Genomic DNA, 54,457 nt, shown 5'->3' on the forward strand with positions numbered 1-54,457 from the left:
GCCGCGATCTGGCACAACCGGGCCACCGGAACACCGATCACACGATCACTGATCGCCTACGACCACTGACCAGGACTTCGGACTTACTCGTCTAGTCCTGCTCCGGGTGGTCGAGGTTCTGGAAGGCGAAGCCGAAGAGGCCTGCGGCCAGGACCCCGAAGCCGATCAGGAACAGCCACAGCCCCTGGACCACGCCCAGCCCCATGAGCGCGGCGCCGAGGGCGGTCAGGACGGGGTGGAAGCTGCGGTCGGGGAAGAAGATCCGGCGGCCGGACGCCTCCAGCACCTCGGCGTCCCCGCGGTCCTCCGGCCGCTCCCCGCCCCGCAGGTGCTGGCGCCACAGGAAGGCGGCCACCAGCCCGGACATCACGAAGGACACGCACAGCGCGGAGCTGCCCGCCGGGTCGGTGGAGAACCAGCGGTAGACGACGGTGGTGACCCCGAAGAACAGGGCCGTTCCGGTGAACAGCCAGGCCTCAGCCTTCACGGGGCACCTCCGGGTGGTGCAGGTCGAAGGCCGGGGACTCCGAGCGGATCCGCGGCACGGCGTGGAAGTTGTGGTGCGGCGGCGGGCAGCTCGTCGCCCACTCCAGGGAGCGGCCCCAGCCCCAGGGGTCGTCGACGCCCACCCGCTCGCCCCCGCCCTGCGTCTTCCACACGTTGTAGAGGAAGGGCAGCGTCGAGATCCCCAGGAGGAAGGCGCCGGTCGAGGAGAGGGTGTTGAGGAGGGTGAACCCGTCGGACGCCAGGTAGTCGGCGTACCGGCGCGGCATGCCGATCTCGCCCAGCCAGTGCTGGACCAGGAAGGTCAGCTGGAAGCCGGGGAAGAGGGTCCAGAAGTGCAGCTTGCCCAGCCGCTCGTCCAGCATCCGGCCGGTCAGCTTGGGCCACCAGAAGTAGAGCCCGCCGAAGGTGGCGAAGACGATCGTGCCGAAGAGGACGTAGTGGAGGTGGGCGACGACGAAGTAGCTGTCGGTCAGGTGGAAGTCCAGCGGCGGCGAGGCGACCAGCACCCCGGTCAGTCCCCCCAGCAGGAAGGTGACGAGGAAGCCGATCGACCACAGCATCGGCGTCTCGAAGGAGAGCGAGCCGTGCCACATCGTGCCGATCCAGTTGAAGAACTTCACCCCCGTCGGCACGGCGATCAGGAAGGACAGCAGGGAGAAGAACGGCAGCAGGACCGCGCCGGTCGCGAACATGTGGTGGGCCCACACCGTCGCGGACAGGCCGGTGATGGCGATGGTCGCCCCGATCAGGGACACGTAACCGAACATGGGCTTGCGGCTGAAGACGGGCACGATCTCGCTGACCACGCCGAAGAACGGCAGGGCGACGATGTAGACCTCCGGATGCCCGAAGAACCAGAACAGGTGCTGCCACAGCAGCGCGCCCCCGTTCGCCGCGTCGAAGACGTGCGCGCCGAACTTGCGGTCCGCCTCCAGGGCCAGCAGCGCGGCCGTGAGCACGGGGAACGCCAGCAGCGCCAGGATGGACGTGAACAGCACGTTCCAGGTGAAGATCGGCATCCGGAACAGGGTCATGCCCGGAGCGCGCAGGCAGACGATCGTGGTGATGAAGTTGACCGCGCCGAGGATGGTGCTCAGACCCGCCACCGCCAGCCCCATCGCCCACAGGTCGGGGCCCGTCCCGGGGGAGTGGACGGCCCCGTTGAGCGGGGCGTACGCGAACCAGCCGAAGGCCGCCGCCCCGTCGGCGGTCAGGAACCCGGAGACCACCATCAGGCCGCCGAAGAGGTAGACCCAGTAGGTGAAGGCGTTCATCCGGGGGAAGGCCACGTCCGGCGCGCCGATCTGGAGCGGCATCACGGCGTTGGCGAAGCCGGTGAAGGTCGGCGTCGCGAACAGCAGCATCATGATCGTGGCGTGGATGGTGAACAGCTCGTTGTACTGCTGGTTCGAGACGATCTGGAGCCCCGGCCGGGCCAGCTCGGCCCGCATCACCAGTGCGAGCACCCCGGCGAAGAGGAAGAAGCAGAAGGCCGTCACCAGGTAGAGGTTGCCGATCACCTTGTGGTCGGTGGTCGACAGCCAGCGCAGTACCGCCGAGCCCTGCCGGACCCGCCGCACGGTCCGCGCCGCGACCTCCGGTGGGGGTGAGGGGTCCAGTGCCGTCATCGGGTCCTCCGGGGAGCCTCGCAGCCTCACGGCCCCGCGGCCTGGGAGCCCCGCCGCCGGGCGTGTACCCCCTTCGACTACCGGCCCGCGGGCCCGCCGCCCTCCCGACGCGCCGGTACCCGCCCGGCCCCGGCCCCCGTATCGCCCACCCGGGGGAGTCGGGGGCCGCCCGGCGGGCGCGGGCGGCTAGGCGCCGCCGTGGGCGCGGGTGATGAGGTCGGTCGCGACCTCCAGGGCCGCCAGCCGGGTCGCCTCCGGGTCGGCCTCGTCCACGTGCTGGAGGAACATCATCCCCGCGTGCAGGGTGAACAGGGCGCTCACGCAGCGCACCTGGTCCGCCAGCGGCCCGTCCTCCGTGCGCAGCAGCTCGACCAGGGTGAAGATGCGCTGCTTGACGGTCTCCCCGATGCTCAGCTCGCGCATCGTCGCCTGGTTCTCGTGCATGAACCGGTACAGCTGCGTACCCGCGACCATCGCCTCGCTGTAGCGGCGCAGCATCTCGCGCTTGGTCTCCAGCGTCCGGGGCTGTTCCTTCGCCCATTCGATCAGCTCGTCGATGGGCCGGGTGCGGTCCTCGAAGACGCTGATGATGATGTCTTCCTTGGTCTTGAAGTGGTAGTACAGCGCCGCCTTCGTGACGTCGAGCCGCTCCGCGATCTCGCGCAGCGAGGTCTTCTCGTACCCCTGCTCGGCGAAGAGCTCCAGCGCGACCTCCTGGATGCGCTGGCGCGTGTTCCCGCGCTTGACCTGCGGTCCCGTGCCGCTGGAGCTGCTGGACATGTGTCTCCCCACGAACTTACTTGACGCCCGGCTAGTGACGGGTCTACCTTCCCCAGTGTAGTGAACTAGCCGGGCGGCAAGTAAGTGTCCGCGCAGGGAAGAAGAGATCGGTGTCACGGGGAGTGGACATGAGCGACGCAGTGAAGCAGGCCGGCAGCGCGGAGGAGGTGAAGCCGCGCAGCGTCCGCGTCGTCCTGATGGCGCTGATGATCGCCATGTTGCTCGCCATGCTCGACAACATGATCATCGGGACCGCGATGCCGACCATCGTCGGCGAGCTCGGCGGCCTCGAACACCTCTCCTGGGTGGTCACCGCCTACACCCTGGCCACCGCCGCCTCGACGCCCATCTGGGGCAAGGTCGGCGACATGTACGGGCGCAAGGGCTCCTTCCTCACCTCGATCGTCATCTTCCTCATCGGCTCCGCGCTCAGCGGCATGGCCCAGGACATGGGCCAGCTGATCGGCTTCCGGGCGATCCAGGGCCTGGGCGCCGGCGGTCTGATGGTCGGCGTCATGGCGATCATCGGTGACCTCATCCCGCCCCGCGAGCGAGGCAAGTACCAGGGCATGATGGCCGGCGTGATGGCCCTCGCCATGATCGGCGGCCCGCTCGTCGGCGGCACCATCACCGACCACATGGGCTGGCGCTGGTCCTTCTACATCAACCTCCCGCTCGGCGCCGTCGCCCTCGCGATGGTCAGCGCCGTGCTGCACCTGCCCAAGAAGAAGGCGCAGGGGAAGATCGACTACCTGGGTGCCGCCCTGCTGACCGTGGCCATCACCTCGACCGTCCTCGTGACGACCTGGGGCGGCACCGAGTACGCCTGGGGCTCCGGGCAGATCATCGGCCTGATCGTGGCGGGCGTCCTGTCCGTCGCCGCCTTCCTCTACGCCGAGACCAAGGCCGCCGAGCCGGTCATGCCGCTGCACATCTTCCGCAGCCGCAACTTCACCCTGATGTCCGTCATCGGCTTCCTCGTCGGCTTCGCCATGTTCGGCGGCGTGCTCTACCTCCCGCTCTTCCAGCAGGCGGTCCAGGGCGCCTCCGCCACCAACTCCGGCCTGCTGCTCCTGCCGATGCTGCTGTCGATGATGGTCGTCTCGCTCATCGCGGGCCGCATCACCACCAGCACCGGCAAGTACAAGGTCTTCCCGATCGTCGGCGGCGCCCTCATGGTCGCCGGACTGTTCCTCCTCGCGACCATGGACACCGGCACCACGCGCCTGGTCTCCGGCCTCTACATGGCCGTCCTCGGCGCCGGCCTCGGCTTCCTGATGCAGATCACCATGCTGGTCGCCCAGAACAGCGTGGAGATGAAGGACATGGGTGTCGCCTCCTCGTCGGCCACCCTCTTCCGCACCCTCGGCGGCTCCTTCGGCGTCGCCCTGATGGGTTCGCTGTTCACCTCCCGCGTCACGGACACCATGTCCGAGCGCCTCGGCCCGCAGGCCGCCAAGGCCTCCGGCTCCGCCCAGCTCGACGCGGCCAGCCTGGCCAAGCTGCCGGAGGCCGTCCGCGACGCCTACCAGCACGCGGTCGCCGCCGGCACGCACTCGGCGTTCCTGCTCGGCGCGGCCATCGCCGTCATCGGCTTCGCGCTCGCCTGGTTCGTCAAGGAGGTCCCGCTGCGGGGCGCCGGCCCGGCCCCGGCCGGCGGCGGGAACGCCCAGGCCGCGTCCTCCCCGGCGGACTCGTTCGCCCACTGACGCGCACCGCCCAAGAGGCGGGTGGGGCCCGGGACTTCCCGGGCCCCACCCGCCTCTTCGCGTTCCTCCGGGGGCCGGCGAGACCCCCGTGACTACTGTGGCCATAAAGGACCAAAGTCCTCATTACCTGGAATTTATGGGGCAATTGAGGGGAACTTTCTCAGGTTCGAAGGCGTCCTGATCCACATGACGCGCACGCAGAAGCACAGCCTCCGAGCCCGGATAGCCGTCGCGGCCTCGGCCGCAGCCGTCGCCGCCACCGTGTGGGGGGCCGCCGCCCTGCTCCCCGCCGGGGAAGACCACCACGTTCCCCGCCACGAGAACGCGTCACGCCAGGGCGGCGCGGCGGAGGACGGCAAGCCGGGCGCTCCCGCCGGGACGCCCTCCTCCGCCGTGCCCGACACCATCGCCCACGCCTCGGAGGCCGGCGGGAACGCCGTCGACATCACCATCGACGACGGCCCCGACCCCCGCTGGACCCCCCAGGTCCTCGACGTCCTGGCCAAGTACGACGTGAAGGCCGTCTTCTGCATGATCGGACCGCAGGCCAGGGCTCACCCCGACCTGGTCAAGGAGGTTGTCGCGGCCGGACACCGGCTCTGCGACCACACCATGGACCACGACACGACGATGGCCGCCAAGCCCGTCGCCTACCAGCAGGCGCAGATCCTCGACGCGAAGAAGCTGATCGAGGAGGCCGCGGGCGGCGGCGCGAAGGTCGAGTACTACCGCGCCCCGGGCGGGGCCTTCACCCCCGACAGCCGCCGCATCGCCGCGGCCGCCGGGATGCGCCCGCTCGGCTGGAACGTCGACACCAAGGACTTCGGCAGGCCCGGGACCGCCGCCATCGTCGCCAACGTCAAGCGCGAGATCGGCAACGGCCCCACGATCCTCTTCCACGACGGGGGCGGCGACCGCCGCCAGACCGTCGCCGCCCTCGACCAGGTCCTGGCCTGGTTGAAGGACGAGGGGCGGCCGACCGGATTCCCGGTCCGCACCGCCCCCTGACACGCCGTCGCGCGGCGAACGGGTGACGGTCTGCCACCCGGAGCCGCCCGCGGTGTTCCCTGGTCGCGCACGCCGCCCCGTACGCGCGCAGCCCGTACGCACGCACCCGCCAGGAGACCACCGTGATCCCCGAACACCAGCTCGGCGACCCCGCCGTCCGCGCCTTCGTCACCGCCGTCAACGCGGGCGACCGGCAGGCCTTCGGTGCGGCCCTGACCCCCGGCGCGACCATGTCCGACGACGGCAGCGACCGCGACCTGAACGACTGGGCCGAGCGGGAGATCTTCTCCTCCAACGCCCACATGGACGTCGAGTCCGAGGCCGACGGGGGCCGCTCCCTGGTCGCCGACTACCGCAACGACACCTGGGGCGCGATGCGCACCGCCTGGCGGTTCACCGTCGAGGACGGACGCGTCAGCCGCTTCGAGACCGGCCAGGCCTGACCGCCGCCCCCCGGGGCCCTACAGCCCCCGCGCCACCCGGAGCACCGCCGCCGTCAGCGGCCCGTTCTCCGGGGCCAGCCCGCCCGGGAAGCCGAAGCGGCGGCGCGTGTACCCGTACGCGATGCCCGTCACCGGGTCGGCGAAGCCGTTGGCCCCCGCCGCGCCGCAGTGCCCGAACGCCTCCGGGCCCACAGCGTGCTGCTTCTCGAAGCCCAGCCCGAAGTGGTCCGCCTCCAGGACGACCGCGTCCTGGCCCGGCGTGTGCAGCCGCGCCACCTCGGCCGCCGTCCCCGGGGCGAGCAGCGCCGGGAGCCCCTCCAGCCCGCTGATCGCGGCCGCGTACATCGCCGCCACCCCGCGCGCGGTGCCCACACCGCCGGCCGAGGCCGGGCCCAGGGCCTTCACCTTCGGGTGGTTGGCGTACGCGACCATGTCCATCGGCGGCTCGTGGTGCATGTTGAAGGCCACCCGCATCAGCTCCGGCATCGGCCCGCCCGAGGCCAGCAGTTCCAGCTGCGCCGGCGTCGGCAGCATCTCCAGCACCGGCTTCCAGCGGCCCTCCAGCGCGGCCGGCAGCCCCATGTACAGGTCCAGCCCGTACGGCGCCCGCACCCGCCCCTCGTAGACCTCCTGGATCGAACGGCCCGTCACCCGGCGCACCACCTCGCCGGTCAGCGCGCCGATCACGAACGCGTGGTAGCCGTACGCCGTCCCCGGCTCCCAGCGCGGCTTCTGCCCGGCCAGCGCGGCCGCCACGAGGGCGTCGTCCGCCATCAGCTCGTACGAGAACGCGTCCACCGCGATCAGCCCGGAGCCGTGCGCGACCAGCTGTCGCAGCGTCAGCCGCTCCTTGCCGTCGCCCGAGAACTCGGGCCAGTACTCCACCACCGGGGCGTCCAGGTCCAGTACGCCCTCCTGCACCAGCAGGGCCAGCACCAGGTGGGCGGCGCCCTTGGTGATCGAGAAGACCCCGCTCAGGGTGTCCCCGTCGGTCTCCTCGCCGCCCCACAGGTCCACCACGGGCCGGCCGTGGTGACGTACCGCCAGCTGGGCCTCCGGGGAGTGCGGCTCCGCCGCGACGAAGGCCTCGAACGCCTCCCGCACCGGCTCCCAGCCCGCCTCCACCGTACCGTTCACCGTCACGCTCATGACATCCCCCGTAACCATCTGTCGATCATCGCGTCGTTCGCGCACAGACAACCAGAGCCGGTCGGCTCATATGCCCGGCGTGGCCGGAATCTGTCACCTGCGCCCGCACGCCCCGCTCACGTACGGGTGAACGCGCGCGCGGCCACGTTCCGGCCCCGCCGCAGGTGCCGTTGGACCGGGCATGAAGCGCACCCGCACCGCCGCTCTCACCACCGCCGCCGCCCTCGCGGCCCTCACCCCCGCCCTCGGCCAGGCGGCCGCCACCGCCGCCGACGGCAAGGGGAACCTCCCCCAGGACCCGGTCGGGAGTGGGAAGGCGTGGAGCAAGGACCAGAAGCACAAGGTGGAAGGACAGGTCCGCTTCCACCCCGGCGTGCAGTACAAGACCGTCACCCGGCCGGGATCGGCGGCCGCCCCCGAATGGGAACGCAAGACCGGGGACCCCGACACGCTGGCCTGGATGCCCTCGTACGAGTTCGCCTGGACGGTCTCCGACGTCCTGGTGAACAAGGGCCTCACCACGAAGAACGGCAAGCACGCCCTCACGCTGCACGCCGTCCTGCGCGACGCGCGGGGCAGCGCGGTCGGGGAGGTGCACAAGGAGCTGAAGGGCCAGGCGGCGACCGGGAGCCAGAAGGTCGCGGGGAACAAGCGGATCGCGTGCGACACCGGGGACTACACGGTGGAATGGACGCTGGAACGCCCCGGCTACGCCACGGTCGGCGGCACCCTGCGCTGGAACTCCGGCTGCGAGCAGTACCGGACGGCGTTCGCGGCGGAACACACCGGCAACTAGCCGCCGCGGGCGGGGGGAACGGGAGGAAGGCCTGCCGCCCTGCGCACCTTGTGGGCGCTCGTCGGGCGACGGGGCCACGGCTCTTGGATCAAGTGCCGCCGGCCATTCTGCCGTACGGGAAGGGGCGCCACGGGAGGCGAAGGTCCCTTCTCAGCCGTGTTTCAGCCGTTCTTCCGGCCCGCCTCGGCCGCCTTCGCGGCGATGCCCTCCAGCACGGCCTTGGCGTCGCCGTTGGCGTCGACGGCGTGCCCGATGTTGCGCTTGATGGTGTCGCTGACGGTCACCCAGGACGGGTCGTTGACGGGGTAGAGCTGCGCCCCGCGCAGGGCGGTCAGGAACTGCTCGTCGTTGCGGTCGAGGCCGCCGCCCGAGGGGGTGCGGGAGGCCGAGACCGTCGAGGGCAGCAGGTGGTAGCGGCCGGCGAAGTCCGACAGGTTCTTGTCCTGGTAGACGTAGTCCAGGAACTTGCCGATCTCCGTGCCCTTTCCGTTCTGCTTGAACGCCATCATCCAGTCGGCCACGCCCACGGTCGGCGGGGTCTCGCCCGCGCCGAGGCTGTCCGAGATGGGCATGGGCACGGCATTGACGGTCATGCCCTTGGCGCGGGCCTCGTGCAGCAGCGAGGGGTAGCCGTTGACCATGCCGACCTCCCCGCGCAGGAACGCGGCGAAGGCGTCGGCGCGGTTGAGCTGGGACGGCGGGGTCGGGCCGGTGAGGCCGGGGGTGACCAGCTTGTCCTTCAGCCAGCGGAAGGTCGCGATGTTCTGGTCGGAGGCGAGGCTGTAGTTGCCGCTGCTGTCGGCGTACCCGCCGCCGTTGCTCAGCTCCCAGATCATCGCCTCCGCGTGGGCCTCCTCGGGGCCCAGCGGCAGGGCGATGGGGTACTTCACGCCCTTGTCCTTGAGCGCCTTGGCGTCGGCCGTGAGGTCGGACCAGGTCTTCGGCGCGGTGATCCCGGCCTGGCGGAACAGGGCGTCGTTGTAGAAGAGCAGTCGGCTCGACGCCACGAAGGGCAGGCCGTAGAGGGTGTTGCCGACCGAGCCGGCCTCGGAGAGCGGCTGGAGGAAGTTCGCCTCGGCGCTGATCGACAGGAGCTCTTCCGCGGAATACAGCTTTCCCTGTGCCGCGAAGTCCGAGTAGGAACCCATGAGGGCCATGTCCGGCGCATTGCCGGCCTTGACCATACGGGAGACCTCGCGGTCGATGTCGGCCCAGGGCAGGAGCTGCACCTGCACCTTGATGCCGGGATTGGCGGCGGTGAAATCCTTCGTGACCTTGTCCCAGAAAGTCTTCGAGCTGGTGGCCGCGGTGTCGCCGTATTCGGCGGCCACCAGACGCAGCGTGGTGCCGCCGCCCGCGCCGCTGCCGGAAGACCCGCAGCCGGACAGCGGTAGGAGCAGGCCGAACACGGTCGCCGCGGCGGCGGGGCCGAACATTCTTCGTTGCACGGATGGATACCCCTGATTTTCTTTCGAGTCCCGTTATTACTTATGAGTTGCTCCGGGCTGGGGTGTCCCGCCGTGGCCCGTCCTGGCCGGAATTCTCTCCCGAGGGCGGCGGAGTTGTTTCCATGGGGTCGGGCTTTGTGTTCAATGCTCCAAATTCGCATTTCCTCGTTTGTGTTTTCGGATATGCCGGGCCGAAAGGGAACGCGCGTAGACACACCGAAAAGCCCGTTTCCTTCCGGAAAACGGGCTGGGGGGTGGGGGGGCGGGCGCCGGCCTAGTCGGCGAACTCGCCGGCGTACGGGTCGGGCTCGCCCGTCTCGGGGTTGCGGCCCTCCTGCCAGCGGCGCTGGGCCTTGCGCCAGTGCACGAAGCTGAGGTGGCCGCCGTCCCAGAAGGTGATGCTGACGGGGGTGACGTCGAACTCGTCGGAGCACATCCGCAGCAGGAACTCGGCCATGCCGTACGGGTACACCGCGAAGGCGTCGGCGGTGTGCCGGCCGGCGACGAGCACCGGCCAGCGGTCGGGATCGGGGTCGGTGGTCAGCCAGCAGAGGATGTCGGCGCCGGCGGTGGCCCCCCAGGCGATGATCGACTCCGGGTCCACGTCGAACGCGGCCCGGCCGCCCCCGGCCTCCCAGACGGCCCGGGCGTTGGCGGTCTCCTCCGCCATCCCGGCCGGGTCCCACTGGAGTCCGGGCTTCGGGAGGGGCAGCAGGATCTCGGCCTCGCCGTTGATGGACCCCGCGCCGAAACGGCCCATGAACGCGACGAAGTCGGAGGGGAAACGGGTCCCCCAGACGGCCTCGGCCGCCTGCCAGTCGACGTCCTCGTCGGCGCCGTGCGTCGCCGGCATGATCTGCTCCAGCGCCTTGACCCGCGCGTTCTCCGTCATGCCCGCCGCTCCCCTGACACCCCACGTCAACCGCCCCAACCTACCGCCCGGCGGCGCCGACGGCCTAGGGGTGGTCGGGACGCTCCAGTGCGACGGTGGTGCCCACTCGCAGGCCCCAGGCCGCCATCGCCCCCGCCTCGGCCTCCAGGACGTGCCGGGCGCGGGGGCGGGGGAGGCCGAGGCGGCCCGGGGGCATGGTGGTGAGGGCGATGACGCGCAGGCGGCGGTCGAGGTAGGCCACGTCGATGGGGAACCGCATGCGGAAGGTGTGCACGGAGGCGGCGGGGGTGAGGAGGATCGCCCCCTCGATCCCGTCCCGGCCGAGGAGGCCGCGGGTGCGGGCGCGGTAGGAGGCGGCGATCTCCAGGGGGAGGGCGGCGCGGGGGGTGAGGAGGGTCGCGGTGCCGTCCTGATAGGCCATGCGGCCACCCTAGGCTCCGCCGGCGCGGCTGACAGGATCCGCCCCGAACGCCCGCGGGGCCGGGAGTGGCCCCGCTACCGTCGGCGGATGGGCGTAGTCGTGATCGTTCTCGCCGCCGCGTACGGCGTGGCCGTCGGGGCCGGGCTGCCGCGGGCCGCGTACCGGCTTTCCGTCGAGCCCGGCGAGCCCTGGCGCGCGCACCACCCCGACGGGCGGCCCCTCGCGGGCTGGTTCGGGGCCGGGGGCGGGGGCGGCCCGCGGTGGGTCCCGGCCGCCGTCTCCGCGGCCGTCTGCGGGGCGCTGGCGGCCGCCGGCGGGGCCCGGCCCGAGGCGGCGGTGTTCGTCGCCGTGGCGCCCCTCGTGGTGCTGCTCGGCATCGTCGACCTCGCCGTGCACCGGCTGCCCGACGTGCTGACCCTGCCCCTGGCCGCGGCCACCGCCGCCCTGCTCGGCGTGGCCGCCCTCCTGCCCCGCGCCGCCGGCACCTGGCGGGGGGCCCTGCTCGGCGGGGCGGCGCTCGGCGCGGCGTACCTCCTGCTGTTCCTGATCAACCCCGCCGGCATGGGTCTCGGCGACGTCAAGCTCGCGCTCCCCCTCGGGGTCGCTCTTGGGTGGTACGGGTGGGGGGTATGGGCCGCCGGGGCCTTCCTCGGGCTGCTCTACGGGGCCGTGTACGGCCTCGGCCTGCTGCTGACCAGCCGCGCGACCCGGAAGGCCGGCTTCGCGTTCGGGCCCTTCATGGCCGCCGGAGCCTTCACCGGAGTGCTCCTGGGCGGATTCGGAGCGTAATCATTTCGCGCCGATGCACGCAGGACGCTTTACGAAGGGTTATGGTGGAACCCCCCCCTCGGGCCGGTCCGTATCCCCCCCACGGACCGGCCCGTTTTTCTTTTTCTCCACCGCACGGGCAAAGGCGCAGGTCAGCCGCGCTGGGCCCAGATGTTGGTGCCGGGGGTGGAGACGGCGAAGGAGTCGATCTCCTTCAGCTCCTGCTCCGACAGCGGAGCCCCGGCCAGCGCGGCCACGTTCTCCTCCAGCTGCTTCACGCTCGACGCGCCGATCAGGGCCGAGGTCATGCGCTCGTCCCGCAGCACCCAGTTCAGCGCGAGCTGGGCCAGCGACTGCCCGCGGCGGGCCGCGATGTCGTTGAGGCCGCTCAGCCGCCGCACCACGTCTTCCGACAGCAGCGACGGGTTCAGCGACTTGCCGGCGGCGGCCCGGGAGTCCTCCGGGATGCCCTGGAGGTACTTGCCGGTCAGCAGGCCCTGGGCGAGCGGCGCGAAGGCGATGCAGCCCATGCCGGCCGCCTCCAGGGTGTCCAGCAGCCCGTCCTCCTCCGTCCAGCGGTTGATCATGGAGTACGAGGGCTGGTGGATGAGCGGGCGCACGCCCATGTCCCGCAGGATCCGCACGGCCTCCGCGGTCTGCTCCGCCGTGTACGAGGAGACGCCGACGTAGAGCGCCTTGCCCTGCTGGACCGCGGACGCGAGGGCGCCCATGGTCTCCTCCAGCGGGGTGTGCGGGTCGAACCGGTGCGAGTAGAAGATGTCGACGTAGTCGACGCCCATCCGCTTCAGGGAGGCGTCCAGCGACCCGAGCAGGTACTTGCGGCTGCCCCACTCGCCGTACGGGCCGGGGTGCATCAGGTAGCCGGCCTTCGTGGAGAGGACCAGCTCCTCGCGGTGGCGCGCGAAGTCCTGGGCGAAGATCTTGCCGAAGTTCAGCTCGGCGGAGCCGGGCGGCGGGCCGTAGTTGTTGGCCAGGTCGAAGTGGGTCACGCCCAGGTCGAACGCGCGGCGCAGGATCGACCGCTGGGACTCCAGGGACTTGTCGTCGCCGAAGTTGTGCCAGAGGCCGAGGGAGATGGCGGGGAGCTTGAGTCCGCTGTGGCCCGTGCGCCGGTAGGGCATGGAGTCGTAACGGGAGGGCTCTGCCCGATAGGGATTGGTATCAGTCACGTTGTCCTTGCTATCACGGACTTGTGACCTACCGAGTTGGGTACCCGATCCCGCCGCGCAGTAATGTGGCGGGGACTCGGGGGAGACCGCAATTCGCACGGGGGCATGGCACGGAGGGGCTGGAAGATCGTGAAGCTGCGCGACCTGGTGTACAAGCTGTACGCGCGCCGGGTGGAAGGTCGCCTCGACCATGACGCGTCGCCCAAGCACATCGGCGTCATCCTGGACGGGAACAGGCGCTGGGCCAAGGCGTCCGGAGGAACCACGGAGCAGGGCCACCAGGCCGGCGCCGACAAGATCTCCGAGCTGCTGGGCTGGTGCACCGAGACGGACGTCGAGGTCGTCACGCTGTGGATGCTCTCCACGGACAACCTGGACCGGCCCGAGTCCGAGCTCCGCCCGCTGCTCAACATCATCGAGAACACCGTCAGGGGCCTCGCCGAGGACGGCCGCTGGCGCGTCCACCACGTCGGCAACCTGGACATCCTGCCGTCCCGCACGCAGACCGTGCTGAAGGAGGCCGAGGAGGCCACGCACGACATCACCGGGATAACGGTCAACGTCGCCGTGGGCTACGGCGGCCGCCAGGAGATCGCGGACGCGGTCCGCTCGCTGCTCCTGGAGCACGCCGAGAAGGGCACCTCCTTCGAGGAGCTCGCCGAGGTGCTGGACATCGACCACATCGCGGAGCACCTCTACACGCGCGGCCAGCCCGACCCCGACCTGGTGATCCGCACCAGCGGCGAGCAGCGGCTGTCCGGGTTCATGCTGTGGCAGAGCGCGCACTCCGAGTACTACTTCTGCGAAGTGTTCTGGCCGGCCTTCCGCAAGGTCGACTTCCTGCGCGCGCTGCGCGACTACGCGGCCCGGCACCGCCGCTACGGGACCTGACGCCCGGCGGCCGAAACCCCCTCGGAGCCACTCCGGTCCCACCCCTCCCCTTCGGGAAGCCTTCACCTGGGCTTCACCGAGCGTCCGTCATATGCCATGGCATGGGCGCCCTCGTTCAAGGGCATAAGCCTTGCAGGTCGATGCCCGATCCACGGGTGTCGCATCTCAGCGGACGGCACAGGGCCGTCCGCCCGGGAGGCCCTTTGCACCAGGACGCGCGTGCGGTTCGCACGGACGGAATGGAGGGCCGGAAAGCGGCCCTGGCACAGGCGCCGTTGACCGGTCCGGTCTTCATGGCCCGACCTCTTCCGAGGGGGTACGTCCTTCCGTGGTGACCAGCACAAAGCGCCGCCTGTCCGACAGGCGGACCTACGTCCTCGACACCAGCGTCCTGCTGGCAGACCCCAACGCGATCACCCGCTTCGACGAGCACGAGGTCGTGCTCCCGATCGTGGTGATCACCGAGCTGGAGGCGAAGAGGCACCATCCCGAGCTCGGCTACTTCGCCCGTCAGGCCCTGCGCCTGCTCGACGACTTCCGGGTCCGCCACGGCCGCCTCGACGCCCCCATCCCGCTGGGCGATCTGGGCGGGACCCTGCGCGTCGAGCTCAACCACTCCGATCCCGGCGTCCTGCCGGCGGGATTCCGGCAGGGGGACAACGACTCGCGCATCCTGGCGGTCGCCCGCAACCTCCAGGCCGAGGGCTACGACGTCACGGTGGTCTCCAAGGACCTGCCGCTGCGCATCAAGGCCTCGTCCGTGGGCCTGCTGGCCGAGGAGTACCGGGCGGAACTCGCCATCACCGACGCCGGCTGGACCGGCATGAGCGAGCTCGCCCTCTCCGGGGAGCAGGTGGACCTCCTCTACTCCGAGGAGCGGCTCTACGTGCCCGAGGCGGCCGAACTGCCCGTGCACACGGGTCTGATCCTCCAGTCCGAGCGCGGCAAGGCCCTGGGCCGGGTCACCGCCGACGGCAACGTCAAGCTCGTACGGGGCGACCGCGACGCCTTCGGGCTGCACGGCCGCAGCGCCGAACAGCGCATCGCCCTGGACCTGCTGCTCGACCCGGAGGTCGGGATCATCTCGATGGGCGGCAGGGCCGGCACCGGAAAGTCGGCGCTGGCGCTGTGCGCGGGCCTGGAGGCGGTCCTGGAGCGCCGGCAGCACCAGAAGGTGATGGTCTTCCGGCCGCTGTACGCGGTGGGCGGCCAGGACCTCGGCTACCTGCCGGGCGACGCCAACGAGAAGATGAGCCCGTGGGCGCAGGCGGTCTTCGACACCCTCTCGGCGGTCGCCGGCCGCGAGGTCATCGAGGAGGTGCTGAACCGCGGGATGCTGGAGGTCCTGCCCCTCACGCACATCCGCGGCCGTTCCCTCCACGACGCGTTCGTCATCGTGGACGAGGCGCAGTCCCTGGAGCGCAACGTCCTGTTGACCGTTCTGTCCCGTATCGGGGCCAATTCGCGGGTGGTTCTGACCCACGACGTCGCCCAGCGGGACAATCTCCGCGTCGGCCGGTACGACGGAGTGGTCGCCGTCGTTGAGAAGCTGAAGGGGCATCCGCTCTTCGCCCACGTCACGCTGACCCGCTCCGAGCGCTCCCCGATCGCCGCGCTCGTCACGGAGATGCTCGAATCGCTCTGATCGCCCACGGGGTGCGAGGAAGGACCGTACGGGTCAAATCCCCCATAGTGGGACGGTGAGTTGACGCCGTCCGGCGAAGGCGCAGGAGCCTAGCCGGACGGCGTCCTTCCGCACAGGCCTTTGGCGAAATCGGCTGCGCCGTGCCTGGTGTGACGTTTAACACGCAACGCAGAATTGCCTTGCGGCGTCGAGGTCCGGCAGAGTCTGTTTTCCGTCAGGCCCCGCATACGGCACTCCTGTATCTCCAGTTGGGGATACGCGCAGTACTCCAGTGACCGAACACCACGGAGTCCAGTGTCGAAGGGGCACTCTTGCGGTCGCGCGGTCACTGCGGACGCTGCTGGAAGGACACCGTGTGAGTCGGATCTCGGTCCGGGGGTTCGCCGTGGCTTCGGCCACCGCCGTCACCACCGTCGGCGCAGTCGTCGGCGTCGCCACTGGGGATGCCGCCGCCTCGAACGACCTTGAGACGACCGCGTCCGGAGCGACTCTCCTCACCGACATCCCGGTCGGCGATCAGGCGCAGGTCCAGAGCGGGTCCCTGACCCAGCAGGCCGACGCCATCGCCCACGCCGCCGACGCCGACGCCAAGCGCTCGGCGGAGGAAGCCGCCCGCATCCAGGCCGCCGAGGACGCCAAGTCCAAGAAGGCCGACGCCGAGAAGGCGGAGCAGGAAAAGAAGGACGCGGACGCCAAGAAGCTCAAGGACGAGCGCGACGCCGCCGAGGGCATCGCCAGCCGCTCGGCCACGCGCGACGCCGGCGACTTCCCGGTCCAGGGCTCCTACACGATCGCCCAGGTCAAGGACATCGCCCGGCAGCTGGTCCCCTCGGGCCAGTTCCAGTGCTTCTCCAACATCATCAACGAGGAATCGACCTGGAACTACCAGGCCGTGAACTCCTCTTCGGGCGCCTACGGCCTGGTCCAGGCGCTCCCCGGTTCGAAGATGGCCTCGGCCGGCTCGGACTGGCGCACCAACCCGGCCACCCAGATCAAGTGGGGCCTGGGCTACATGAACGAGCGCTACGGCAGCCCCTGCAGCGCCTGGAGCTTCCACCAGGCCAACGGCTGGTACTAGAGGCCCGGCGGACCGCGCCCGCGCACAACCCCGGGGAACCCCACACCGTCCTACGGTGTGGGGTTCCTCGCGTGTACGGTCGTGCGAGGTGTGGCCGCAGGGCGGGGGAAGGGAACGACATGGCGAAGAGGACGGGCTGGCTCGGCCGGCTCGGCAGAGGGCTCAGCCGGATGGAGGCGCGCCTGGACGAGCGGCGGGCGGAGGTCGAGGCGGAGGCCGAGGCCGACGCGGAGCCGCTGCCGCTGCCTGCCGCGGCCCGTCCCCGGGCGCAGGCCCCCGCCGCGTACGAGGAGCCCCCGCCGCCCGTGCGGCCCGACCCGGCGGCCGTCATCCCCTGGGGGGTGCGCGTCGCCGCCGAGGCCAGCTGGCGGCTGCTGCTGCTCGCCGGGATGGTCTGGGTGCTGATGAAGGTGATCAGCGAGGTCCGCCTGGTCGTCCTCGCCTTCGCCGCCGCCCTGCTCGTCACCGCGCTCCTCCAGCCGTTCGTGGTCCGGCTGCGCCGGATCGGGCTGCCGCGGGGCCTCGCCACCGCCGTCACCGCGGTCCTCGGCTTCGTCGTCATCGGACTGGTCGGCTGGTTCGTGGTCTGGCAGGTCATGGAGAACCTCGACGACCTCTCCAGCCGGCTGCGCGAGGGCATCAACGAGCTCAAGAGCTGGGCACTGGACAGTCCGTTCCACGTGACCGAGAAGCAGATCAACGACATCGCGAAGAACCTCAGCGAGACCATCGGCACCAACACCGAGGAGATCACCTCCGCCGGCCTCCAGGGCGTGACGGTGCTCGTCGAGGTGCTGACGGGCATGCTGCTCGCGATGTTCTCGACGCTGTTCCTGCTCTACGACGGACAGAAGATCTGGAACTGGGTGCTCGGGCTGGTCCCGTCCGCCGCCCGCCCCGGCGTCGCCGGAGCCGGCCCGCGCGCCTGGCGCACCCTCACCGCGTACGTGCGCGGCACGGTCCTCGTCGCCCTCATCGACGCCGTCTTCATCGGCCTGGGGATCTACTTCCTCAAGGTGCCGATGGCGGTGCCGCTCGCCGTGTTCATCTTCCTCTTCGCCTTCATCCCGCTCGTCGGCGCGGTGGTCTCCGGCGCCCTCGCGGTGGTCGTCGCCCTGGTGACCCAGGGGCCGTTCACCGCCCTGATGGTGCTGCTCGTGGTCCTGGCCGTCCAGCAGATCGAGGGGCACGTCCTCCAGCCCTTCATCCTGGGCCGGGCCGTACGGGTCCACCCGCTCGCGGTCGTGCTGTCGGTCGCGGCGGGCGGGATGATCGCCGGCATCGGGGGCGCGGTCGTCGCCGTCCCGCTGGTCGCCGTCACCAACACCGTGGTCGTCTACCTGCGCGCGTACTCCCGCGAGCGCCGCCTCGCTCCCGCCTCCCCGACCGGCCCCGGCCCGCACGGGGCCACCTCCGTCCAGTCGGCGGAGCGGGAGGCCCGTGGATGATCGGTGAGCCCGAGCTCGAAGGGGAGTGGGCCACGGACGTGCCCGCCGCGCCCTCCGACACCGCCGGACCGGCCGGGCGGAGCGGCTCCTTGCGGGCGGCGCCCTGGCGGTGGGCGCTGGGCGGGGCGGTCCTGGCCTCCGCGGTGTTCGCCGGGGTCCTGGTCGTGCAGGAACGCTACGGCGAGAGCGGGCCCCCGATCCGCTACCGGCACAGCGAGCAGCTGTGCACGGAGACCCCGCTGAAGGCGGTCGGAACGGTCCTCGGCGGCCTGGACCGGGGCGTGCCGGGCAACGGCGAGGGGCCCGCGCTGGACTGGTCGAACTGCTTCGCCAACGGGAACAGGGAGGACCAGGCCTTCCTCTCCTACGCCCAGGTCCTGGTCGAGCTGCACAAGAAGACCGACCCGGCGCCGGAGTTCGCGGCCGTCCCGGTGCTGGACCCCTATGTGCTGCCCCTGGCGGCCGAGCGGGTGCCCGGGCTGGGCGAGCGGGCGGTGTTCTCCGGTTCGCTCCAGGCGCCCCGGCTCCAGGTGCTCGACGGCGGGGCGGTCTTCACGCTCACCGTCCACTGGTGGGGCCGCGGCGACGGCGGCAAGAGCGACCTCGACGCGGACGCGGTCAAGGCGGCGATGGCCGAGGACATGCGCGCCCTGCTGACCCGGCTGCGGAAGTAGCCGCCGAACGCGCCGTGCCCCCGCGGCCGGAAGGGCCGCGGGGGCACGGAGGGGGCGTACGAGGTCCACTCGTACGGGTGACTACTCGGCGGCCAGGGCCGCTTCGGCGTCGAGGGTGACGGCGACGGCCTGGATCACCGAGGCGATCTTGAAGGCCTCCTGGACCGTCTCGCGGTCCACGCCCGCCTTGCGCAGGACCTGCTCGTGCGAGTCCAGGCACTGACCGCAGCCGTTGATGGCGGAGACCGCGAGCGACCAGAGCTCGAAGTCCACCTTCTCCACGCCGGGGTTGCCGATGACGTTCATCCGCAGGCCCGCGCGCAGCGTGCCGTACTCCGGGTCGGAGAGCAGGTGCCGGGTCCGGTAGAAGACGTTGTTCATCGCCATGACCGCGGCGGCGGACTTGGCGGCGTTGTACGCCTCCGGGGACAGGGCGGCCTTGGCCTCGGGCTCCAGCTCACGCAGGACGCGCGGGGAGCGGGCGGCGATCGCGCAGGACAGGACGGTGCCCCACAGCTGCTGCTGCGTGAGGGTGTCCTGGTTGCCGATGACCGAACCGAGGTTCAGCTTCAGGTCCTTGGCGAAGTCCGGTATGGCGGACTTGAGGGTGTCGAGGGACATCCGTCACTCACCGGCCAGCAGGGCGCCGGCGTTCAGGGTGTCCTCGCCCTTGTTCCAGTTGCAGGGGCACAGCTCGTCGGTCTGCAGGGCGTCGAGGACCCGCAGGACCTCCTTGGGGTTACGGCCGACGGAACCGGCGGTCACCATCGAGAACTGGATCTCGTTGTTGGGGTCCACGATGAAGACGGCGCGCTGGGCGAAGCCGTCCTCGCCCTGGATGCCGCAGGCCTGCATCAGCTCGTGCTTGGAGTCGGCCAGCATCGGGAAGGGCAGGTCACGCAGGTCGGCGTGGTCCTTGCGCCAGGCGTGGTGGACGTACTCGGAGTCGCCGGAGACACCGAGGATCTGGGCGTCGCGGTCGAGGAACTCGTCGTTCAGCTTGCCGAACGCGGCGATCTCGGTGGGGCACACGAAGGTGAAGTCGGCGGGCCAGAAGAAGACGACGCGCCACTTGCCCTCGTAGCTCTTCTGGTCGATCTGCGCGAACTCCTTGCCGGCTTCGAGCGAGACGCAGGCGGTCAGGTCGTAGCTGGGGAACTTGTCACCGACAGTGAGCACGAACTCTCCTTGCGGAATGGAAAGTGACCCTTTTGGGGGCTTTCCGAGAGGGTTGGACTGATCTCACATGCTGACACAGCTGCATTGATTACGGAAATAGCTAGTCTTGTGCCGGGTGATCGGAGGTACCTATCAGTGGCTGTGAGTAGTAGAGGACAGAAACAGCCGACGCTGGCGCAGCTGCGCGCCTTCGCGGCGGTCGCGGAACACCTGCACTTCCGGGACGCCGCGGCCGCGATCGGCATGAGCCAGCCGGCGCTCTCGGGGGCCGTCTCCGCCCTGGAGGAGGCCCTCGGCGTGCAGTTGCTGGAGCGCACCACCCGCAAGGTGCTGCTCTCCCCGGCGGGCGAGCGGATCGCGCTCCGGGCGCGGGGCGTGCTCGACGCGGTGGGCGGGTTGCTGGAGGAGGCCGAGGCGGTACGGGCCCCGTTCACCGGCGTGCTGCGCCTCGGGGTGATCCCGACCGTCGCCCCGTACCTGCTGCCGACGGTGCTCGGACTCTTCCACCGGCGCTTCCCGCGCATGGACCTCCAGGTCCACGAGGAGCAGACGGCCTCCCTGCTGGAGGGGCTGGCCGCCGGTCGCCTCGACCTGCTGCTGCTCGCGGTGCCGCTGGGCGTTCCCGGGGTGTGCGAACTGCCGCTCTTCGACGAGGACTTCGTCCTGCTGGCCCCCCGTGACCACCCGCTGGCCGGGCGCAGGGACATCCCGCGGGAGGAACTGCGGGGCCTGCAACTGCTGTTGCTCGACGAGGGGCACTGCCTGCGCGACCAGGCCCTGGACATCTGCCGCGAGGCCGGGCGCACCGCGGGGGCCGACGTGACGACGACCGCCGCCGGGCTCTCCACCCTGGTCCAGCTGGTCGCCGGGGGGCTCGGGGTGACCCTGCTGCCGCGCACCGCGCTGCGGCTGGAGACGGCCCGCAACGAGGCCCTGGCCACGGGCTACTTCGCCGAGCCGGCCCCCTCCCGGCGGATCGCCCTGGCCATGCGGACCGGGACCGCCCGGCAGGAGGAGTTCCGGGCCATCGCGGGCGCCCTGCGCGAGGCGGTGCGCCCGCTCCCGGTGTGGCCCACCGACTGAGGGGCCGCACCGGGAGCGGGACGCCGGGTTACTCCGTCCGCAGGCCGTCCGGGCGCATCAGCCGCAGCAGGGGCGGCAGGCTCAGCAGGGTGACCAGTGCGACCACGGCCGCTCCGGCGCCGGCCAGGGCCAGGACCGAGGCCCAGTCGATCCGCACGGAGCCGCCGGTGACCCACAGCAGGGTGGAGCCGAGGGCCAGTCCCGCTCCGGTCGCCAGGGACAGCCCGACCGCCACCGGCAGGGCGGTCTGCCAGAGCACGGACAGGCCGAGCGTCCCGCGCGGGGTGCCGAAGGCCACCAGCGCGGCCAGCAGGCGCCGCCGTTCACGCAGCTGCTCCAGCTGCGACACCAGCAGGCTGGTGCCGATGAGCACCAGCAGCCCCGCGGCGCCGAAGAGGAGCCCGGTGCGGATCGCCGTGTACGAGGCGTTCTCGGAGACCTCGGCCAGGGTCACCGCCGGGGAGAAGGGGTCCGCCTTGAACGCCGTCGTGCGGACCCGGTCGAGGGCGTCGGCCCGGTTCTCGTCGGTCTGGACGTAGACCTCGCGGGCGGGCCAGCTGCCCAGGTCCTTCGGCGCGGCCGACGGAGTGGCCAGCAGCCCCTGGCGGAGCCGGCCCTCCGGGTCCGTCACCGGCCGCACCGTGCGGGCGCCGGCGGGGACGGTCCATTCGACGGGCTTCTCGCCGGGCAGCTCGCGGGCTCCGTACGAGGTGATGTTGCCGGCGTAGATCCGTTCGCCGGGAGTGGGGGTGAGCGGCCCGCCGGTGGGGGAGAGGCCGCCGCCGGACAGGACGAAGGCGTCGCCCTCGGTGCAGCTGCCGATCTCGGCGACCTCGCGCAGCGCCTCGCAACCGCCGATGGTGAGCTGTGCGGTCTGGTCGTCGGCCGGGACGCTCCGCGCCACACGGACGTCGGTCAGCGGGACGGCGCGGACGACGCCCGGGGTCGCGGCGAGCTTCCCGGCGAGCTCGTCGAGGCGGGCCTCGGTGCCCATCCGCATCAGGACCGCCACGGCCGCACGGGCCGGGTCCTGGCCGGTGGGGGCCTCGTAGTTCTCCTCGACGCCGGTGAAGACCATCTGGAGGGCGATGGCCCCGGCGACCGCCACCGCGATCCCGTTGACCATACGGGCGGCGCCGCCGCTGTCGGCCTGGAGCCGGCGGACGGCCAGCTGCCAGGAGACCGGACCGCCCGAGAGCCTTCCGACGGTCCGCTCCAGCAGCCACGGCAGCAGGACGGTGACGGCGACCAGCAGCAGCACCACGCCACCGCCGGCCTGCCACCGGTTGAACCCTTCCTGCCGCCCGCTCCGCGTTCCCAGCGGAGCCAGCAGGCCCAGCCCGGCCAGCGGCAGCAGCAGCCGCCACCAGACGCGGCGGCGCGGCGCGGCCGTCCGCGCGACGCCCAGCGGCTCGATGATGACCCGGCGCAGGGCGAGGAGGGTGACGCCCACGGCCGCCGCCGGGACCGCCAGCGCCACCAGCACGAGCAGCCAGAGGGAGGGGTCCAGGTCGTGCGGGAAGACGCTGCGCCCGTCGAAGGAGAGGGAGCCGGCCAGGCCGCGGCCGGCCAGGAAGAAGCCGGCGCCGAGCACCAGCCCGGCCAGCGCTCCGCACAGGGCCTCCCCGGCCGCGATCCGGCGCACCGTGCGGCCGTCGGCGCCCACCAGGCGCAGCGCGGCGAGCCGCTGATCGCGCCGCTCGCCGCCGAAGCGGACGGACGCGGCGATGAAGACCAGGACGGGCGTCAGCAGGGCGACGAAGGTCAGGAGCACCAGCAGCATCAGCACCGGGTCGAGGCCGCGCGGCTCGGGGTCGCCGGCGAAGGCGGTGATCCGCTGGACCCGGTGCTCGGCCTGTCCGGGCGCGGGCAGGGTGTCGTCGCCCAGGTAGAAGAGGAGTTCCGCCGGGCCGGTCAGGCCCTTGTCGGCGATGGTCCCGGTGATCCTGGCGCCGAGGCGCTCGCGCAGGCCGGCCCCCTCGGGGGAGGCCAGCAGCCGTCCGAGGGCGGGGGAGACCACCATCTCGCCGGCCTGCGGGACGCGTTCCAGTCCGGGCGGCACGGGTGCGTCGGGGCCCTCCGCGTGCAGCACCCGCCCATCGATGTCCTGCTGGCGGTAGGTCTGGTTGAGGCGGGCGACCAGCAGGGTGTCCCGGCCGGGTGCGCGGGCCTCGGTGGCGCCGAAGAGGGAGCGGGCGTCCTCGCGTGCGTGGCGGGCGGTCAGCGCGCCCGGTACCGAGGTGCTGAGCAGCAGCAGCGCGACGCCGAGCCCGACGCCGACACCGGTGAGCAGGGTGCGGGTCCAGCCCCGGCGTCCGCCGCCGAAGGCGAAGCGGGCGCCGAGGCAGAGGTCCCGGGCCCAGGCCCGGAGCGTGTTCATATGGCGCGCTCCATGTCCCGCGAGCGCCCGTCGCGCACGACGATCTCCCGGTCGGAGTAGGCCGCCACCCGGGTCTCGTGCGTGACCAGGACGACGGCGGCGTTCGCGGCCCGGGCGGCCTCGGTCAGCAGCTGCATCACCAGTTCGCCGTTGAGGGAGTCCAGGGCGCCGGTGGGCTCGTCGGCGAAGACCACCCGGGGCCGGGTGACCAGGGCGCGGGCCACGGCCACCCGCTGGCCCTGGCCGCCGCTGACCTCGCCGGGCCGCTTGGCGCCGATGTCCTCCACCTGGAGCCGCTCCATCCAGCCCAGGGCGGTGGCCTCGGCCTCCTTGCGCCTGACCCCGGCCAGGCGCAGCGGCAGGGCGACGTTCTCCACGCAGGTCAGCTCGGGGACGAGCCGGCCGAACTGGAAGACGAAGCCGAACTGGCTGCGGCGCAGGGCGCTGCGCTCGGCGTCGCCGAGGGCGGTGAGGTCACGGCCGTCGTAGGTGACGGTGCCGGAGTCGGGCGGGACGATCCCGGCGAGGCAGTGCAGGAGCGTGGACTTGCCGGAGCCGGAGGGGCCCATGACGGCGACGACCTCGCCGGGGTGGATGGAGAACCCGGCGCCGTCGAGGGCCTTGGTGGTGCCGTACGCCTTGCGCAGGCCGGTGGCGACGAGGAGGGAGCCGGCGGGGGTCATCGGCGCACCTCCCGGGCCAGCTGGTCCAGGCGGGCGGAGGTGAGTTCGAGCCAGCGCAGGTCGGCCTCCAGGTGGAACAGCGCGTGGTCGCAGACCAGCTGGTCGGCGAGGTCCCCCTTGCGTTTGCGCTGGGTCAGGATGCGCATCAGGCGCAGGTGTTCGGCGCGCTGGGTGTCCAGCAGGCCGCTCGCACTGCGTCCGGTGAGCAGGGCGAGGACCACCTTCGTGTAGAGGGTGGAGTGGAGGTAGGGCTCCGGCTTCTCCGGTTCGGAGAGCCAGTGCGCGACGTCGGTGATCCCGGCGTCGGTGATGGCGTACCGCTTGCGGTCGGGGCCGCCGCCGCTCTCGATCCCGTCGACCTCGACGAGGCCGTTCTTCAGGAGGCGGGACATGGTCGAGTAGACCTGCCCGTAGGCGAGCGGCCGGTCGTGGCCGAAGTTCTCGTCGAAGGCGCGCTTGAGGTCGTAGCCGTGGCGCGGGCCGGCCTCCAGGAGGCCGAGCAGGGTGTGGCCGATGGACATGGCGGCGACTATACACGGGGTGTATACACACGATGTATAGATCGGGGGCCGGTGGATCCTCGCAGCTGGGGGCGGTGGTGACGCGAAAGCGCCCGGGCGCGGTGATCGCGCCCGGGCGCCGGGCCGGGGTGTCGGACGGTGACGGTCAGCCGTCCCGGCCGGTGCGGGGGCGGCCGCGGGGCGGGATCGGGGCGGCGCCGCCCGGGAGCCTGCCCGCCTCCGACAGGGCCCGGCGCAGCAGGAACTCGATCTGCGCGTTCGCGCTGCGCAGCTCCTCGCCGGCCCAGCGGGCGAGGGCGTCGTACACCTGCGGGTCCAGCCGGAGCAGCACCTGCTTGCGCGGCTCCCGCCCGGCCCGGGCGGGCTTGGCCTCGATCGGTTCCTGGTCGCCCCTGGAGGTCACTGGTAGAGGGTGCCCGTGTTGATGACCGGGGTGGCCGCGCGGTCGCCGCACAGGACCACCATCAGGTTGGAGACCATCGAGGCCTTCCGCTCCGGGTCCAGGTCCACGATCTCCTCCTCGGCCAGCCGGGTCAGCGCGAGCTCCACCATGCCCACCGCGCCCTCGACGATCTGCTTGCGCGCCGCCACCACCGCGCCGGCCTGCTGGCGCTGGAGCATGGCGGAGGCGATCTCAGGAGCGTACGCGAGGTGCGTGAAGCGGGACTCGATGATCTCCACGCCCGCCGCCTCGACCCGGGTGGACAGCTCGACCGCCAGTTTCTCGGTGATCTCCTCGGCGTTGCCGCGCAGCGACAGGCCGCCCTCCTCGTGGGAGTCGTAGGGGTACTCGATCGCGATGTGCCGGACGGCGGCCTCGGTCTGCGTCTCGACGAACTCGGTGAAGTCGTCGACCTCGAAGACCGCCCGCGCGGTGTCGGCCACCCGCCAGACCACGACCGAGGCCAGCTCGATGGGGTTGCCGTAGGCGTCGTTGACCTTCAGGACGGCCGTCTCGTGGTTGCGTACGCGGGTCGAGATCTTCTCGCGCGAGGTCAGCGGATTGACCCAGCGCAGTCCGTCCGTGCGGATGGTCCCCCGGTAGCGGCCGAAGAGCTGGACCACGCGGGCCTCGCCCGGGGCCACCGTGTTCAGCCCGCTCATGGCCATCACCGACGCCAGCACCACCAGGATGCCGGCGACGATCAGGGCCGCCTTCGAGGCCGCCGCGGTCGCCGCCGCACCGAGGGCGATCAGCCCGGCCCCGGCCGCCAGTCCCACCAGCCCCGACAGCAGCGCGAGGCCGCCTCCGACGCTGTGCGCCGCGAACTCCCGTACTCCGGCCGGTCGTTCGTCCGTCACCGTGGCTGTCATGGAATACCCCCGTTTGGTCCGTCGCGTCCGGTCGCGGTCGACGGGAACGCCTAGCAAAGTGATATCACTTTTTGCGGTGACCGCAACCCATCCGGCATCGTGAGCGTCGGTTCCATTGGAGTGGGTGCTGATTCTCACGTCCGAATTGACCGGTATTGATCAGGGTTAGCCAACCTTTGTCACAGCCTGCGGTGTTAGTTTTCTGAGCTGACGTCGGGGGGGTAATCGAGCGGAGCGGGAGCGATGGGCCGAGCAGATGCGCGACGGGCGCAGCAGCAGCGCGGTGGGCGGAAGGCGCCGCCGAGCGGGCGCGCCGCCGGGCGCGCGGGCAAGCCGACCGGGAAGAAGCGCAGCGGCATACGTCGTTTCTTCACCTGGAAGACGATCCTCGGGACCTTCCTCGGCGGGATCCTGCTCCTCATAGCCGGAGCCGTCGCCCTCTACTTCTCCGTGGACGAGCCGACCGACCCGAACAAGACGGCGGTCCTGCAGAGCAACACGTTCAAGTGGGCCGACGGGTCGGTCATGACCCGCACCGGCGACATGAACCGCGAGATCGTCTCGATCGACAAGATCCCGGAGGACGTGCGCACGGCCTTCATCGCGATCGAGAACAAGACCTTCTACAAGGACCGGGGCGTCGACTTCGTGGGCATCGCCCGCGGCGCGTTCAACACCCTGCGCGGCAAGGGCACGGCCGGCGGTTCGACGATCACCCAGCAGTACGTCAAGAACTACTACCTGACCCAGGACCAGTCGGCGACCCGCAAGCTCCGTGAAATGGTGATCTCCCTCAAGGTCGACCAGCGCATGGAGAAGGACGACATCCTCGTCGGCTACCTCAACACCAACTTCTACGGCCGCGGCGCCTACGGCATCCAGGCCGCCGCCCAGGCCTACTACGGCGTCGACTCCGACAAGCTGACCCTGGAGCAGGGCGCGTACCTGGCCGCCGTCATCCAGGCCCCCAGCCAGTACGACCTCGCGACCGCCGGCCCCAACGGCCGGCGCCTGGTCACCATCCGCTTCAACGCCGTCCTCGACAACATGGTCGAGATGGGCAAGCTGGACAAGGCCAAGCGCGACACCCTGCACCTCCCCGAGCCGATCAAGCCCAAGCCGCGTCCCGGCATGGACGGCCAGAAGGGCTACCTGATCCAGGCCGCCAAGGCCGAGCTGAGCCGCCAGAACATCAAGGAAGCCGACATCGAGGCCGGCGGCTGGACGATCACCCTCAACATCGACAAGAAGAAGCAGGCGGCGCTGGAGAAGGCCGTCCAGGACGAGCTGGAGTCAAAGCTCGACCGCAAGGACACCAAGGAACGCCCGGTCGACCAGAGCGTCCAGGCCGGCGCCACCTCCGTCGACGCCAAGACCGGCAACATCGTCGCCATGTACGGCGGTGTGGGCCTGACCGAGAAGTCGGCGTCCAACGCCCTGCGCACCGACTACCAGCCGGGCTCCACCTTCAAGCCGGTCGTGCTGGCCACCGCCCTGGAGACCGGGGCGAAGACCCAGGACGGCCGCCTGATCACCCCGAACACCCTCTACGACGGCACGAGCAAGCGCCCCGTGGTCGGCAGCGACACCCCCTTCGCCCCGCAGAACCAGGACGACATCAACTACGGCGACCCGATGCTCACGGTCCAGGAGGCCACCAACTCCTCCGTGAACTCCGTCTACGCCCAGATGTTCGTGGACGCCAAGCCGGAGGTCGTGAAGAAGACCGCGCTCTCCCTCGGCATGAGGGACCGCGAGGGCTGGCCCGCCGACAAGCCCGCCATGTCGCTGGGCACGATGAGCGCCAACACCGTGGAGATGGCCGGGGTCTACGCCACCTTCGGCAACCACGGCAAGAAGATCACCCCGACCATCGTCAAGAGCGCCGAGCACGTGGACGCCGACTACAAGCCGGCCAGCCCCATCGGCGGCCAGGTCATCAAGCGTGAGACCGCCGACACCGTCACCAAGGTCCTGACCGGCGTGGTCCAGGACGGCTCCGGCAAGGCCGTCCGGTCCGACGCCTACCAGGCCGCCGGCAAGACCGGCACCACCGAGTCCAACGTCGCCGCCTGGTTCACCGGCTACACCCCGGAGCTCGTCACCGTCGTCGCGATGTTCGGCGAGGACCCGAACTCGCACAAGCAGGTCACCCTGACCGGTACGGCCGGCAAGGGCCGCGCGGGCGGTTCCAGCTTCCCCGCCCAGATCTGGCAGGCGTACACCACGGCCGCGCTCAAGGGCGTCAGCACCGGCGAGTTCGACCTGTCGGACGCCAAGATGGGCACCCCGGTCGGCCCGACCCGCACCGCGGTCCCCTCCAGCGGCCCCTCCGGCTCCGTCAACCCGACGCCGTCCAGCTCCGGCACCCGCCCGACGGGCAGCCCGGACCCCTCGGGCAGCGGCAGCGGCAAGCCGGACCCGACGCCGCCGACGAAGAACCCGACCCCGCCGACCAAGAACCCGACGCCGCCGACGGGCGACCCGCAGCCGCCGACGAAGAAGCCGACGCCGCCACCCCTGTTCCCCGAGGCACCGCAGCAGTAGGCAGCAGTACGAGAACACCGCCGCCCCGCAGCCTTCCGGCTGCGGGGCGGCGGTGTTCCGCGTCCTGTACGGCGATCAGCGCCGGTCGGGCGCCGGTGGCAGGGGCAGCTCGAACCAGACCACCTTGCCGCTGCTCAGCCGGGTCGCGCCCCAGCGCCGCGCCAGCCGGTTGACCAGGAACAGGCCGCGCCCGCCCTCGTCGGTGTCCCGGGCCCGGCGCTGGCGCGGCAGCTGCGGGGAGTCGTCCCCGACCTCGCAGCGCAGCACGTCCGTCCGCAGCAGGCGCAGGGTCACGGGCCGCTCGGCGTACCGGACGGCGTTGGTGACCACCTCGCTGACCAGCAGCTCCAGCGAATCGCTCAGCTCCTCCAGGCCCCAGCGGGCCAGGGCGCGGCGGGCGAACCGGCGGGCCCGGCCCGGAGCGGTCTCCTCCGGGTCCAGGAACCAGTACGCCACGTCGCTGGGCGCGATCCCCTCGAAGCGGGCCGCGAGCAGCGCGATGTCGTCGTCCCGGTCGCCCGGGCCGAGCATGTCCAGCACGTCGTCGCAGAGGGCCTCCAGCGGCGGCGAGTGGTCCAGCCCGGTCAGCTGCGCGGTGGTGGCGAGCCGTTCGCGCAGCTGGTCGATGCCCGTCCACACGTCCCGCAGCCGGGACTCCACGAGCCCGTCGGTGTAGAGCAGCAGCGTGGCCCCGGCCGGGGCGTCCAGTTCCACGGCCTCGAAGTCCACGCCGCCGACCCCGATCGGGGCGCCCGGCGGGACGCGCAGCACCTCGGCGCGGCCGCCCAGGTGCAGCAGCACCGGCGGCGGGTGGCCGGCGTTGGCGATGGTGATCCGGTGCGAGACCGGGTCGTAGACCGCGTACAGGCAGGTGGCCATCCGGTCGGAGCCGAGCCGCTGGGCCTGCTCGTCCAGGTGGTGCAGCACCTCGGCGGGGGGCAGGTCGAGCTGGGCCAGGGTCTGCGCGGTGGTGCGCAGCTGGCCCATGATCGCGGCGGAGGTCATGGAGTGGCCCATGACGTCGCCGACGACCAGCGCGACCCGGCTGCCGGGCAGCGGTATGGCGTCGTACCAGTCGCCGCCGACCCGGGCCGTCTCGGCGGCGGGCAGGTAGCGCGAGGCCAGCCGCACCCCGGTGGGCTGGGGCAGGCCGTCGGGCAGCATCGTGCGCTGGAGCTCGTCGGCGATGTAGGCCTCGCGCCCGTAGAGCACGGCCTTGTCGATGCCGAGCGCGGTGTGCGTGGCCAGCTGCGCGGCGACCAGCAGGTCGTTGGTCTCGAACGCGTCCCGCTCCGGGGTGCGCAGGAACACGGCCGCGCCGATCACGCGCCGGCGGCCCCGCAGCGGGGCGAGGATCGCCCGCTGCCCGCGCGGCACCGGATGGACGGCGCCCAGCAGCTCGGGCAGCGCGTCGCGGGCGCCGGGGGCCGACCCGAACACGGGCCGGACGCCGCGGAGCACCTCGGCGAGGGCCCCGCCGGGCTGGATCTCGCACAGCTCCGCCGCGGGCAGGTCGCCCTGCGGGCCGACCAGCGGCAGCTGGCTGAAGTCGAGTTCGCCGGCGCCCCCCGCGGCTCCGGCGGCCTCACCGCTGTCGGCCAGGCCCAGATCGTCGATCGGCCGGAGCCGGTCGGTGCGGCGCAGCCTTAAAACGACCGGGCCCATGGGCCGCTCGTCACCGACGGGCAGCGGGTCGCGCAGGTAGACGAGGATGGCGTCGGAGAAGGTGGGGACGGTCGCCCGGCACAGGCCGAGCACGATCTCGTCGAGGTCGATGCCCCGGGCGATCCGGCGCGTGGCCGCGCCGACGAACCGCAGCCGGTCGCCCTCGCGCCGGGCCACGCCGGCCCCGTCGGTGCCGCTGCCGGTGCTGCCGCTGCCGGGGGTGCCGGGGCCGGGGCCGCCGGGGCCGCCGGTGGGCGCGCCGTCGCCGGCGGGAGCCGTTCCGGCGCCGGTGTCCTCGCCGGGCGGGGCGGTGGAGACGCCGTCCGCGGCCGGGAGCCGGCCCGCGTTGCGGGCGGCTCCGTCGTCACGGGCCCGCGCGCCGTCGGCGCCGGCGTCCGCGACGTCGTGCCCCGCGCCCCGGGCGCCCTCCGCGGGCCGGCCCCCGGTCTCGCCCGCGGTGCCGCGCGGGCGCGGGAAGTCGGCATGCGTGCGTACGGCCTCGGCGGCCGCGATGGGGGCCTTGCCGTGGCCGAGCTCGTCCGTACCTCCGCCGGGGGCGACGGTGGGCTGCGGGCCCTCCTGGGAGGTGGGGTACTCCGTCACGCGTGGAATTCCGTCCGTTTGCGCTCGATGTGCGCTGCACTCAACTCGGTCAGTCGCGGTATACCCGCTCAGCGGCGGGGGCACCACCACCCCCGGGTTCCGCGTCCCGCTCGTTACCTTTCTTCCCGCGTCGACCTCCGGTCAAGTCCCGGTCTCCGCAGGTCATTTACGGGTGCGGGACCGGGACGGCCCCCCGCGTGCGACCGGCGGAGGACGATCCTACGTTTGAACCCCGGGGGCGCATCAAGGGTCTCATGACGTCATGTGCGCCGGGGTGCGGTCCCAGTCCTCGGGCAGAACCGGAACTTCCCAGGCCGGATCCGGTCGCCAGTTCTCCCAGCCGTCGCGGAACGGCGCCCCCCAGGCCTTGACGACCTCCAGCGCCGCGCGCCCCGCCTCCTCGACCTGCCGGGCCTGCGCGGCGTCGATCAGCCCGATCCGCCGGGCCTGCGCGAACTCGTCCTCGTCGCGCCACTCCCAGCTGCGGTCCGGGTGGACGGAGATGTCGAGGAAGTGGTCCACCGAGTCCACGCCGCCCGCCCAGCGGGTGCGCGGGGCCTCCAGGTTGACGTACCAGTTCTTGAACAGCCAGCCGTGGTCCCAGAACAGCCACACCGACCACGGGTCGGCGGGCCGGGCCAGCTTGAGCACCCCGGTGCCGAACCAGCGGGCCCGCTCGGTGGTGCGCGGCGCGGTGTAGCGGGTGGCGAGGGGCTCCTCGTGCACCGGGGTGCCGTCGGCGAGCACCGGCTTGACGCATTCGGTGCCGGGGGCCATCCACACGGCGAGCAGTTCGTCGGTGTCCTGGACGACGGTCACCGGGCGGGCGATGTGGACCCGGGCCCCCGGCCCGGGGGTGTGGTCGCGGTAGCGCCAGAGGACCTGCTGCCCGGGCGCCCAGTGGGCGCCGTGCCGCCCGCCCGGCGCGGCGGGTCCCGACGCGCCGGTGCCGGACCTGGAAGTACCTGTCATGCGCAGATCTTAGGGCGGCTGCCCTCCCCGATGCTGCGGTGCAGGTCACGGAGGGGGGCGGGGGGCGGAAACGACCGGATTCGGCCCCTGTCCCCGAGGGCCGGGGGAGGCCCGGGGAGGTGTCAGGGGCGGGTCATCCGCAGGACGTCCAGGGCCTCGTCCAGCTGCTGGAGCGTCAGCGCGCCCCGGTCCACGTAGCCGGACTCCAGGACGACCTCCCGGATGGTCTTGCGTTCGGCGAGGGAGCGCTTGGCGACCTTGGCGGCCTCCTCGTAGCCGATGTAGCGGTTGAGCGGGGTCACCACCGAGGGGGAGGACTCGGCGTACTCCCTGGCCCGCCCGGCGTTGGCGGTGATCCCCTCCACGGTGCGGTCGGCCAGCAGGCGGCTGCCGTTCGCCAGCAGGCGGATCGATTCGAGGAGGTTGCGGGCCATCACCGGGAGCATCACGTTGAGCTCGAAGTTGCCGGCCGCGCCCGCCACGGTGACGGCGGTGTCGTTGCCCGTCACCTGTGCGGCGATCATCAGCAGGGCCTCGGGGACGACCGGATTCACCTTTCCGGGCATGATCGAGGACCCCGGCTGGAGATCCGGCAGATTGATTTCGGCCAATCCGGTGCGCGGTCCGGAGGCCATCCAGCGCAGATCGTTGCAGATCTTGGTGAGCGAGACGGCGATCGTCCGGAGCATCCCCGAGGTCTCCACCAGCGCGTCCCGCGCCCCTTGGGCCTCGAAGTGGTCGCGCGCCTCGGTCAGCGGCAGCCCGGTGGCCCGCGCCACCTCGGCGATCACGGCCGCCGAGAACCCGGGCGGGGTGTTGATCCCGGTGCCCACGGCCGTGCCGCCCAGCGGCAGCTCGGCCAGCCTGGGCAGGGCGGCGTGCAGGCGCTCGATGCCGTAGCGGATCTGGGCGGCGTACCCGCCGAACTCCTGGCCCAGGGTGACGGGGGTGGCGTCCATCAGGTGCGTGCGCCCGGACTTGACCACCTCGGCGAACTCGGCGGCCTTGCGCTCCAGGGCCAGCTCCAGGTGGCGCAGGGCGGGGACCAGGTCGTGGGTGACGGCGGCGGTGGCGGCGATGTGGATGGACGACGGGAAGACGTCGTTGGAGCTCTGCGAGGCGTTGACGTGGTCGTTGGGGTGGACCTCGCGCCCGAGCCGCTCGGTGGCCAGGGTGGCGATCACCTCGTTGGTGTTCATGTTGGACGAGGTGCCCGAGCCGGTCTGGAAGACGTCGACGGGGAAGTGCTCGTCCCAGCGGCCCTCGGCGACCTCCGCCGCGGCGGACCGGATGGCCCCCGCGGTCTCCTCGTCCAGCACCCCCAGCTCCGCGTTGACCAGGGCGGCGGCCGCCTTGATCCGGGCCAGGGCCTCGATGTGGGCCCGCTCGATGCGCTGCCCGGAGAGCGGGAAGTTCTCCACGGCCCGCTGGGTCTGGGCCCGCCATTTGGCGTGGGCGGGGACCCGTACCTCACCCATGGAGTCGTGCTCGGTGCGGAACGCCGTGGACTTCTGATCGTCGGTCATCTTCACATCCTCCTCAGAAAGTTGAGCAATTGTCTTGTTCGGACTGTTCCCATCTCCCCTACCGGCCAGTAAATACCGGGGGTAACACCGCTATCGGGGAGGCAGTACATGGCTCGTTCGCGAACCCACTCCAGGCTCAGATGTACATTCGCGGCGGTCGCGGCGGTCGCGGCCGCCCTCGGGGGCCTCACCGCAGTCACCCCCGTGGCCGAAGCGGCCCCCGCCGCATCCGGCGCGATCACGCCCCTCTCACCGGAACTCGAAGCCATCCGCGCCGCGGAGGCCACCAAGATCTACGGGGACCCGGCCATCCGCCCCCTCGCCGAACGGAAGACCGGGCTCATCTCCCTCGGCGACAGCGAGATCTCGGGCGAGGGCGTCGGCAGCTACGACCCCGCCACCAACACCGCCGCCAACCAGTGCCACCGCTCGCCGGACTCCGCGATCCACCGCACCGGCATCCCGGCCGACCTGACCTTCAACGTCGCCTGCTCCGGCGGCTACACCGGCAACATCCGCATCGGCGGCAGCAAGCAGTACGCCGACGAACTGGTGCAGAGCGACAACCTGGCCATCAAGGCCCGCAACACGAAGATCAAGATGGTGCTGCTGGTCGCCGGCGCCAACGACGACCTCCAGTTCGGCCCAGTCATGACCGACTGCGTCACCCGCTGGGTGCTCAGCCAGGGCACCTGCGAACCCAAGTACGGCCCCGGCTGGCAGTCCCGCGTCGACGGACTGGTGCCCAAGGTCGAGGCCACCATCGGCGACCTCAAGACCGTCATGCGCGACGCCGGCTACGCCGACTCCGACTACAAGCTCGTCGTGATGGGCTACCCCAGCCCCATCGGCCCCGACTTCAACGACAACCCGAACTTCCCCGGCAAGCTCCCCGGAGGCTGCGCCGGCTACGACTCCGACGCCGCCTGGGGCCGCAACCACGCCGTCCCCACCTTCGAGAAGGGCATGCGCACCGCCGCCCTCGCCGCCGGCGCCACCTACCTGGACGACTCGCGGCTCTTCCACGGCCACGAGGTCTGCATGGAGGACGCCTGGGCCCGCGGCCTCTACCTCGACCTCGGGGACCACTTCCCCTGGGACGAGAACACCGCCCGCCAGTCCTTCCACCCCAACTACCGTGGCCACGGCGCCTTCGCCGCCTGCCTCACCCAGCTCTACGCCTCCGGCCTGCGCGAGGCCTCCTGCGCCGACCCCGCCAGCACCGGCACCCCCGTCCTCCAGGCCGGCGCCTGGGACGACCTCTACAAGCCCCTGCGGAACGAGGCCACCGGCAACTGCCTCGACACCTTCGGCGGCTCCAGCGCCAACAGCACCAAGGTGGTCGGCTGGGACTGCCACGGCGGCCGCAACCAGGGCTGGTGGTACGACGCCGCGAACAAGTCCGTCCACGTCGAGCTCACCCAGGACCGCTGTGTCGACGTCCCCGGAGCGAACTACGGGGCCGGCGCCGGCCTCATCCTCTGGAACTGCCACGGCGGCGCCAACCAGCAGTTCGTCCGCGACGGCGCCGCCCTGCACCCCGCCGCCGCCCCCGGCATGTGCCTGACCGTCGCCGCCGCCCACGACCAGCTGCGCCTGCAGCCCTGCAACGGCTCGGCCGCCCAGCGCTTCGCCTGAGCCCGGACCCCCGGGCGCGTCCGGCCGCGTCCGGGCGCGCTCGGGCTCGTTCGCGAGCGCTCCGGCAGAGTGGCAAGGGCGAAGGGGGCGTCCCCACGCACTCCGGGGGCGCCCCCACCGGTCCGGCCCCGGCACGCGGCCGCTACCGGGCGCCGGCCGCCCCGACGCCGGCCCCCCGGGCTTCGAGCTGCTCGCGTACGGCCCGGGGCCGGTTGGTGATGATCGTCTCCACCCCGAGGCGTACGCACAGCTCCACGTCCTCGGGCTCGTCCACGGTCCACACCCGCACCCGCAGCCCCTTGGCCCTCAGCCGCCCCACCAGCCCCGGATCCCGGCGCACCAGGTCGATCCCCGGACCGGCGTGGCCCGCGAACGGCGGGCGCGGCGCCCGCAGCTGCCGCTCGATCAGGTACACGGCGGGCAGCCCGGGCGCCAGCCGGTGCAGCCGGGTCAGCGCGTTGCGCGAGAAGCTCATCACCTCGACGCGGCCGTCGGCCCCGTCCGCGAGCCCGTACTCCTTCAGGACCCGCACCAGCTCCGCCTCCAGACGGCCACCGGCCCGGGTCGGGTGCTTGGTCTCCACGGCCAGCCCCACCGGCCGCTCCGCCGCCAGGGCCTCCTTCAGCAGGTCCTCGAAGAGCAGCACCCGCGCACCCCGGTGCTCCTCGCCCTTCCAGCCGCCGAAGTCGAACGCGGCCAGCTCCTCGTACGTCAGCTCGGAGACCACCCCGCGCCCGTCGGAGGTCCGCTCCACCGTCCGGTCGTGGACGCACACCAGCCGCCCGTCGGCGCTCAGCCGCACGTCGCACTCCAGGGCGTCGGCCCCGTCGGCGATGGCCTGCCGGTAGGCCCCGAGGGTGTGCTCGGGGAACTCGTGGGAGGCCCCGCGGTGCGCGACCACGCGGATCGCGCCGGCGGAGTCGGGGGAGGGGGTCGTCGCTGCCATGCGGGAATCCTTGCGAACCGGGGTGAACGGCCAGGTGCGGGCCTGTGACCCCGACGTTAACCCGGCCACCGCCCGCTCACCGCCCGGGCCCCGCCCGCGTCACGGCTTCGCGGGGCGCGGAGCCAGCGGGGCCGGGGTGACCTTGAAGCCGCCCTTCACCACCTCCGTGAAGGGGGCCGGGGCCATGCAGGTCCCCACCCGGGGCGCCTCCGGCGTCCCGTCCGGCTTCACGTCCACGTTGGCGATGCCCCAGGAGAAGCCGACCCGGTCCGGGGCGCCGTGCTCGCCGTCCTGGACGCTGATGCCGATCCGCCGGCCCTCCCAGCCGACGTTCGACGAGGTCACCACCGCCGTGACCACCGCCGTCTTCCCGCCGGTGACCAGGCAGTCCACCTGCGCCTCGGCCACGGCGGTGACGTGCTGGTCCGGCATGGCGTGGTACACCGTCACCCTGCCGCGCGCGTCGACCGGCATGCCCTGCTCCCCGCCTCCCGGGAACGGCCGGCTCCACGGCACCTGCTCCGCGTCGACCGTGAAGCGGATGTCGTGCTCCCGGGGCACGTACGGGTAGGAGACCGTCCCGCCGCCGTGCACCGAGGCGACCCTGGGCGCGGCGGGCGCGGCCGGGGCCGGGGCGGCGCCGACCAGGGTGGCGACGAGGGCGGCCGAGCCGGCCAGGGCGAGGGCGCGCGTACGGTTCTTCATGGGTGGACTCCTTGGAGGGGCGGGCCGTTTCCGTGTGGCAACAGCCTCGCCGCGAGCCCCCGGCAGGGCGTCTGCCCCTGGGCCGAACATGCGCGAGGCCCCCTCCCCCGAACGGGGGAGGGGCCCTCGGCGCCGCGGACTACAGGCCCGGACCGCGCACCGGGATGTGGGTGAACGTCGGCTCCGGGGCCGGGTTCTGGAAGAAGTCGTTCGGCTCGGAATCAGAGGTGCTCTGCGACGGGCGCCTCTCGGGGTAACTATTGCCTCTGTCTGTGCAGTCGCTGCAAGCGGCTCTTCCCCCTTGGCTCCCAGTGCGTATTGCGCGCCAAGGCTGGAGCGAAGCGACGGGAACAGACCTTTGCCCCGGCCTGCGGGCCGTGTAACCTTAGCCGAGGCAACAGAAGATCATAGTTCTAACGACTGCCGCCATTCGACCGGATCGCTACGAAAGATGCGACCCCATGACTTTCTGGGCCGCCTGAACGAACCCGCGTTCCCTATTCTGCCGAGTGCCTTCCTTCCCCCTAAGACTGTGATTGTCGCTGACGCTTCTCGAATCGTTGTCGGTGTCCGCTGTGAAGCCAGGGTGCGAATCAGTGAAGACGCTCGCTTCGAGAAGGACCAGGTCGGTTTCAAGCTGACCATGCGTATGGCTGGTGTGTCTGTCGCCGAGGCTTCCTCGATGCAGGTCATCAAGGCTGCTGCCAGCTAGGCCGGCTGCAAGAGAAGTCCCCCGCACCCAAAATGGGTGCGGGGGATTTCTGCATTTCCGTCTACGGGCTCTCGCCTAGGCGTTGTAAATCGTAGGACGCTCCGCCACCTGTTCCGGGGTTAGCCCTTCCACGGTCAGGTTCCCCGTCCACAGCTGGTCACGGTTGGCGTACGTCGCTTCGAATCGGACGCGCTTCCCACCTGGCTCCAACTTCCAGCACTGTTCAGGGAATTGCGCGATGCGGTCGCTGCCGCAGACGAAGGCGCGGGTGGCCTGGGTGAGCACCCATTGCGCTAGCTCCGTCTCACTAGCCGTGGGCCGTCCACAGGTGCGGGCCATCTGCCACAGGCGGCCCCACTCAACGCCGGGAGTCAGGGGGCCGACGATCGCGACATCTCCGATGCGCCGTTCGTCCAGGTGGTGCGTTGCGTAGCCGAAGACCACGCCGAACATGGCGAACACAGTGACTCTGCTGATTCCGGTCAGACCCTCGTCAGATGCCATGGGCGGTACCTTTGCTGAGGGGAGGACCCGGGTACCTGAGACGTGCCCGGGTCCTCCTTCGTACGAGCGGATCACGACCTGACCCGCGTATCCTGGGAGCGAGTCAGCAGCCGTCGCCGTCGCCGCAGCAGGCCGGGGGGTTGCAGTCCTTCGCGGCGCCCCACATCCGCTCGTCGACGTAGAAGCCGGCCGCCTTGACGCGTTCGACCACGGAGCCGATCAACGGCCGCGTGCGGACGGTGGCCTTCGGTTCGTGGTCCAGGAAGTAGCCGAACTGTTCCTGGCACCACGCGGCGTAAGCGCGGGTGTGGAGCGCGAACGAGTGCCAGCCCGGGTCAACGACCTGGGAGGGGGTCATGTCGAACGCGCGGGTGTCGCCCATGACCTTGAGGAAGGCAAGGGCCTGGTCCACGATGTTGCGGGCCGTGGCCAGTTCGTGCCCGTACTCCTCGGCGCAGAACTCGGACACCTTCTCGAACAGCTCGGGACTGACGAGGTCCCGCCCGCGCCGTAAGGCGACGGGGCTTTCGACCGTGATCGTCATAGCGAGACTCCTTCTGTTGTGGGTGAGGTCAGGCGGCAGGCGGGGGCGGGAACTGGTCCCCGCCGGTACCGCCGGACTTGTCGCCCGGGTCGTATACGCGCATCTCGGATCACCCCCTTCCTGTCGTGGCTTGCCTGCTACCCGCCCCGTCGGGACGGGGGCCTGTGTCAGGTCGTAGCGACCCGATGGACAAGGGCGACGTCCTCGAACCCTCGGAGAAAGCGGCCGTGACCAGCGTTGAGACCCGTGTGCGCCATGCACTGCCGGTCGACCTGGGCCACATCCGGGCCGGGCACGGCCGCCCAGCCGCACTCCTTGTAGAGGCAGCTCGCCACCACCGTGGGTGCGGTCTCGGGATCTCTGATAATCCGGTGCTCGACGTACCGGAGGACTGAGCGCGTCATCGGCGCGTCCCGTCCGCGTTCACGCACCGGGTGTGCCAATAGGCCACCCTCGGCGGGCCGTCCTTCTGGCCGAGCATTCCCCTCCGGGCGATCTGGTGAAGGGGGATGGGCATGCTGCACGACGGGCACGTCTCGCGCTTTTCGGTGAAGGTTGCGTATTCGAACGTGTCCGTCCTGGTCGCCATTTCGCACCCCTCGCCACTCCGGGAACCGGCAACCAATGGTGCCGGGGTGCGGGGCCAGGTTCTAGCCGGTTTCCTGTTCGCGCAAAAACTCTTCCCGAAGGCTCTCAAGCATCGTGCGTGCCTCGTCGCCGGAAAGTGCTGTGGCGGAAAATCCCTCGAACTTGCGGACGTAGAGGGCCACGTCTCTCGGGTCTGTAACCACTATTTCGGCGTGCGTGGTCTCGACGGTGACGGTTCGGTCGTCCCGGATGACGAAGGCGTGATTAGGTATGTCGTACTGCCGCAAGGACAACGGGACGATCCGAATGTCTATGTGAGGTAGGCGCGAGAGGGAAACGATCCGATCTATTTGCTCCGCCATCCTGGAAGCCGTCACGATTCGCCAACGGAGGACGGGTTCTGTAATGACGAAGTGGAGTTCCTTGGATGAGTCGTAGAGCGCCTGTTGGCGTTCGAGGCGGGCGCTGATGGTCTTGGTGAGTACGTCCTCGCCGAGGTCATGACGCGACAGAATGGCTCTGATGTATTCCGGCGTTTGAAGCAGCCCGGGGACCAAAGCCGGCTGGAAGAGTCTCAGTAGTGCCATTTGGGCTTCAAGGGCTCTTGTCTGCTGCTGGGCCTTGTGTACTCCCATGCGGCGGACGAGTCGCCACGCTGTGGCCTCTGTCGCTGCTGCCCTGACGGCCTCTAGATACTCTTCCTTGACTTCATCCGAGACGCCGATGGCTGTGAGGATGCGCTCAACGTCCCCTACGGACGGAGCAACCTTCGCAGTCTCGATCTTGCTCAGCTTGCTTGCAGACATGACGGCACTGCGGGCTACGGTCTTTGCCTCCTTGCCGGATGCTAGCCGTAGCGCCCGCAGTGCGGCCCCCAGCTGTCCTCTGTTCACGCGCCGTGCTTCGCCCACCATTCGGAGAATGGCACGGCATGATCCATGGCCGTGTCGCGATACGCGCGGAACTCCCCTGCACGCCCCTCGGGGAGGATTTCGGCCCCGAGGAACGCCCCGTCGTCCGAGTAATTCATCACTCCGGCTGTCAGGCCGTCCATCAGCCAGAAATCCGGAACGCCTTCAAGGGGGTTGTGGCGGTCGGTGGTGTCCAGAATGAAGAACTCTTCACCGCCCGTCATGTTCTTCCTGTAACCCCATCCGAGTTCGAACCGAAGGTACGGAGTGAGGGGGCGTGAGAGGACGTGCACGCGGTAGATGCGCTTGCCCTTGCCGGTATGCGATCGCAGCTCCGAGACCCAGGCTTCGTTGTAATCAGGTGGCTGGGCTTCGCCGGCAAGGAACGCCCGATAGGCATCCGCGCTCCCTGACTTGCCGTAGTCGTCTAGGGTCTCCAGGCGGAACGCCTCCCGCTGGAAGGTGTCGAACAGCTCGCCAAGATTCTTAGGCGCCACGAAGGCCCTTCCGGATGAGATCGAAGATCAGCTGTTCCGGGATCTCGACCACGGTTTCGTGCGCAGGAATTTCCAGACCATGATCGGTCGGGGTCTCGCCCTGCACCAGCAGGGTGCCCCGGTCCGTGGCGTAGATGGTCGGGCAGTCCTTGAGGTCGCAGGTACTCACAAGCTTGGTGACCTTCACGGGGGGGGGGTCCCTTCCTGGCCTTCAGCGTCTACTCACGGACGATGCTCGCGACCAACTGGCCTGAGGCGCAAGGGGTTCCAGTTTCCGTTACGGGAAACCCGGTGTGAGGCGGGCGGGTACTGCCCCTCGGTGCGGCGGGCAGCGACAGAGCCCCTGACGGCTGCCAGGGGCTCTGTGGGTGCGTGAACGTTCGGCGCCGGGTCAGGGGACCCGCAAGCGGCCCGCTACCCCAGGCCCGGACCGCGCACCGGGATGTGGGTGAACGTCGGCTCCGGGGCCGGGTTCTGGAAGAAGTCGTTGCCCTTGTCGTCGACGACGATGAAGGCCGGGAAGTCCTCGACCTCGATCTTCCAGACCGCCTCCATGCCGAGCTCCTCGTACTCCAGGACCTCGACCTTCTTGATGCAGTCCTGCGCCAGGCGCGCCGCCGGGCCGCCGATCGAGCCGAGGTAGAAGCCGCCGTGCGCGCCGCACGCGTCGGTCACCTGCTGCGAGCGGTTGCCCTTGGCCAGCATCACCTTGGAGCCGCCCGCCGCCTGGAACTGCTCGACGTAGGAGTCCATGCGGCCGGCCGTGGTCGGGCCGAAGGAGCCGGAGGCGTAGCCCTCGGGGGTCTTGGCCGGGCCGGCGTAGTACACCGGGTGGTCCTTGAGGTACTGCGGCATGCCCTCGCCCGCGTCCAGCCGCTCCTTGATCTTGGCGTGCGCGATGTCGCGGGCCACGACCAGGGGGCCGGTGAGGCTCAGGCGGGTCTTGACCGGGTGCTTGGTGAGCGTGGCCAGGATGTCGTCCATCGGCTGGTTCAGGTCGATGCGGACCACGTCGGCCGACTCGTCCAGGTGCGCGTCGGTGGTCTCCGGCAGGAAGCGCGCCGGGTCCGTCTCCAGCTGCTCCAGGAAGACGCCCTCGGCGGTGATCTTCGCGACGGCCTGGCGGTCGGCGGAGCAGGACACGGCGATGGCGACCGGGAGGGAGGCGCCGTGGCGGGGCAGGCGGACCACGCGGACGTCGTGGCAGAAGTACTTGCCGCCGAACTGGGCGCCGATGCCGATCTTCTGCGTCAGCTCGAAGACCTGCTGCTCCAGGGCCTCGTCGCGGAAGCCGTGGCCCAGCGCGGAGCCCTCGCGGGGGAGCTCGTCCAGGTAGTGGGCGGAGGCGTACTTGGCGGTCTTGAGCGCGTGCTCGGCGGAGGTGCCGCCGACGACGATCGCCAGGTGGTACGGCGGGCAGGCGGCCGTGCCGAGCGAACGGATCTTCTCCTCCAGGAACTTCATCATGGAGGCCTCGTTGAGGACCGCCTTGGTCTCCTGGTAGAGGAAGGACTTGTTGGCCGAGCCGCCGCCCTTGGCCATGAAGAGGAACTTGTACGCGCCGCCGTCGGTCGCGTAGAGCTCGATCTGCGCGGGCAGGTTCGAGCCGGTGTTCTTCTCCTCCCACATGGTCAGCGGGGCCATCTGCGAGTAGCGCAGGTTCAGCCGGGTGTAGGCGTCGTAGATGCCGCGCGAGAGGGCTTCCTCGTCGCCGCCCTCGGTCAGGACGTTCTGGCCGCGCTTGCCCATCACGATCGCCGTGCCGGTGTCCTGGCACATCGGCAGCACGCCGGCGGCGGCGATGTTGGCGTTCTTCAGCAGGTCGAGGGCGACGAACTTGTCGTTCGCGCTCGCCTCCGGGTCGTCGATGATGCGGCGCAGCTGGGCGAGGTGCGCGGGGCGCAGGAAGTGCTGGATGTCGTGGATCGCCTCTTCGGCGAGCTTGCGCAGCGCCTCCGGCTCGACCTTGAGGAACGTACGTCCGTCGGCCTCGAAGGTCGAGACGCCCTCGGAGGTCACCAGCCGGTAGGGGGTGGTGTCCTCGCCCAAGGGCAGCAGGTCGGTGTACGCGAACTCCGGCATGTGGCCAATCCTCACTCGGCAGACAGCGCTGGCGTCCGTTTTGGCAGCGCGGTTCACCAGCGTAGAACCTCCCGGCGCGGCCTCGTCTGTGAGGTAGGGCTCACCGGCCAGTATCGCGATCTATCGTGTCTCGCTATGCTGGCCGACGTGGACATGGAAAAGCATCCCGCAGCCGCACCGGCCGCCGCCGCCGACCCCGCTCAGGCGCCCGCCGCCCCGGCCGCCGGCGGCCTGCGCGCCTCCGACGCCGACCGGGACCGGATCGCCCAGATTCTCTCCGACGCCCTCGCGGAGGGCCGGCTGACCGCCGAGGAGCACTCCGAGCGCCTGGACACCCTCTACGCGGTCAAGACGGTGGGGGAGCTGGAGGTGCTCGTACGGGACCTCCCGGCCGGCGCCGCCGCCCACGGCCCGGCGCCCGCCGCGGCCCCGGCCCCGGCGGGCATCGGCCCGGTGGAGTCCGTGGTGGCCGTGTGCAGCAGTTCCGCCCGCAAGGGCCGCTGGCGCCCCGGCCCGCACACCCGCGCGGTCTCCGTCCTCGGCGACATCACCATCGACCTCACGGAGGCCGTGTTCGAGCAGCAGGTCACCGAGTTCAACGTGGTCTCGGTGCTCGGCAACGTCGAGATCCTGGTCCCGGAGAACGTCACCCTGCGCGGCTACGGCAGCGGGGTCCTCGGCAACTTCGAGGTGCGCGGCGCGGCCGCGACCGCCGACCCCCGGGCGCCGGTGGTGATCGTCCGCGGCTTCTCCCTGCTCGGCAACATCGAGGCCCGTCCCCGGCTCGGCGCCCGCCTCGTCGACCTCGCCGACAAGCTGCGCAAGCGGCTCGGCTGAGGCCGGCGCCGGTGGGTGGGTTTCGGACGAACCGCGTCCGGCCCGCCGTGCATGGTGCATAGCGGCACGCGCAGCGGGTAGGGACAGGTGCATCGTCTCTCGCTCGCGTATACGTCGTCAGGAGTAGACCGTGCCGCATCCGCCGCATCAGTCCCTGCAGGCAGCCGCCGTCCATGGCCTTCAGACGCGTCCGGCCGCCGTGCCGAAGCCGCGGGTGGCGGCGAGGGAAGAGGAGGACGGGCCCTGGCACACGGAGGCGGTGTGCCGCAGGGACGAGGCGGGGCTGTTCTTCGCGCCGTCCAAGGAGCCGACCGCGGCGCGGCTGGCCCGCGAGGAGGCCGCCAAGCGGGTCTGCGCCCGCTGTCCCGTGATGGTCGCCTGCCGGGAGCACGCCCTGCTCCAGCCCGAGCCCTACGGGGTCTGGGGCGGGCTGACCGCCGCCGAACGGCGGGTGGTGCTGGGCCGGCGCCGGCGCCGCGCCGCCGAACTGCTGCCCGGCGCGTCCGGGCCGGTCGCCGCCGCGGGCTGACCCGCGGGCCGCGCAGGCCCCAGGAGACGACTGAGGGGCGGTCCCCCCGCACGGGGGCCGCCCCTCCATCGTGCCGTCACCGGCCCTGCCGCTCCCTACTGGGCGCGGTCGAAGTCGATGTCGCTGTAGGCGCGCAGCTTCGACAGGCGGTGCGTGGAGTCGATCTGCCGGATCGTGCCGGACTTCGAGCGCATGACCAGCGAGGACGTGGTCGCGGTCTCCGAGCGGTAGTGGACGCCGCGCAGCAGCTCGCCGTCCGTGATGCCGGTGGCGACGAAGAAGACGTTCTCGCCGGACACCAGGTCGTTGGTGGTCAGGACGCGGTCGAGGTCGTGGCCCGCGTCGATGGCCTTCTGGCGCTCGGCCTCGTCCTTGGGCCAGAGCTTGCCCTGGATGGTGCCGCCGAGGCACTTTATGGCGCAGGCCGAGATGATGCCCTCGGGGGTGCCGCCGATGCCCATGAGCAGGTCGACGCCGGTGCCCTCGCGGACGGCCATGACGGAGCCGGCGACGTCGCCGTCGGAGATGAACTTGATCCGGGCGCCGGTCTCGCGGATCTCCTTGACGATGCCCTCGTGGCGGGGACGGTCCAGGATGACGACCGTGACGTCCTCGGGGGCGATGCTCTTGGCCTTGGCGACCCGGCGGATGTTGACCGAGACGGGGGCGTTGATGTCCACGAAGTCGGCGGCCTGGGGCCCGGTGACGAGCTTGTCCATGTAGAACACGGCGGACGGGTCGAACATCGTGCCGCGGTCGGCGGCGGCCAGGACGGCGATGGCGTTCGGCATGCCCTTGGCGTTCAGGGTGGTGCCGTCGATCGGGTCCACGGCGATGTCGACCTCGGCGCCGGTGCCGTCACCGACGCGCTCGCCGTTGAAGAGCATGGGGGCTTCGTCCTTCTCCCCCTCGCCGATGACGACGACGCCGTTCATCGAGACGGTGGAGATCAGGGTCCGCATCGCGTTGACCGCGGCGCCGTCGGCGCCGATCTTGTCGCCGCGGCCGACCCACCGGCCCGCGGCGAGCGCCGCAGCCTCGGTGACCCGTACGAGTTCGAGGGCGAGGTTGCGGTCAGGCGAGTCGGGGGCGACTTCGAGCTGGGGCGGCAGGTTGTGCTCGGTCATCGGAGCGCACCTTTCTGTACGACGACGGCCGGGAGTGTGAGGGTGCTGGAACTCTATCGGTTCGTCGACATATTGAGCAGAGCGGGTCACTTATGAGCGCATTATCGGTCAGCCGGTGCGGCTGAGCGGACACCGTCCGCCCTCGCGCGCCGTCCTCCCCGGCCGCCACGCCGACCCCGGCGGTGATCGCCGTCGGCCATGCGGGACGATGGTGGGGTGGCAGGTATGAAAGGCAAGCAGACGGTCTGGGACATGGTCCGGTCGCTGGCGGTGATCGGCGTCGTGGTCGCGGGTATCTACATGTTCATCCCGCACGACGACCAAGCCGACCCGACGCGCACGGTCGACTACCGGGTCGAGACCCTGACGGCCCGGCGCGCGGCCCCGTACCCGGTGGCGGCCCCGGTGGGCCTTCCGGAGCAGTGGCGGGCCACCTCGGTGACCTTCGAGCGCAAGAACGCCAACGCCTGGCACCTGGGCTTCCTGGACCCGGAGCGGCAGTACGTGGCGATCGAGCAGTCCACCGACGCCTCGAAGAAGAACCTCGACAAGCTCACCCAGAAGGCCGCACCCACCGGGCAGACCCAGCAGGTCGGCGACCGGGCGTGGGAGCGCTGGGACGGCGAGAAGTACGACGCCCTCGTCCGCCAGGAACAGGGCTACGTCACGGTGGTCACCGGGACGGGCTCCTTCGAGCAGCTGGGCACGATGGCGGCGGCGCTGGAGTTCAAGCAGGGTCGGTGACGACGCGCAAAGGCCGCCCGTCCCGGGGAAACCGGGGCGGGCGGCCTTTGCGTGGCTGCGGCGTCGTGCCGGCGCCGTCGTGCCGTGGGCTCAGACGGTGGTGATGACCTCGTCGTAGGACAGGCGCGGGGAGCGGGGGTGGAAGGCGTCCTCGCCCGGCTTGCCGATGTTGACGACCATCAGGGCGGAGTGGTCGCCGTCGAGGAACTCCTTGTTGATGCCCTCGAAGTCGGCACCGGTCATCGGGCCGGCGGCCAGACCGGCGGCGCGCACGCCCACGATGAAGTAGGCGGCCTGCAGCGCGGCGTTCATGCCGGCGAAGCGCTCGCGGTTCGGGCGCTCGGTGAAGAAGTCCTTGACCTGCGGGTAGTGCGGCAGGAGGGTGTCGAACTCCTCGTGGAACTCGTTGTCCGCGGAGAGGATCGCGACCAGCGGGGCGGCGGCCGTCTTGGCCTTGTTGCCGTCCGACATCAGGTTCACCAGGCGCTCGCGGGCCTCGGCGGAGCGGACCAGCGTGACGCGCAGCGGGGTCGCGTTGAATGCGGTGGGGCCGTACTTCACCAGGTCGTAGATGGCCTGGACCTGCTCGTCGGTCACCGGCTCGTCGGAGAACGAGTTGGCGGTGCGGGCCTCGCGGAACAGCAGGTCCTGGGCAGCGGCGTCGAGCACGAGAGACATCGGTAAGCCTTCTTCTGTACGGAGGTGAAGCGGTATCCCGACCTTAGGACAGAAGTAGATGAAATTTCAACTACTTTCCTCGGCCGGTGACCCGGATCACTCCTCGCGGCCGTCCCCGCCCGCCTCCGCCGCCTCCCGGGCGGCCAGCGCCGAGTCCAGCCGGGCGCGGGCGCCCTCCAGCCAGTGCCGGCAGACCGTCGCCAGCTCCTCGCCGCGCTCCCAGAGCGCGAGCGACTCCTCCAGCGAGGTGCCGCCGGCCTCCAGCCTGCGGACGACCTCGACGAGCTCGTCGCGGGCCTGCTCGTAGCCCAGCGCGGTATCGGTCTCAGACATTCCCGTGTCCCATCGTAGATGTGTGTTACAGCGATTTCGTTGCCGGAACGTGTCCGTCTCCGGCGCCCTGCGAGCCCGCCTCGGCGACCGACACCGCGAACTCGCCCTCCGCCACCCGCGCCCGCAGCTCCTCGCCCGGCGCGACCTCCCCGGGCGCCCGCACCACGTGCCCGTCCGCCCGCTGGAGCACCGCGTACCCACGCTCCATCGTCGCCGCCGGCGACAGCGCCACCACCCGGGCCCGGGTGTGCTCCAGCTCCGACTCCGCCCGGTCCAGCAGGTGCCCCAGGGTGCGCCGGCTGCGCGCCAGCAGCGCCTCCAGCTCGTCCTCCCGCGTCTCCACCATCCGCTGCGGATGCACGAACACCGGCCGCGCGAGCGCCTGCGCCAGCCCCCGCTCCTCCCGCTCCAGCAGGCCCCGCAGCGCCCGCAGTCCCCGGCCCTGGAGCTGGCGCACCCGCTCCAGCTCCTCGCCGACGTCCGGGACCACCTTCTTCGCCGCGTCCGTCGGCGTGGAGGCCCGCAGGTCCGCCACCAGGTCCAGCAGGGGGGAGTCCGGCTCGTGCCCGATCGCCGAGACCACCGGCGTACGGGCCGCCGCGACCGTCCGCACGACCTCCTCGTCGGAGAACGGCAGCAGGTCCTCCACACTGCCGCCGCCCCGCGCCACGATGATCACGTCCACCTCGTCCAGGGCGTCCAGCTCCTTGACCGCCCGCACCACCTGCGGCACCGCGTGCACCCCCTGCACCGCCACGTTGCGCACCTCGAAGCGCACCGCCGGCCAGCGCCGCCGGGCGTTCTCCAGCACGTCCCGTTCGGCCGCCGAGGCGCGCCCCACCACCAGCCCGATCAGCTGCGGCAGGAACGGCAGCGGCTTCTTGCGCTCCAGCGCGAACAGCCCCTCCGACGCCAGCGACCGCTTGAGCCGCTCCAGCCGCGCCAGCAGCTCCCCGATCCCGACGGGCCGTATCTCCGTCACCCGCAGGGACAGCTGCCCGCGCGGCGCGTACCACTCCGGCTTCGCCAGGACGACCACCCGCGCGCCCTCCGACACCACGTCCGCGACCTCGTCGAAGACCTGCCGGAAACACGTCACGCTGACGGAGATGTCGTGCGACGGGTCCCGCAGCGTCAGGAACACCACCCCCGCCCCCGGCCGCCGGGACAGCTGCGTGATCTGCCCCTCCACCCACACCTGGCCCAGCCGGTCGATCCAGCCCCCGATGAGCCGGGACACCTGACCGACCGGCAGCGGCGCCTCCGCCGACGTATTCAGACCCATGCAGGCAGGCTAACCGGCGACGCTGACAGCGTCTCAGGCCCCGGGCGGGGTGTCGGCCCCCGTACCGGCCCCCGTACCCGCCCCCGTCAGCCCCCGCTGGATGAACAGCACCCCCAGCCCCACCGCCAGCCACACCGCCCCCACCACCTGCGCCGTCGGAGAGGCCTCCACGATCACCGCGACCGTCACCGCCGCCCCCAGCACCGGCACCACCAGGTGCCGGCCCCAGCTCGGCGGGCCCTCCCTGCGCCGCACCACGAACCAGCCCACCACCGACGCGTGCAACAGGGTGAACGCCACCAGCGCCCCCACGTCCACCACCGAGACCAGGTGGTCCAGCCCGTCGTCGCGCCGGGCCGCCCACACCGCCGCCACCAGCGTCACCACCGCCGCCACCAGCAGCGCCGCCCTCGGCGTACCCCCCGAGGTCCGGGCCAGCACCCCGGGCAGCCGCCGCTCCCGGGCCATCGCGAACAGCAGCCGGCCCGCCGCCGCCTGCCCCGCCAGCGCCGCGAACGCCGCCCCCACCGCCTTGCTCACCGCCACCAGGTCGTGCAGCCAGCCCCCCACCGACGCCTCGACCGCCGCGTAGAACGCCGGCCCCTGCAACGCCGGATCCGCCGCCAGCTCCGCCGACGGGAACGGGGCCAGCAGCGCCGCCAGGTACGTCTGCGCCACGAACAGCACCCCCGTCAGCGCCAGACAGAACAGCACCGCCCGCGCCACCCGCTCGCCGCCCCCCGTCACCTCCTCCGCGAACGAGGCGATCGCGTCGAAGCCCAGGTACGACAGCACCGCCACCGACACCGCCCCCACCACCGCCGCCGTCGAGAACTCCAGCGAGCCGTCACCGGTCAGCGGGGACAGCCAGCCGCGCCGCGCGCCGTCCCGCACCAGCACCGCCACCGCCGACACCAGGAACACCAGCAGCACCACGATCTCCACCGCCAGCACCGCGAGACCCACCCGCGCCGCCGCCCGCACCCCCCACAGGTTCAGCAGCGTCGTGGCCCCCACCGCCAGCGCCGTCCACACCCACCGCGAGACCTCCGGCACCAGCGCGTTCATCGCGATCCCCGAGAACAGGTACGCCACCGCCGGGATCAGCAGGTAGTCCAGCAGCGCCATCCACCCCGCGATCATCCCCGGCCCCTCGCCCAGCCCCTTGCGGGCGTACGCGAACACCGAACCCGCCAGCGGGGCCACCCGCACCATCTGCGCGTACGAGAACGCCGTGAACCCCATCGCGACCGTCGCGCAGAGGTACACCAGGGCCACCGCCCCGTGCGACCTCGCGTCCAGCGTGCCGAAGACCCCGACCGGCGCCATGGGCGCGATGAAGAGCAGCCCGTAGACCACCAGGTCCCGGAACCCCAGGCTCCGTCGCAGCGCCGCAGGCGCGGCCGTACCGGGATCCACAGCGGCTGCCATCGTTCCTCCGGGGGGCGGTGAGGACGGACGTTCGACCCAGTCTCTGCCGGACGGGGGACCTCCGGCCTGCTGGAGCCCCCCGTACGATGGAGCGTATGACTGCCCCCGCACCCGCCTCCCGCCGCGTCCTGCTCGCCGCCCCGCGCGGTTACTGCGCGGGCGTGGACCGCGCCGTGATCGCCGTCGAGAAGGCCCTCGAACAGTACGGCGCCCCGGTCTACGTCCGTCACGAGATCGTGCACAACAAGTACGTCGTCCAGACGCTGCAGAAGAAGGGCGCCATCTTCGTCGAGAAGACGGAAGAGGTCCCCCCGGGCAACATCGTCATGTTCTCCGCGCACGGCGTGGCACCCGTGGTGCACGACGAGGCGGCGCGCGGCCGGCTCGCGACCATCGACGCGACCTGCCCGCTGGTCACCAAGGTCCACAAGGAAGCGATCCGCTACGCGAACGAGGACTTCGACATCCTCCTCATCGGCCACGAGGGCCACGAGGAGGTCATCGGCACCTCCGGCGAGGCCCCCGACCACATCACGATCGTCGACGGCCCCGACGACGTGGCCAAGGTCGAGGTCCGCGACGAGTCCAAGGTCGTCTGGCTCTCCCAGACCACCCTCTCCGTCGACGAGACGATGGAGACGGTCGACGCGCTGAAGACGAAGTTCCCGCTCCTCGTCTCCCCGCCCAGCGACGACATCTGCTACGCCACCTCCAACCGCCAGGCCGCCGTCAAGGCGATGGGCGCCGACGCCGACCTCGTCATCGTCGTCGGCTCGAAGAACTCCTCGAACTCCATCCGCCTCGTCGAGGTCGCCCTGGACGCCGGCGCCCGCGCCGCCCACCTCGTCGACTTCGCCGACGAGATCGACGAGGCCTGGCTGGAGGGCGTCACCACCGTCGGCCTCACCTCGGGCGCCTCCGTGCCGGAGGTGCTGGTCGAGGAGGTCCTGGAGTGGCTGGCCGGGCGCGGCTTCGCCGACGTGGAAATCGTCAAGACCGCCGAGGAGTCGATCACCTTCTCGCTGCCGAAGGAACTGCGCCGCGACCTGCGCGCCGAGGCGGCCGAACTGGTGGCGGAAGGCGCCGGCGAGTAGCCCGGACGGCGGCGGGTTCGTACGGTGAGTCCATGCAGATCTTCGGTGTGGACATCGGCGGTACGGGGATCAAGGGCGCGCCCGTGGACCTGGAACGCGGCGAACCGGCGCGGGAGCGCCACAAGGTACTGACACCCCATCCGGCCACCCCCGAGGGGGTGGCCGCAGGCGTGGTCGAGGTCGTCCGCCACTTCTCCTGGGAGGGGCCGATCGGCGTCACCTTCCCCGGAGTGGTCACCCACGGCGTGACCAGGACGGCGGCCAACGTCGACAAGGCCTGGATCGGCCTCGACGCGGCCGCCCTGCTCTCGGAGAGCCTCGGCGGCCGCCCCGTGACCGTCCTCAACGACGCCGACGCGGCCGGCGTCGCCGAGATGACGTACGGGGCCGGGCGCGGGGTGCCCGGCACGGTCCTCGTGCTCACCCTGGGCACCGGCATCGGCAGCGCCCTCTTCCGCGACGGCCGGCTCGTGCCCAACACCGAGCTGGGCCACCTGGAGCTCAAGGGCCACGACGCGGAGACCCGGGCCTCGGTGAAGGCCAAGGAGGACGGGGACCTCAGCTGGGAACGGTGGGCGCGCCGGCTGGACAAGTACCTGGCGCACGTCGAGATGCTCTTCTCCCCGGACCTCCTCATCCTCGGCGGCGGCGTCAGCCGCAAACCGGAGAAGTTCGTGCCCCTGCTGAAGAACATCCGGGCGGAGATCGTCCCGGCGAAGCTCCAGAACAACGCGGGCATCGTCGGCGCGGCCATGGCGGCACGCGACGGCCTGACCCGGTGATCGGTACAGGCCGTCGGGGTCGTTGGGGGCGTCGGGGGCGTCCGGGTCAGTAGGCGGCGGAACTGCTGCCGGCCCTCCTGGCAGCCCTCCGCCGCCCGCTCAGCGCGGCCCGCCGCACCAGCGAGATCAGCCCGGCGATCAGCGTCCCCGCGTACAGCCACCCGGCGTGCAGGGACAGCGCCGACACCACCCCCATGAGCTCCCCGCCGAAGCCGCCGGAGCCGCCCGACACGGGCCACACTCCGGCGGCGAAGGCGATCGGCACGCACACCGGCGCGGTGATCAGGTCGGCCGGGCGCACCCACAGGGCGGTCGCGGCGGCCACGGGCTGGAACAGCAGCCCGTACGCGAACAGCGAGGAGTCGAAGAGCAGCCAGCAGATCCCGGCGACGAGCAGCATCGCCGCGCAGGCGAACAGCCCGCCGCCGAGCCCGGTCAGCCGGGGCCGCGGCATCCGCCGGCCGGCGGGCGCGGGGGGCCGGGGGCGCCGCACCGCCGGGGCGGGCACCTGCGGGTGACGTACCGAACGCATCCTGTATCGCTCCACCCCACCAACCTAGGCGGGAGGCCCCGCCCAGGTTGCCCGGACACGCGTACAAACCACGTGCGCTCATCGGGAAAGTAAACTGTCAGACGGCCCAGTCCGGGCCGCCGCCCCCACTCAGCTACGGGAAGTCGCCAACGTGTCGCTCACGATCGGAATCGTCGGCCTGCCGAATGTCGGCAAGTCGACCCTGTTCAACGCCCTGACCAAGAACGACGTACTGGCGGCCAACTACCCGTTCGCCACCATCGAGCCGAACATCGGCGTCGTCGGCGTCCCGGACCAGCGCCTGGCCGTCCTGGCCGGGATCTTCGGCTCGCAGCGGATCCTCCCCGCCACGGTCGACTTCGTCGACATCGCCGGCATCGTGCGCGGCGCCTCGGAGGGTGAGGGCCTGGGCAACAAGTTCCTCGCGAACATCCGCGAGTCGGACGCGATCTGCCAGGTCATCCGTGCCTTCAAGGACGAGAACGTCGTCCACGTCGACGGCAAGGTCTCGCCCAAGGACGACATCGAGACGATCAACACCGAGCTGATCCTCGCCGACCTCCAGTCCATCGAGAAGGCGGTCCCCCGCCTGACGAAGGAGTCCCGCCTCCAGAAGGACAAGGTCGCGGTCCTGGCGGCGGCCGAGAAGGCCCAGAAGATCCTGGAGAACGGCGACACCCTCTTCTCCCAGGGCATCACCAAGGGCACGGAGCAGGGCGACCTCCTGCACGAGCTGCACCTGCTCACGACGAAGCCGTTCCTCTACGTCTTCAACGTGGACGAGGACGAGCTGACGGACGAGGCCTTCAAGGCCGAGCAGTCCGCCCTGGTCGCCCCGGCGGAGGCCATCTTCCTCAACGCCAAGCTGGAGGCGGACCTCGCCGAGCTGGACGACGAGGAAGCCCTGGAGCTCCTCCAGTCGGTCGGCCAGGAGGAGCCGGGCCTCGCCACCCTCGGCCGCGTCGGCTTCGCCACCCTGGGCCTCCAGACCTACCTGACGGCCGGCCCGAAGGAAACCCGCGCCTGGACCATCAAGCAGGGCGCCACGGCCCCCGAGGCGGCCGGCGTGATCCACACCGACTTCCAGCGCGGCTTCATCAAGGCCGAGGTCATCTCCTTCGCCGACCTGGTCGCCTGCGGCTCCGTCGCCGAGGCCCGCGCGAAGGGCAAGGCCCGCATGGAGGGCAAGGACTACGTCATGCAGGACGGCGACGTGGTCGAGTTCCGCTTCAACGTGTAATCACACACTTACTGCACGTGACGTGATTCGTCTAGTGTGCAGCTCAGAAGGGGTCGGACTCTGTCGAGTCCGACCCCTTCGCCGTCACCGTGCTGGATGGGTGCTGGATATTCTGACGTGGAGTCAGCGGGTAATCAGGTCTCGTAAACGGTGGACCGGTGTCCCACGTGAACGACCCAGACCACCAGCTCGCCGTTGTCGATCGTGTAGACGACGCGGTAGTCGCCGATGCGAAGACGGCGTCGTTCGGGCTGTGACACGAGTGCGGTGGTGTTGAAGCCGAGAGGGTCGGTCTCCAGCTCGGTCAGCTTGGCCAGGATGCGCAGCGCCATGTCGCGGGGGATCTTCCGAAGCTCGGCCTGCGCCTCGGGGCGGAAGACGGTTCGGTACTCACTCACCGCGCGCCAGTGTCTCCCTCATGATGTCCTCGATCGGGATACCGGGTGCCGGGTTGGCCATGCGCTCGTCGATGATCCGGTTGATCTCGCGCTCTTCCCATTCCTGGTACTTGCGCAGCACCTCGATGGACACCACGGCGGCGACTTCCTTGCCTCGGCGCGTGATCACCGTGGGTACGTCGTCGCGGTCCGCGCGCTCCACCACTTCTGCCAGGTGAGCTCGCACGTCGCGGATGGACTCTATGGGGAGTGGCTGCGTCATGCGCTCAAGCGTACCGAGTGTTCCATGTGTACACAATGTCGGCGGCCATGCAGCCTGCCCTCGCGGTGGCCGCGCGTGCTGGATGTGCTGGATGAATCCGCACGGTGCTGGATTGGTGCTGGATAACCATGTCCGGAACCACGTATTCGCAGGTCGTAGCTCTGTGCTGAACGTTCCGCTTCAACGTGTAGCGGGTGAATGAGCACCACGTCGACTGACGTGGCAAACGTACAGGTCGGAAGGGCCCGCTTCCTCGGAGGTGGGCCCTTGGCCTTTTCCCGTGCTGGGATGGAGCTGCTGGGAAAGCTGACCACTCATCAGTCTTTTCCGCTCCTCGAAGGTGCCGAGAGTGGTACGTTATCTGGTACCACTTGATGGGAGAGGTCGGGACATGTCCATCACCGCGAGCGAAGCCCGCAAGGAACTCTTTCCGCTGATCAAGAAGGTCAACGAGAACCACGAGGCCATCGAGATCGTCTCCAAGCACGGCAATGCCGTGCTCGTCTCGGCCGAGGATTACGCTGCCCTGCGCGAGGGCTCGTACCTGCTGCGATCCCCGGCGAACGCTCGTCGGCTGCTCAAGGCGTATGAGAACGCCCTGGCCAACATCAACGTGTCGGAGCGCGAGCTGATCGATCCGGAGTCGGCGGACGCTGGTACGGGTGCCGCGTGAGGCTTGTCTTCGAGGACCAGGGCTGGGAGGACTACACGTCCTGGCTCAAGAACGACCGCAAGATGCTCGCCCGGATCAACAAGCTCATCGAGGACGTCAGGCGTGACCCGTTCTCAGGGATCGGCAAGCCCGAACCTTTGAAGTACCACCTGCCCGGGGCGTGGTCTCGGCGGATCGACGACGAGCACCGCCTTGTCTACCTGGTGACGGACAAGGAGATCGTCATCCTCGCTGCCCGATATCACTACTGATCGCCGAGTGTTCGGTGTGTGCCGGGCTGCCCCTCCCGTGCTGGGGCCCCTTCGGCTTCAGGTCGTGGAGGGGTCCAGGAGTGGCGCGAAGGTGGCGTTCTCCTCGCCCGGTACCTGGGGGAGGAAGCCGTCCGGGACGGTGCGTGCCGCCGTGGTGAGGAGGCGGTCCAGGACCTCCTCCTCCGT

Annotated in this window: 57 protein-coding genes (1 of these 57 cut by a window edge); 21 read left to right on the forward strand and 36 right to left on the reverse strand. The window is 71.1% G+C overall.

The window, feature by feature from the left end; genetic code table 11:
• Nucleotides 1-91 precede the first annotated feature (91 nt).
• The 3 genes from ctaF to ACZ5NJ_RS17865 all read right to left on the reverse strand — a co-directional run bounded on the left by ctaF (nt 92) and on the right by ACZ5NJ_RS17865 (nt 2,915).
• Nucleotides 92-487, reverse strand: coding sequence for an aa3-type cytochrome oxidase subunit IV (gene ctaF, locus ACZ5NJ_RS17855; protein WP_468765948.1), 396 nt, complete (start codon nt 485-487; stop codon nt 92-94).
• Nucleotides 477-2,135, reverse strand: coding sequence for an aa3-type cytochrome oxidase subunit I (gene ctaD / locus ACZ5NJ_RS17860; RefSeq protein WP_468765950.1), 1,659 nt, complete (start codon nt 2,133-2,135; stop codon nt 477-479). Before ctaD ends, ctaF begins: the two co-directional genes overlap by 11 nt.
• A 186-nt stretch (nt 2,136-2,321) precedes the next feature.
• Entirely contained in the window at nt 2,322-2,915 is a 594-nt protein-coding gene (locus ACZ5NJ_RS17865) for a TetR/AcrR family transcriptional regulator (RefSeq protein ID WP_468765952.1), read from the reverse strand.
• Nucleotides 2,916-3,043: 128 nt separating this feature from the next.
• Here ACZ5NJ_RS17865 and ACZ5NJ_RS17870 point away from each other — a divergent pair, with 128 nt between their 5' ends.
• From ACZ5NJ_RS17870 to ACZ5NJ_RS17880, 3 genes are all read left to right on the forward strand, one after another.
• Nucleotides 3,044-4,624, forward strand: a complete 1,581-nt coding sequence (locus tag ACZ5NJ_RS17870; RefSeq protein ID WP_468765954.1) for an MDR family MFS transporter — start codon at nt 3,044-3,046, stop codon at nt 4,622-4,624.
• Between the two features lie 186 nt (nt 4,625-4,810).
• Nucleotides 4,811-5,632, forward strand: coding sequence for a polysaccharide deacetylase family protein (locus ACZ5NJ_RS17875; RefSeq protein ID WP_468765956.1), 822 nt, complete (start codon nt 4,811-4,813; stop codon nt 5,630-5,632).
• A gap of 122 nt (nt 5,633-5,754) precedes the next feature.
• The gene (locus ACZ5NJ_RS17880; RefSeq protein ID WP_468765958.1) at nt 5,755-6,075 is read left to right on the forward strand and encodes a nuclear transport factor 2 family protein; all 321 of its coding nucleotides are present in this window, start codon (nt 5,755-5,757) and stop codon (nt 6,073-6,075) included.
• Between the two features lie 18 nt (nt 6,076-6,093).
• On the opposite strand, the gene ACZ5NJ_RS17885 is transcribed toward ACZ5NJ_RS17880, so the two are convergent.
• Nucleotides 6,094-7,224: a serine hydrolase domain-containing protein gene (locus tag ACZ5NJ_RS17885; RefSeq protein ID WP_468765960.1), complete on the reverse strand. Its 1,131-nt coding sequence runs from the start codon at nt 7,222-7,224 to the stop codon at nt 6,094-6,096.
• 181 nt (nt 7,225-7,405) lie between these two features.
• Here ACZ5NJ_RS17885 and ACZ5NJ_RS17890 point away from each other — a divergent pair, with 181 nt between their 5' ends.
• Nucleotides 7,406-8,020, forward strand: a complete 615-nt coding sequence (locus tag ACZ5NJ_RS17890; protein WP_468765962.1) for a hypothetical protein — start codon at nt 7,406-7,408, stop codon at nt 8,018-8,020.
• 161 nt (nt 8,021-8,181) lie between these two features.
• On the opposite strand, the gene ACZ5NJ_RS17895 is transcribed toward ACZ5NJ_RS17890, so the two are convergent.
• From ACZ5NJ_RS17895 to ACZ5NJ_RS17905, 3 genes are all read right to left on the reverse strand, one after another.
• Nucleotides 8,182-9,468, reverse strand: a complete 1,287-nt coding sequence (locus tag ACZ5NJ_RS17895; protein ID WP_468765964.1) for an extracellular solute-binding protein — start codon at nt 9,466-9,468, stop codon at nt 8,182-8,184.
• A gap of 274 nt (nt 9,469-9,742) precedes the next feature.
• On the reverse strand, nt 9,743-10,360 hold the full coding sequence (locus tag ACZ5NJ_RS17900; RefSeq protein ID WP_468765966.1) for an SMI1/KNR4 family protein: 618 nt from the start codon (nt 10,358-10,360) through the stop codon (nt 9,743-9,745).
• A gap of 64 nt (nt 10,361-10,424) precedes the next feature.
• A complete protein-coding gene (locus tag ACZ5NJ_RS17905) occupies nt 10,425-10,781 on the reverse strand; it encodes a DUF192 domain-containing protein (protein ID WP_468765968.1) in 357 nt (118 codons plus the stop codon).
• Between the two features lie 87 nt (nt 10,782-10,868).
• Between ACZ5NJ_RS17905 and ACZ5NJ_RS17910 the strand changes: the two genes are divergently transcribed.
• A complete protein-coding gene (locus tag ACZ5NJ_RS17910) occupies nt 10,869-11,570 on the forward strand; it encodes a prepilin peptidase (protein ID WP_468765970.1) in 702 nt (233 codons plus the stop codon).
• A gap of 131 nt (nt 11,571-11,701) precedes the next feature.
• On the opposite strand, the gene mgrA is transcribed toward ACZ5NJ_RS17910, so the two are convergent.
• A complete protein-coding gene (gene mgrA, locus ACZ5NJ_RS17915; RefSeq protein WP_468765972.1) occupies nt 11,702-12,739 on the reverse strand; it encodes an L-glyceraldehyde 3-phosphate reductase in 1,038 nt (345 codons plus the stop codon).
• A gap of 129 nt (nt 12,740-12,868) precedes the next feature.
• Between mgrA and ACZ5NJ_RS17920 the strand changes: the two genes are divergently transcribed.
• The 5 genes from ACZ5NJ_RS17920 (at nt 12,869) to ACZ5NJ_RS17940 (ending at nt 18,475) form a co-directional block, all read left to right on the forward strand.
• Complete coding sequence (locus ACZ5NJ_RS17920) at nt 12,869-13,630, forward strand: isoprenyl transferase (RefSeq protein ID WP_468766196.1); 762 nt, start codon at nt 12,869-12,871, stop codon at nt 13,628-13,630.
• 328 nt (nt 13,631-13,958) lie between these two features.
• Nucleotides 13,959-15,275 carry a PhoH family protein gene (locus ACZ5NJ_RS17925; RefSeq protein WP_468765974.1) on the forward strand — a complete coding sequence of 439 codons (1,317 nt, stop codon included), beginning with the start codon at nt 13,959-13,961 and terminating at the stop codon, nt 15,273-15,275.
• A 355-nt stretch (nt 15,276-15,630) separates the two neighbouring features.
• Nucleotides 15,631-16,353 (forward strand): aggregation-promoting factor C-terminal-like domain-containing protein, encoded by a 723-nt coding sequence (locus ACZ5NJ_RS17930; RefSeq protein ID WP_468765976.1) that lies wholly within the window; start codon nt 15,631-15,633, stop codon nt 16,351-16,353.
• 119 nt (nt 16,354-16,472) lie between these two features.
• Nucleotides 16,473-17,801: an AI-2E family transporter gene (locus ACZ5NJ_RS17935; RefSeq protein WP_468765978.1), complete on the forward strand. Its 1,329-nt coding sequence runs from the start codon at nt 16,473-16,475 to the stop codon at nt 17,799-17,801.
• Nucleotides 17,798-18,475, forward strand: a complete 678-nt coding sequence (locus ACZ5NJ_RS17940; RefSeq protein ID WP_468765980.1) for a hypothetical protein — start codon at nt 17,798-17,800, stop codon at nt 18,473-18,475. The genes ACZ5NJ_RS17935 and ACZ5NJ_RS17940 overlap by 4 nt, the downstream gene beginning before the upstream one ends.
• A gap of 81 nt (nt 18,476-18,556) precedes the next feature.
• On the opposite strand, the gene ACZ5NJ_RS17945 is transcribed toward ACZ5NJ_RS17940, so the two are convergent.
• Nucleotides 18,557-19,096 (reverse strand): alkyl hydroperoxide reductase, encoded by a 540-nt coding sequence (locus ACZ5NJ_RS17945; protein WP_125601103.1) that lies wholly within the window; start codon nt 19,094-19,096, stop codon nt 18,557-18,559.
• Between the two features lie 3 nt (nt 19,097-19,099).
• Nucleotides 19,100-19,654 carry a peroxiredoxin gene (locus tag ACZ5NJ_RS17950; RefSeq protein ID WP_344164315.1) on the reverse strand — a complete coding sequence of 185 codons (555 nt, stop codon included), beginning with the start codon at nt 19,652-19,654 and terminating at the stop codon, nt 19,100-19,102.
• Nucleotides 19,655-19,789: 135 nt separating this feature from the next.
• On the opposite strand from ACZ5NJ_RS17950, the gene ACZ5NJ_RS17955 reads away from it, so the two are divergent.
• The gene (locus ACZ5NJ_RS17955; RefSeq protein ID WP_468765982.1) at nt 19,790-20,737 is read left to right on the forward strand and encodes a hydrogen peroxide-inducible genes activator; all 948 of its coding nucleotides are present in this window, start codon (nt 19,790-19,792) and stop codon (nt 20,735-20,737) included.
• A gap of 28 nt (nt 20,738-20,765) precedes the next feature.
• On the opposite strand, the gene ACZ5NJ_RS17960 is transcribed toward ACZ5NJ_RS17955, so the two are convergent.
• The 5 genes from ACZ5NJ_RS17960 to ACZ5NJ_RS17980 form a co-directional block, all read right to left on the reverse strand.
• Nucleotides 20,766-23,117 (reverse strand): ABC transporter permease, encoded by a 2,352-nt coding sequence (locus tag ACZ5NJ_RS17960; RefSeq protein WP_468765984.1) that lies wholly within the window; start codon nt 23,115-23,117, stop codon nt 20,766-20,768.
• Entirely contained in the window at nt 23,114-23,800 is a 687-nt protein-coding gene (locus tag ACZ5NJ_RS17965) for an ABC transporter ATP-binding protein (RefSeq protein ID WP_468765986.1), read from the reverse strand. Before ACZ5NJ_RS17965 ends, ACZ5NJ_RS17960 begins: the two co-directional genes overlap by 4 nt.
• Nucleotides 23,797-24,321 (reverse strand): PadR family transcriptional regulator, encoded by a 525-nt coding sequence (locus ACZ5NJ_RS17970; protein ID WP_045948431.1) that lies wholly within the window; start codon nt 24,319-24,321, stop codon nt 23,797-23,799. Before ACZ5NJ_RS17970 ends, ACZ5NJ_RS17965 begins: the two co-directional genes overlap by 4 nt.
• 145 nt (nt 24,322-24,466) lie before the next feature.
• Entirely contained in the window at nt 24,467-24,724 is a 258-nt protein-coding gene (locus ACZ5NJ_RS17975) for a type II toxin-antitoxin system antitoxin (protein WP_468765988.1), read from the reverse strand.
• Nucleotides 24,721-25,635, reverse strand: coding sequence for an SPFH domain-containing protein (locus tag ACZ5NJ_RS17980; RefSeq protein WP_468765990.1), 915 nt, complete (start codon nt 25,633-25,635; stop codon nt 24,721-24,723). The genes ACZ5NJ_RS17975 and ACZ5NJ_RS17980 overlap by 4 nt, the downstream gene beginning before the upstream one ends.
• Before the next feature lie 243 nt (nt 25,636-25,878).
• Here ACZ5NJ_RS17980 and ACZ5NJ_RS17985 point away from each other — a divergent pair, with 243 nt between their 5' ends.
• Nucleotides 25,879-28,182, forward strand: coding sequence for a transglycosylase domain-containing protein (locus ACZ5NJ_RS17985; RefSeq protein WP_468765993.1), 2,304 nt, complete (start codon nt 25,879-25,881; stop codon nt 28,180-28,182).
• Between the two features lie 75 nt (nt 28,183-28,257).
• Here the strand turns inward: ACZ5NJ_RS17985 and ACZ5NJ_RS17990 are convergent, their stop codons facing one another.
• From ACZ5NJ_RS17990 to ACZ5NJ_RS18000, 3 genes are all read right to left on the reverse strand, one after another.
• Nucleotides 28,258-30,450: a SpoIIE family protein phosphatase gene (locus ACZ5NJ_RS17990; RefSeq protein WP_468765995.1), complete on the reverse strand. Its 2,193-nt coding sequence runs from the start codon at nt 30,448-30,450 to the stop codon at nt 28,258-28,260.
• A gap of 252 nt (nt 30,451-30,702) precedes the next feature.
• Nucleotides 30,703-31,422, reverse strand: coding sequence for a cytidylyl-2-hydroxypropylphosphonate hydrolase (fomD, locus tag ACZ5NJ_RS17995; protein WP_468765996.1), 720 nt, complete (start codon nt 31,420-31,422; stop codon nt 30,703-30,705).
• 122 nt (nt 31,423-31,544) lie between these two features.
• The gene (locus ACZ5NJ_RS18000; RefSeq protein ID WP_468765997.1) at nt 31,545-32,948 is read right to left on the reverse strand and encodes a class II fumarate hydratase; all 1,404 of its coding nucleotides are present in this window, start codon (nt 32,946-32,948) and stop codon (nt 31,545-31,547) included.
• A 108-nt stretch (nt 32,949-33,056) separates the two neighbouring features.
• Between ACZ5NJ_RS18000 and ACZ5NJ_RS18005 the strand changes: the two genes are divergently transcribed.
• The gene (locus tag ACZ5NJ_RS18005) at nt 33,057-34,586 is read left to right on the forward strand and encodes a ricin-type beta-trefoil lectin domain protein (protein WP_468765999.1); all 1,530 of its coding nucleotides are present in this window, start codon (nt 33,057-33,059) and stop codon (nt 34,584-34,586) included.
• 142 nt (nt 34,587-34,728) lie between these two features.
• Here ACZ5NJ_RS18005 and ACZ5NJ_RS18010 read toward each other — a convergent pair whose 3' ends face one another.
• From ACZ5NJ_RS18010 to ACZ5NJ_RS18050, 9 genes are all read right to left on the reverse strand, one after another.
• Nucleotides 34,729-35,532 carry a glycerophosphodiester phosphodiesterase gene (locus ACZ5NJ_RS18010; protein WP_468766000.1) on the reverse strand — a complete coding sequence of 268 codons (804 nt, stop codon included), beginning with the start codon at nt 35,530-35,532 and terminating at the stop codon, nt 34,729-34,731.
• A gap of 99 nt (nt 35,533-35,631) precedes the next feature.
• The gene (locus tag ACZ5NJ_RS18015) at nt 35,632-36,237 is read right to left on the reverse strand and encodes a hypothetical protein (protein ID WP_468766001.1); all 606 of its coding nucleotides are present in this window, start codon (nt 36,235-36,237) and stop codon (nt 35,632-35,634) included.
• Between the two features lie 787 nt (nt 36,238-37,024).
• Nucleotides 37,025-37,453 carry a hypothetical protein gene (locus ACZ5NJ_RS18020; protein WP_468766003.1) on the reverse strand — a complete coding sequence of 143 codons (429 nt, stop codon included), beginning with the start codon at nt 37,451-37,453 and terminating at the stop codon, nt 37,025-37,027.
• 103 nt (nt 37,454-37,556) lie between these two features.
• A complete protein-coding gene (locus ACZ5NJ_RS18025) occupies nt 37,557-37,997 on the reverse strand; it encodes a glycine-rich domain-containing protein (RefSeq protein WP_468766004.1) in 441 nt (146 codons plus the stop codon).
• 167 nt (nt 37,998-38,164) lie between these two features.
• Nucleotides 38,165-38,401 carry a DUF7848 domain-containing protein gene (locus tag ACZ5NJ_RS18030; RefSeq protein ID WP_468766005.1) on the reverse strand — a complete coding sequence of 79 codons (237 nt, stop codon included), beginning with the start codon at nt 38,399-38,401 and terminating at the stop codon, nt 38,165-38,167.
• A gap of 246 nt (nt 38,402-38,647) precedes the next feature.
• Nucleotides 38,648-39,478, reverse strand: coding sequence for a helix-turn-helix domain-containing protein (locus tag ACZ5NJ_RS18035; protein ID WP_468766006.1), 831 nt, complete (start codon nt 39,476-39,478; stop codon nt 38,648-38,650).
• Complete coding sequence (locus ACZ5NJ_RS18040) at nt 39,475-39,993, reverse strand: DUF6879 family protein (RefSeq protein ID WP_468766007.1); 519 nt, start codon at nt 39,991-39,993, stop codon at nt 39,475-39,477. The genes ACZ5NJ_RS18035 and ACZ5NJ_RS18040 overlap by 4 nt, the downstream gene beginning before the upstream one ends.
• Nucleotides 39,983-40,180, reverse strand: a complete 198-nt coding sequence (locus ACZ5NJ_RS18045; protein WP_042816229.1) for a hypothetical protein — start codon at nt 40,178-40,180, stop codon at nt 39,983-39,985. Before ACZ5NJ_RS18045 ends, ACZ5NJ_RS18040 begins: the two co-directional genes overlap by 11 nt.
• A gap of 227 nt (nt 40,181-40,407) precedes the next feature.
• Entirely contained in the window at nt 40,408-42,075 is a 1,668-nt protein-coding gene (locus tag ACZ5NJ_RS18050; RefSeq protein ID WP_468766009.1) for a fumarate hydratase, read from the reverse strand.
• 147 nt (nt 42,076-42,222) lie between these two features.
• Here ACZ5NJ_RS18050 and ACZ5NJ_RS18055 point away from each other — a divergent pair, with 147 nt between their 5' ends.
• Both ACZ5NJ_RS18055 and ACZ5NJ_RS18060 read left to right on the forward strand, forming a co-directional pair.
• Nucleotides 42,223-42,912 (forward strand): DUF1707 SHOCT-like domain-containing protein, encoded by a 690-nt coding sequence (locus ACZ5NJ_RS18055; RefSeq protein WP_468766010.1) that lies wholly within the window; start codon nt 42,223-42,225, stop codon nt 42,910-42,912.
• A gap of 130 nt (nt 42,913-43,042) precedes the next feature.
• A complete protein-coding gene (locus tag ACZ5NJ_RS18060) occupies nt 43,043-43,441 on the forward strand; it encodes a WhiB family transcriptional regulator (protein WP_468766011.1) in 399 nt (132 codons plus the stop codon).
• Nucleotides 43,442-43,536: 95 nt separating this feature from the next.
• On the opposite strand, the gene glpX is transcribed toward ACZ5NJ_RS18060, so the two are convergent.
• Nucleotides 43,537-44,568 carry a class II fructose-bisphosphatase gene (glpX, locus tag ACZ5NJ_RS18065; RefSeq protein WP_468766012.1) on the reverse strand — a complete coding sequence of 344 codons (1,032 nt, stop codon included), beginning with the start codon at nt 44,566-44,568 and terminating at the stop codon, nt 43,537-43,539.
• 225 nt (nt 44,569-44,793) lie between these two features.
• On the opposite strand from glpX, the gene ACZ5NJ_RS18070 reads away from it, so the two are divergent.
• Nucleotides 44,794-45,312: a DUF4245 domain-containing protein gene (locus tag ACZ5NJ_RS18070; RefSeq protein WP_468766197.1), complete on the forward strand. Its 519-nt coding sequence runs from the start codon at nt 44,794-44,796 to the stop codon at nt 45,310-45,312.
• A 90-nt stretch (nt 45,313-45,402) separates the two neighbouring features.
• Here ACZ5NJ_RS18070 and ACZ5NJ_RS18075 read toward each other — a convergent pair whose 3' ends face one another.
• From ACZ5NJ_RS18075 to ACZ5NJ_RS18090, 4 genes are all read right to left on the reverse strand, one after another.
• A complete protein-coding gene (locus tag ACZ5NJ_RS18075) occupies nt 45,403-45,990 on the reverse strand; it encodes a malonic semialdehyde reductase (protein WP_468766013.1) in 588 nt (195 codons plus the stop codon).
• A 96-nt stretch (nt 45,991-46,086) separates the two neighbouring features.
• The gene (locus tag ACZ5NJ_RS18080) at nt 46,087-46,323 is read right to left on the reverse strand and encodes an exodeoxyribonuclease VII small subunit (protein WP_468766014.1); all 237 of its coding nucleotides are present in this window, start codon (nt 46,321-46,323) and stop codon (nt 46,087-46,089) included.
• A 25-nt stretch (nt 46,324-46,348) separates the two neighbouring features.
• Nucleotides 46,349-47,608, reverse strand: a complete 1,260-nt coding sequence (gene xseA / locus ACZ5NJ_RS18085; RefSeq protein WP_468766016.1) for an exodeoxyribonuclease VII large subunit — start codon at nt 47,606-47,608, stop codon at nt 46,349-46,351.
• 33 nt (nt 47,609-47,641) lie between these two features.
• Nucleotides 47,642-49,039: an APC family permease gene (locus ACZ5NJ_RS18090; RefSeq protein ID WP_468766017.1), complete on the reverse strand. Its 1,398-nt coding sequence runs from the start codon at nt 49,037-49,039 to the stop codon at nt 47,642-47,644.
• An 86-nt stretch (nt 49,040-49,125) separates the two neighbouring features.
• Here ACZ5NJ_RS18090 and ACZ5NJ_RS18095 point away from each other — a divergent pair, with 86 nt between their 5' ends.
• Together ACZ5NJ_RS18095 and ppgK are read left to right on the forward strand one after the other, a co-directional pair.
• On the forward strand, nt 49,126-50,133 hold the full coding sequence (locus tag ACZ5NJ_RS18095) for a 4-hydroxy-3-methylbut-2-enyl diphosphate reductase (protein WP_468766019.1): 1,008 nt from the start codon (nt 49,126-49,128) through the stop codon (nt 50,131-50,133).
• 32 nt (nt 50,134-50,165) lie between these two features.
• Nucleotides 50,166-50,915, forward strand: a complete 750-nt coding sequence (gene ppgK, locus ACZ5NJ_RS18100; RefSeq protein WP_468766020.1) for a polyphosphate--glucose phosphotransferase — start codon at nt 50,166-50,168, stop codon at nt 50,913-50,915.
• 46 nt (nt 50,916-50,961) lie between these two features.
• Here the strand turns inward: ppgK and ACZ5NJ_RS18105 are convergent, their stop codons facing one another.
• On the reverse strand, nt 50,962-51,447 hold the full coding sequence (locus ACZ5NJ_RS18105) for a DUF6542 domain-containing protein (RefSeq protein WP_468766021.1): 486 nt from the start codon (nt 51,445-51,447) through the stop codon (nt 50,962-50,964).
• Nucleotides 51,448-51,598: 151 nt separating this feature from the next.
• Between ACZ5NJ_RS18105 and ychF the strand changes: the two genes are divergently transcribed.
• Nucleotides 51,599-52,687 (forward strand): redox-regulated ATPase YchF, encoded by a 1,089-nt coding sequence (gene ychF, locus ACZ5NJ_RS18110; protein ID WP_468766022.1) that lies wholly within the window; start codon nt 51,599-51,601, stop codon nt 52,685-52,687.
• Nucleotides 52,688-52,821: 134 nt separating this feature from the next.
• Here ychF and ACZ5NJ_RS18115 read toward each other — a convergent pair whose 3' ends face one another.
• Together ACZ5NJ_RS18115 and ACZ5NJ_RS18120 are read right to left on the reverse strand one after the other, a co-directional pair.
• A complete protein-coding gene (locus tag ACZ5NJ_RS18115) occupies nt 52,822-53,085 on the reverse strand; it encodes a type II toxin-antitoxin system RelE family toxin (RefSeq protein ID WP_467806216.1) in 264 nt (87 codons plus the stop codon).
• Complete coding sequence (locus tag ACZ5NJ_RS18120) at nt 53,078-53,347, reverse strand: type II toxin-antitoxin system Phd/YefM family antitoxin (protein WP_019434848.1); 270 nt, start codon at nt 53,345-53,347, stop codon at nt 53,078-53,080. Before ACZ5NJ_RS18120 ends, ACZ5NJ_RS18115 begins: the two co-directional genes overlap by 8 nt.
• Before the next feature lie 391 nt (nt 53,348-53,738).
• On the opposite strand from ACZ5NJ_RS18120, the gene ACZ5NJ_RS18125 reads away from it, so the two are divergent.
• Both ACZ5NJ_RS18125 and ACZ5NJ_RS18130 read left to right on the forward strand, forming a co-directional pair.
• Nucleotides 53,739-54,020 carry a type II toxin-antitoxin system Phd/YefM family antitoxin gene (locus ACZ5NJ_RS18125; RefSeq protein WP_267012447.1) on the forward strand — a complete coding sequence of 94 codons (282 nt, stop codon included), beginning with the start codon at nt 53,739-53,741 and terminating at the stop codon, nt 54,018-54,020.
• Nucleotides 54,017-54,271 (forward strand): Txe/YoeB family addiction module toxin, encoded by a 255-nt coding sequence (locus tag ACZ5NJ_RS18130; protein WP_168530032.1) that lies wholly within the window; start codon nt 54,017-54,019, stop codon nt 54,269-54,271. The genes ACZ5NJ_RS18125 and ACZ5NJ_RS18130 overlap by 4 nt, the downstream gene beginning before the upstream one ends.
• Nucleotides 54,272-54,328: 57 nt before the next feature.
• Here ACZ5NJ_RS18130 and ACZ5NJ_RS18135 read toward each other — a convergent pair whose 3' ends face one another.
• Nucleotides 54,329-54,457, reverse strand: the final stretch of a protein-coding gene (locus ACZ5NJ_RS18135; protein ID WP_468766024.1) for a hypothetical protein. 1,068 nt of this gene lie beyond the right edge of the window; the window shows 129 of its 1,197 coding nt (coding positions 1,069-1,197); its start codon lies beyond the right edge, outside the window; it ends in the stop codon at nt 54,329-54,331.

It is taken from the genome of Streptomyces sp. NPDC032091 (assembly GCF_055580265.1).

Coding starts and splice junctions, on each gene's coding strand:
- ACZ5NJ_RS17965 (WP_468765986.1), bottom strand. CDS start 23,800: ATGACCCCCGCCGGCTCCCTCCTCGTCGCCACCGGCCTGCGCAAGGCG.
- ACZ5NJ_RS18075 (WP_468766013.1), bottom strand. CDS start 45,990: ATGTCTCTCGTGCTCGACGCCGCTGCCCAGGACCTGCTGTTCCGCGAG.
- ACZ5NJ_RS17910 (WP_468765970.1), top strand. CDS start 10,869: ATGGGCGTAGTCGTGATCGTTCTCGCCGCCGCGTACGGCGTGGCCGTC.
- ACZ5NJ_RS18025 (WP_468766004.1), bottom strand. CDS start 37,997: ATGACGATCACGGTCGAAAGCCCCGTCGCCTTACGGCGCGGGCGGGAC.
- ACZ5NJ_RS18070 (WP_468766197.1), top strand. CDS start 44,794: ATGAAAGGCAAGCAGACGGTCTGGGACATGGTCCGGTCGCTGGCGGTG.
- ACZ5NJ_RS17970 (WP_045948431.1), bottom strand. CDS start 24,321: ATGTCCATCGGCCACACCCTGCTCGGCCTCCTGGAGGCCGGCCCGCGC.
- ACZ5NJ_RS18080 (WP_468766014.1), bottom strand. CDS start 46,323: ATGTCTGAGACCGATACCGCGCTGGGCTACGAGCAGGCCCGCGACGAG.
- ACZ5NJ_RS18125 (WP_267012447.1), top strand. CDS start 53,739: ATGTCCATCACCGCGAGCGAAGCCCGCAAGGAACTCTTTCCGCTGATC.
- ACZ5NJ_RS18105 (WP_468766021.1), bottom strand. CDS start 51,447: ATGCGTTCGGTACGTCACCCGCAGGTGCCCGCCCCGGCGGTGCGGCGC.
- ACZ5NJ_RS17960 (WP_468765984.1), bottom strand. CDS start 23,117: ATGAACACGCTCCGGGCCTGGGCCCGGGACCTCTGCCTCGGCGCCCGC.
- ACZ5NJ_RS18020 (WP_468766003.1), bottom strand. CDS start 37,453: ATGGCATCTGACGAGGGTCTGACCGGAATCAGCAGAGTCACTGTGTTC.
- ACZ5NJ_RS18095 (WP_468766019.1), top strand. CDS start 49,126: ATGGAGCGTATGACTGCCCCCGCACCCGCCTCCCGCCGCGTCCTGCTC.
- ACZ5NJ_RS17935 (WP_468765978.1), top strand. CDS start 16,473: ATGGCGAAGAGGACGGGCTGGCTCGGCCGGCTCGGCAGAGGGCTCAGC.
- glpX (WP_468766012.1), bottom strand. CDS start 44,568: ATGACCGAGCACAACCTGCCGCCCCAGCTCGAAGTCGCCCCCGACTCG.
- ACZ5NJ_RS17865 (WP_468765952.1), bottom strand. CDS start 2,915: ATGTCCAGCAGCTCCAGCGGCACGGGACCGCAGGTCAAGCGCGGGAAC.
- ACZ5NJ_RS17875 (WP_468765956.1), top strand. CDS start 4,811: ATGACGCGCACGCAGAAGCACAGCCTCCGAGCCCGGATAGCCGTCGCG.
- ACZ5NJ_RS17985 (WP_468765993.1), top strand. CDS start 25,879: ATGGGCCGAGCAGATGCGCGACGGGCGCAGCAGCAGCGCGGTGGGCGG.
- ACZ5NJ_RS17940 (WP_468765980.1), top strand. CDS start 17,798: ATGATCGGTGAGCCCGAGCTCGAAGGGGAGTGGGCCACGGACGTGCCC.
- ACZ5NJ_RS18000 (WP_468765997.1), bottom strand. CDS start 32,948: ATGACCGACGATCAGAAGTCCACGGCGTTCCGCACCGAGCACGACTCC.
- ACZ5NJ_RS17870 (WP_468765954.1), top strand. CDS start 3,044: ATGAGCGACGCAGTGAAGCAGGCCGGCAGCGCGGAGGAGGTGAAGCCG.
- ACZ5NJ_RS17885 (WP_468765960.1), bottom strand. CDS start 7,224: ATGAGCGTGACGGTGAACGGTACGGTGGAGGCGGGCTGGGAGCCGGTG.
- ACZ5NJ_RS17905 (WP_468765968.1), bottom strand. CDS start 10,781: ATGGCCTATCAGGACGGCACCGCGACCCTCCTCACCCCCCGCGCCGCC.
- ACZ5NJ_RS18010 (WP_468766000.1), bottom strand. CDS start 35,532: ATGGCAGCGACGACCCCCTCCCCCGACTCCGCCGGCGCGATCCGCGTG.
- fomD (WP_468765996.1), bottom strand. CDS start 31,422: ATGACAGGTACTTCCAGGTCCGGCACCGGCGCGTCGGGACCCGCCGCG.
- ACZ5NJ_RS17980 (WP_468765990.1), bottom strand. CDS start 25,635: ATGACAGCCACGGTGACGGACGAACGACCGGCCGGAGTACGGGAGTTC.
- ACZ5NJ_RS18120 (WP_019434848.1), bottom strand. CDS start 53,347: ATGACGCAGCCACTCCCCATAGAGTCCATCCGCGACGTGCGAGCTCAC.
- ACZ5NJ_RS18090 (WP_468766017.1), bottom strand. CDS start 49,039: ATGGCAGCCGCTGTGGATCCCGGTACGGCCGCGCCTGCGGCGCTGCGA.
- xseA (WP_468766016.1), bottom strand. CDS start 47,608: ATGGGTCTGAATACGTCGGCGGAGGCGCCGCTGCCGGTCGGTCAGGTG.
- ACZ5NJ_RS18030 (WP_468766005.1), bottom strand. CDS start 38,401: ATGACGCGCTCAGTCCTCCGGTACGTCGAGCACCGGATTATCAGAGAT.
- ACZ5NJ_RS18050 (WP_468766009.1), bottom strand. CDS start 42,075: ATGCCGGAGTTCGCGTACACCGACCTGCTGCCCTTGGGCGAGGACACC.
- ACZ5NJ_RS17945 (WP_125601103.1), bottom strand. CDS start 19,096: ATGTCCCTCGACACCCTCAAGTCCGCCATACCGGACTTCGCCAAGGAC.
- ACZ5NJ_RS17900 (WP_468765966.1), bottom strand. CDS start 10,360: ATGACGGAGAACGCGCGGGTCAAGGCGCTGGAGCAGATCATGCCGGCG.
- ACZ5NJ_RS18015 (WP_468766001.1), bottom strand. CDS start 36,237: ATGAAGAACCGTACGCGCGCCCTCGCCCTGGCCGGCTCGGCCGCCCTC.
- ACZ5NJ_RS18005 (WP_468765999.1), top strand. CDS start 33,057: ATGGCTCGTTCGCGAACCCACTCCAGGCTCAGATGTACATTCGCGGCG.
- ppgK (WP_468766020.1), top strand. CDS start 50,166: ATGCAGATCTTCGGTGTGGACATCGGCGGTACGGGGATCAAGGGCGCG.
- ACZ5NJ_RS17890 (WP_468765962.1), top strand. CDS start 7,406: ATGAAGCGCACCCGCACCGCCGCTCTCACCACCGCCGCCGCCCTCGCG.
- ctaD (WP_468765950.1), bottom strand. CDS start 2,135: ATGACGGCACTGGACCCCTCACCCCCACCGGAGGTCGCGGCGCGGACC.